Below are 57,671 nucleotides of genomic sequence, written 5' to 3'. Positions count from 1 at the left end.
ACCGTGGCCCGTGAATTCGCGCTGAACGCGGAGAAGACCAACGGCAAGTCGATGGTCATCCTCGGGGCCGGGATCAACCACTGGTACCACATGGACATGACCTACCGCGCCATCATCAACATGCTGGTGATGTGCGGTTGCGTCGGCCAGTCCGGCGGCGGCTGGAGCCATTATGTGGGCCAGGAGAAGCTCCGCCCCCAGACCGGCTGGATCCCGCTCACCTTCGCGCTGGACTGGAGCCGGCCGCCGCGGCAGATGAACGGAACCTCCGCCTTCTACGCGCATAGCGACCAGTGGCGCTACGAGACCGTGAAGGTCAGCGACATCCTCAGCCCCACCGCCCCCGCGGGCGATTGGGACGCGAGCATGATCGACCTCAACATCCGGGCCGAACGCATGGGCTGGCTGCCCTCGGCGCCGCAGTTGAAGACCAACCCGCTTGAGGTCGGCCGGGCGGCGAAGGCGGCGGGCGTCGATGCGCGCGCCTATGTCGCCGAAAAGCTGAAATCGGGCGAATTGCAGATGTCCTGCGAGGATCCGGACGCGCCCGAGAACTGGCCGCGCAACCTCTTCGTCTGGCGCTCGAACATCCTCGGCTCCAGCGGCAAGGGGCACGAGTATTTCCTGAAGCATCTCCTCGGCACGCAGCACGGGATCGTCGGCAAGGATCTCGGCGAAGAGGGCAAGGTGCGCGCGAAGGAGGCGGTCTGGCGCGACGAGGCCCCGGTGGGGAAACTCGACCTGCTGGTGACGCTGGATTTCCGGATGTCGACCACGGCGGTCTATTCCGACATCGTGCTGCCGGCGGCGAGCTGGTACGAGAAGGACGACCTCAACACCTCCGACATGCACCCGTTCATCCACCCGCTTCAGGCGGCGGTGGACCCGGCTTACGAGTCGCGCTCGGACTGGGAGATCTTCAAGACCCTCGCGAAGAAGTTCAGCGAGGTCGCGCCGGAGCTGCTCGGCGTCGAGCAGGACGTGGTGCAGCTGCCGCTTCAGCACGACACCCCGAGCGAGCTGGCGCAGGGCCATGTCCGGGACTGGAAAAAGGGCGAGTGCGATCTGATCCCCGGCGTGACGGCGCCGGATTATATCGCGGTGGAGCGGGACTACCCCAATCTCTACAAGAAATTCACCTCGCTCGGCCCGTTGCTGGACAAGCTGGGCAATGGCGGCAAGGGCATCGGCTGGGACACCAGAGACGAGGTGCGCCATCTCGTCGATCTGAACGAGCCGGTGCTGGAGGAGGGGATCTCGAAAGGGCTGGCGAAGCTCGACACCGCGATCGACGCCTGCGAGACGGTGCTGATGCTCGCCCCCGAGACCAATGGCGAGGTCGCGATGAAGGCGTGGGCCGCGCTCGGCAAGATCACCGGGCGCGAGCATGCGCATCTCGCTGCTGGCAAGGAGCATGAGAAGATCCGCTTCCGCGACATCGTCGCGCAGCCGCGCAAGATCATCTCCTCGCCGACCTGGTCCGGGATCGAAAGCGAGGAGGTCTCCTACAACGCCGGCTACACCAATGTTCATGAGCTGATCCCGTGGCGCACGCTCAGCGGGCGACAGCAGCTTTATCAGGATCACCTCTGGATGCGGGCCTTCGGCGAGGGGTTCTGCTCCTATCGCCCGCCGGTCGATCTGAAATCCGTCACCGCGGCGGTGAACAGCGATGAGCGGGACGGCGCGCCGCATGTGGTGCTGAACTTCATCACGCCCCATCAGAAATGGGGCATCCATTCCACCTACACCGACAACTTGATCATGCTGACGCTGAATCGCGGCGGCCCGGTGGTCTGGATCTCCGAGGTCGACGCGAAGACCGCGGGCATCGTCGATAACGACTGGATCGAGCTTTACAACGTCAACGGCGCGCTGACCGCGCGCGCGGTGGTCTCGCAGCGGATCAAGCCCGGCACCACCTACATGTATCACGCTCAGGAGAAGATCGTGAACACGCCCGGCTCCCAGCGCACCGGCCACCGCGGCGGCATCCACAACTCGGTGACGCGCACGGTGCTGAAGCCGACCCACATGATCGGCGGCTACGCGCAGCTTTCCTACGGCTTCAACTATTACGGCACGGTGGGCTCGAACCGTGACGAGTTCGTGGTCGTGCGGAAGATGACCAAGGTGGACTGGCTGGACCAGCCTGCGGCGCCCGATCCGGCGCCGACGGACCCGCAGATGGAGACGGCGAAATGAAGATACGCGCGCAAATCGGCAAGGTCCTGAACCTCGACAAATGCATCGGCTGCCACACCTGCTCCGTCACCTGCAAGAACGTCTGGACCAGCCGCGACGGGGTCGAATACGCGTGGTTCAACAATGTCGAGACCAAGCCCGGAATCGGCTATCCGAAGGACTGGGAGAACCAGAAACGCTGGAACGGCGGCTGGGTCCGCAATTCGCGCGGCCATCTGCAGCCGAAGCAGGGCGCGAAATGGCGCATCCTCGCCAACATCTTCGGCAACCCGGACCTGCCGCAGATCGACGATTTCTACGAGCCCTTCACCTTCGATTACGATCACCTGCAATCCGCGCCGGAGATGGACCATTTCCCCACCGCGCGGCCGCGCTCGAAGATCACCGGCGAGCGGATGGAGAAGATCGAATGGGGGCCGAACTGGGAGGAGATCCTCGGCGGCGAATTCGAGAAGCGCTCCAAGGATTACAATTTCGAGGGCGTCCAGAAGGAGATCTACGGCCAGTTCGAAAACAGCTTCATGATGTATCTGCCGCGGCTCTGCGAGCATTGCCTGAACCCGACCTGCGCGGCCTCATGCCCCTCCGGCGCGATCTACAAGCGCGAGGAGGACGGGATCGTCCTGATCGATCAGGAGAAATGCCGCGGCTGGCGGATGTGCGTCTCCGGCTGCCCCTACAAGAAGATCTATTACAACTGGGAGACCGGCAAATCCGAGAAATGCACCTTCTGCTACCCGCGCATCGAGAGCGGGCAGCCGACGGTCTGCTCGGAGACCTGCGTCGGGCGGATCCGCTATCTCGGCGTCGTGCTCTATGACGCCGACCGGATCCAGGAGGCCGCCAGCACCGAGAACGAAGAGGATCTCTATCAGGCGCAGCTCGACATCTTCCTCGACCCGCACGATCCGGTGGTGCAGGAGATGGCGCTGGCGGATGGCGTGCCGCGGGACTGGATCGAGGCGGCCAAGCGCTCCCCGGTCTACAAGATGGCGATGGACTGGAAGATCGCCTTCCCGCTGCACCCCGAATACCGCACCCTGCCGATGGTCTGGTACGTGCCGCCGCTCAGCCCGATCCAGAACGCCGCCGAGGCCGGCCAGATCGGCCATGACGGCGCCATGCCGGACGTGAAAAGCCTGCGCATCCCGGTGCGCTACCTCGCCAACCTGCTGACCGCGGGCAAGGAGGCGCCGATCGTCACCGCGCTGGAGCGGATGCTGGCGATGCGCGGCTACATGCGCTCGAAAACCGTGGACGGCGTGATCGACGAGGCGATCGCCGAGCGCGTCGGCCTGACCCCGGCGATCATCGAGGACATGTACAAGATCATGGCCATCGCCGATTACGAGGAGCGGTTCGTGATCCCGACCGCGCACCGCGAGCTGGCGGAGGAGGACATCATGGGCCTGCGCGGCGGCTGCGGCTTCACCGACGGCAACGGCTGCTCCACCGGCTCGTCCGGGCGCACGCTGTTCGGCAACAAGACGCGCGGGCTCACGATCCCGGAGGCGATGAAGTCATGATCGTCACCCTCAAGGCGCTCTCCGCGCTGCTGACCTATCCGGGCGAGGAGCTTCAGGCGGCGGCGCCCGAGATCGCGCCGGCGCTCCGCAAGGAGGGCCTGCTCGACGACGCGCGGATCGCGGCGCTGGAGCCGCTTCTGCGCGAGCTGGCGACGCGCGACATCTTCGATCTGCAGGAGCGCTTCGTGCTGCTCTTCGATCGCTCGCGGACCCTGTCGCTCAACCTCTTCGAGCATGTGCATGGCGAAAGCCGGGACCGGGGCGGGGCGATGGTCGACCTGCTCGAAACCTACCGCGCCGGCGGCTTCGAGCCGACCGGCCCCGAACTGCCGGACCATCTGCCGATGCTTCTGGAGTTTCTGGCCAGCCGCCCGCTGGCCGAGGCGCGGGAGATGCTGGCGGACGCGGTCCATATCCTGATCGCGCTGGCCGAACGGCTGGAGCGCCGCGGCGCCAGCCCCTACGCGCCCGTCTTTCGCGCGCTTGAATCGCTCTCGGCGGCGTCGGCGGCGGCGGATCTTCTCGCCGAGATCACCGGCCTGCCGGATGACGACCCCGAAGACCTCGCGGCGCTGGACGCGGTCTGGGAGGAGGCGATGGTCACCTTCGGCCCCGACCCGAACGCGGGCTGCCCGGCCGGGCGCGACCTGCTCTCACGGATGGGGCCGGGGCCGGCGCCGGACTGGACCGATCTCAAGGCCGCAGATGGAGGACGGAGATGAACTTCCTGCTGTTCCAGGTTTATCCCTATATCGCGCTCACCGTGCTGGCGGTCGGCTCCATCGCCCGCTACGAGCGGGATCCCTTCACATGGAAGTCGAGTTCGAGCCAGCTTCTGCGCCGCCAGTTGCTGATCCGCGGCTCGGTGCTGTTCCATGTCGGGATTCTGATCATCTTCTTCGGGCATCTGGGCGGGCTTCTGACCCCGCTCTGGTTCTTCGATCTGGTCGGAATCAGCCACGGCTTCAAGCAATGGCTCGCCATCATCGTCGGCGGCTTCGGCGCCGTCCTCGCGCTGATCGGCGGCTATCTGCTGCTGGTCCGGCGGCTTGGCGATCCGCGCATCCGCGCGACGTCGAGCGTCGCCGATATCGGCATCCTCGCGCTTTTGATGACGCAGCTCGTCATCGGCGTGATGACGATCTTCGTGTCGCTGCAGCATCTCGACGGCGGCGAGATGGTCAGGTTCATGGCCTGGGCGCAGGGGATCTTCACCTTCGAGACCGACGCCTGGCGCTATGTGGAGAACACCAACATCCTGTTCAAGCTGCATATATTCGTCGGGTTGACGATCTTCCTGCTGTTCCCGTTCACGCGGCTCGTGCACATGCTGTCGGCGCCGGTCCGCTATCTCTGGCGGCCCTATCAGGTCGTCCGCACCCGGCGCCGGCGGCCCGCCGCCGCGGGCCGGACCACGGAGTGAGCCGATGGCGACCCCGAACCCGCTACAGCCGGATCTGGTGATCAATGGAGAGACGATCCCGGCGGCGCTGATCGCCGCCGAGGCGCAAAATCATCCGGCGCCGCCGGGCAAACCCGGCCACGCCTGGCGCGCCGCGGCGCGGGCGCTGGCGATCCGCGCGCTTCTCCTGCAGGAGGCGCGGCGGCTGGGCCTGAGCCCCGCTCCCGAGGAGATCGCGCCGGGGCGGCGCGAGCTGGACGACGAGGCGCTGATCCGCGCCGTCATCGAGCGCAATGTGACCCCGGCGCCGCCGGACGAGGCGGCGTGCCGGGCGATCTACGCGGCGCATCCGGAGCGGTTCCGCTCGCCCGCGCTCTATGAGGCCTCGCATATTCTCCTGCCGGCCGAGCCGGGGGACGCCGACGCCCGCGCCGCGGCGCAGGCGCTGGGCCGGGCGCTGATCGCGGAGATCGCCCGCGACCCCGGCGCGTTCGAGCGTCTGGCGCGGGAGAATTCGGCCTGCGATTCGCGCGCCAATGGCGGCCGTCTCGGGCAGATCGGCCCCGGAGACACGGTCGCCGAGTTCGAGGCGGCGCTGGACGCGCTTGCGCCCGGCGCCGTCGCGCCCGCGCCGGTCGAGACGCGCTACGGGGTGCATGTGATCCGGCTGGACGCACGCGCGGAGGGGGCTCTTCTGCCGTTCGAGAGCGTGCGCGCGGGCATTCAGGAACAGGTCGAACGCGCGGCCTGGGCGCGCGAGGCGCGGGCGCTGGTCGCGCGCCTCGCCGCCGCGGCGGAGACGCGCGGCGTCGATCTTTCGCCGGCGGCGTGAGCCCGGCCGGAGCTATGACTGGGTCGGCTGGCCGGGCGTGGATTTCGCGCGCGTCAGAAGCGGCCAGTAGAGCGCGGCGAAACCGCCGAAGGCGATGATCCAGCCCGCCCCGGCCAGATGCAGCAGCCAGTCGGCGCCGGGGGCCAGCCCATACGCGAAGCGCGCCGCGACCGAGACGATCAGCGCCAGATAAAGCGCCGTGATCGGGCGCGACGCGGTGAGCGGCTTGCCGCAATGGCCGAGGCTGGCGCGGGTCATCACCGCGAGGGTCATCAGCCCGACCGCGCCGGCCATCCAGAGATGCTGGGCCGCCGCCGCCGCGCCCGGCAGGAAGGCGCTCGCGGCCACCCCGAGGAACCCGATCGGGATGAACGCGTAGCCCGCGTGCAGAACCCAGACCAGCGGCTCGGCCCCGGCGTGGCGCCCGGACCAGCGCGACAGCCGCCAGAGATGCGCGATTCCGGCCAGCGCCGCCAGCGCCGCCGTCGCCCATTCGTGCGGCCAGACCACCCAGACCGCCAGCGCCGCCACGGTGAAGAGCAGGATCGCGCCATCGGCGCGGTTGAAGAGCGTCGGCTCCGGCCCGGCCTTCCGCGCCCTCATCCAGTTGCGCGTGAAGATCGGCGTGATCCGCCCGCCGATCAACGAGATCAGAAGCACCGCCGCCATCAGGCCGAGGCGCAGCCCATGGCCCGCCGCGGGGAAGCCCCCCTCGGCGGCCTCCCAATGGAAGAGCGCGTTGGCGACGCCCCAGCCGGTCAGAAGCGCCACCACCGGCAGATTGCGCCAGTTGCCCCCCGCGATGATCGCATTGCCGAAATAGGCGACCAGCGCCGCCGGCAAGGCGAGATCGATGAGCGCGACCGGCAGCGGCGCCGTCTCCGCCGAGGTCAGGACCGCGACGCGGCCCGCCAGCCAGAGCGCGACCAGCCCGGCCAGCGGCCAGCCCATGAGCGCGGGGCGCCCGGTCCAGTTCGGCGCCGCCGTCAGAACGAACCCCGAGACGACCGCGCCGAGATACCCGAAGAGCAGCTCATGCGCATGCCAGGAGATCGGGTCGAAGGCGGTCGGCGGCGCCATCCGCCCGGCCAGCATGGGAATCCAGAGCGCCATCGCCGCCGCCGCCCAGACGGCGCCGAAAAGGAAGAACGGCCGCAGGCCGAGCGTGAAGAGGGCGGGGCGGCGCGGGGCGAGGGCCGGGTCGGCGGAAGCGGACATGCGCGTTTTCTCCATTCGGTGGCGGCCGCGCCATGCGCAGGGCGTCCCGGTCAGGGGCGGGGCCGCCCGCGCCCTCGGGGGTTCACGGGCGCGGGCGGAGCGTCGGGGCGGCGGCTCAGGCCTTCTCTTCCTCCGCCAGCAGATCGAGCGTCAGGGCGGAATGGGCGTAGGACGCGCCCGCGCGCATCTCCGCCGCGACCCAGATCGCCTCCATGACCTGCTCGGGGGTCGCGCCGGCGCGCCGCGCGCTTTTCACATGGCCCTCGATGCACCAGGGGCACTGCGTGACATGGGCGACCGCGACGGCGATCAGCTGCTTGGTGCGCACGTCGAGCGCGCCTTCGGCGAACACCGCCTTGGTGAACGCCTTGAAGGCGGCGCTCGCGTCGGGCGTGAGGGCGTTGCGGCGCTCGGCATGGGCGGCGGTGGCTTTCGGGAGATGGAATTCGGACATGAGGGACGCCTTTCAGGCTGCGGATTCGAATTGTGGAAACAGCACGTCGTTCTCGAGTCGCGTGTGCTCCACGAGATCGGCGACGAACTGGGCCAGCCCTTCATAGAGGGCGGTCCATTTCCGGCACGCCCCGGCGGGAAGAGTCAAGTCGTCCGTCAGGGCGCGGATGCGGATGATCTCCGCGCCCTGATCGTCGTGATCGGCGCGCATCGCCGCGATCTGGGTGGGAAGACCCGGCGTTCCGCCGCGCCGAATCGCCGGAAAGAGCAGCAGCTCCTCCTTCCGCATGTGGACCTCCAGCTCGCCGATCAGCCGCTGCAGGCGCTCCGCGAGGCCGGCGGGGACATGCGGCGCCCCGGCGTGGACCTGTTCGACCTTCGCCGACAGCGCCGTCAACTCGGGCAGCGCCTTGCGGTGGCGCGCATGATACCGCGTCTCGATATAGGTCGTCAGCGCGGAGGGGTCGTCGATCGGGGCCGTCTCTTCGGGCATCTCCCTCTCCTTCTCGGGGCGTCGGCGGCGCCGCGCGCCACCTTATAACAAGCATTGTAAATACTCATTATAAGGAAAAGACAAGGCGACGTTGCGCCTCACCTCTTCCGTCGCCGGAGAGCGGGGGGAGCGGCCGCGCCGGCTCAGGCCCTCATCGTCTTGAGCAGGGTGTCGGCGCCCCGCGCCAGCAGCCCGGCGTCCGAGCCGCAGGCGACGAAGGAGAAGCCTTCGCCGACCAGCTTGCGCGCGAAAGCCGGATCGGTGACCAGAGTGCCGACCGGGACGCCGGCGTCGATCAGGCCGCGCGCGGCCGGCATGATCAGATCCCAGACCTCGTCATCCAGCGGCCGGCCGAGAAGCCCCATGTCCGCGGAGATGTCCCCGGGGCCGAAGAAGACGCCGCTGACGCCGTCCACGGCGCCGATCTTCGCCGCTTCGCCGATCGCCGCCCTTGTCTCGACCTGCACCAGCACGGCGGTCTCGTCCTCGATCCGGGTGAAATAATCGCTGGTGCGCCCGAAGCCGTTCGCGCGGGTCGTGCCGCTGAAGCCCCGGACCCCGCGCGGGGGATACCGGGTCGCGGCCACGGCCTTCCCGGCCTCCTCCTCCGATTGCACCATCGGCAGCAGCAACCCGGGCGCGCCCGCGTCGAGCAGCCGCTTGATCAGCACGGTGTCGTTCCACTCTGGCCGGACGATGGGCGTGGTCTCATAAGCGGCGAAGACCTGAAGCTGCCCCATGACCGAGACGAGATCGTTGGGCGAATGCTCCATGTCGATCAGCGCCCAGTCGAACCCGGCGCCGGCCACCGCCTCGGCCGCGAAGGCGGTGGAGAGAGAGAGCCAGACGCCGATCTGCGGGCGCCCCGAGCGGATCGCGGCGAGGAATGCGTTGCTGTGCAGCTTCATGGGTCGGCTTTCTCACAAGAGGGGGGCGAAGACGGCGTCGCCGCGGCGGTCATCCGACGATTTCACCCTTGCGGGCGGCGGCGAGCACCTCGGCGATCTCGGCGTCGGACAGGCCATAGGCGGACCGGGCCACGGCCTCGGAGATATAGCCGAGCGCGAGATCGCGCCTGACCAGCGCCGGATCCCGCGCCGCCGGCGCGCCGTAACCGGCGCCTCCGGGGAAGGCCATCATCACCTTGCGGCCATGCGGCACGAACTGCTTGCCTTTCGACTTCATCGCCGTCCCGTCGTCCTGGCTGATCGTGGTCGGCCCGCCGGATTCGCCGCCGCGCCGGCCGCGGGCCGGGTGTTTCTCGCGGTCGAACATGGCCTGAAAGTCGAACTCGTGCCCTTCGCGCGCGCCGACCTCCATATACTGTCCGAGCCCGCCGCGATACTGGCCGGCGCCGCCGCTGTCGGGCCGCAGCTCCTTGCGCCAGATGATCACCGGGCCGACCTGCTCGGTCGCCTCCACCGGCATCGCCATCACGCCGGAGGGAAACGCCGTGGCGCTCATCCCGTCGAGGGTCGGGCGCGCGCCGGAGCCGCCCGAATTGAAGGTGAGGACCTCCGAGCGCACCGCGTCCGCCGGCGCCGGGGCGTCGGTGCGCGGGCGGAGGCTGACCTGGAAATTGCAGAGGCAGCCGGCGCCTTCGGCCGGAACCGTGTCGGGCAGGATCTTGTCCAGCGCGTCATAGACCGTGTCCGGCACCAGATGGCCGATCACATGGCGCATGGCCACCGGCGCCGGGTGCGGCGCGTTGACGATGGTGTTCTCCGGCGCCGTGACCCGGAACGGCTCCAGCGAGGCGGTGTTGTTCGGGATCTCGGGCGCGATCGCGCATTTCAGCGCGTAGCAGGTGTAGGCCTTGGTGTAGACGAGGGGCACGTTGATGCCCTTCTTGTCCACGGGCGACGAGCCGGCCCAGTCGCACATGACGTGGTCGCCCTCGAACGACAGCTTGACCCGAAGGTCGATCGGCCGCTCGTAGCCGTCGATCCGCATGTGGCCCTCGGCCGAGAGGCGCGGAAGCGCGGCGATGCGCTCCAGCGTGGCGCGGCGCGAATTGGTCATGATGAAATCGGAGACGCCGTTCAGATCGGCGAGCCCGAACTCGGTCATCATGTCGGCCAGCCGCCGGTGGCCGATCTCGTTGCAGGTCGCCAGCGCGTAGATGTCGCCGACCAGCTGATCGGGCTCGCGCACATTGGCGCGGATGACGTTGATCAGCGCCTTGTCCACGGTCCCGCGGTCGATGAGCTTCATGATCGGGATATGGAGCCCTTCCTCGTAGACCGAATTGGCGTCCACCCCGAAGCCGCGCCCGCCGATATCGACGACATGGGCGGTGCAGGCGAAAAACCCCGCCAGCCTCCCCTGATGGAACGAGGGGCTGACCACGGTGATGTCGTGCAGGTGGCCGGTGCCCTCCCAGGGGTTGTTGGTGATGTAGACATCGCCTTCGAGGATGTTCTCGCGCCCGATGCGGCGGATGAAATGCGGCACGGAATCGGCCATCGAATTGACGTGGCCCGGCGTGCCGGTCACGGCCTGCGCCAGCATCTCGCCGGCGTCGTTATAGACCCCGGCGGAGAGATCGCCGGCCTCGCGGACCGAGGTGGAGAAGGCGGTGCGGACCAGCGCCTGCGCCTGCTCCTCCACGACGGAGATCAGGCGGTTCCACATGACCTGATGGGCGACTTTGGACGTATCGGACATATCAGGCCCCTTTCACGGTGATGTCGATGCAACCGTCGGAGAGAATGGCGGCCGCGCGGCTGGGCGGGAGAACGACCGTCGTCTCGTCCTCGGTGATGACGGCGGGGCCGTCGACATGGCCGCCCGGCCCGAAGCGCGCGCGGGCGTAGACCCCGGCTTCGGCCGGCCGGCCGAGCGCGGCGTCGAAGAGCTGGCGCGTCCCGTCGCGGGGCGGCGTCGCCCCGGTCTCGATCGGCTCGGCCCGCGCGACCGGCGCGGGCGGCGTGTGGGCGTTGACCGACCACACCGTGATCTCGACCTCCATCCCCTCGACCGTGCGGCCGAAAAGATTGGCGTAATCCTCCTCGAACCGGCGGAGGAACGTGGCCGGATCGGCGGCGGCGGCCTCCTCCGGCGTCAGCGGCACCGGAATCTCCCAGCCCTGACCGGCGTAGCGCACGTAGATCTTGTAGTCGGCGGTGATCTCCGCATCGGCGTCGCAGGAGCGCACGAAGCGCGTCGCCTCGTCCTCCATCTCGGCGAAGAGCCGTTTCACGACCTCCGGATCGAAGTTCGACATCGACATGAAGACGGAGCGGTTGGCCTCGAAACTGAACGGCGCGCGCAGGAAGCCGATCGCGGAGCCGACGCCGGCGCCCTGCGGGATCAGGCATCTGTCGATGCCGAGCTTCTCGCAGAGCCGCGCGGCGTGGAGCGGCGCGGCGCCGCCGAACGCGATCATCGTGTAATCGGCGAGATCCTCGCCGTTCTCGACCGCATGAACGCGCGCGGCGTTGGCCATGTTCTCGTCCACGACCTCGGCGAGGCCCCAGGCCGCCTCGACCGCGCCCATGTCGAGCGGCTCGCCGAGAACGGTCTCCAGCGCCCGGCGCGAATTGTCGGGATGGAGGGGGATGCTCCCGCCCGCGAAATTGTCCGGGTCGAGCTTGCCGAGAATCAGGTCGGCGTCGGTGACGGCGGGCCGCTCGCCGCCCCGGCCGTAGCAGGCCGGCCCCGGCTCGGAGCCGGCGCTTTCCGGCCCGACGCGGATCTGCTTCATCACGTCCACATGCGCGAGCGAGCCGCCGCCGGCGCCGATCTCCACCATGTCGATCACCGGGATCGAGATCGGCATGCCCGAGCCTTTCTTGAACCGGTAGGTCCGCGCGACCTCGAAGACGCGGGCGGTCTTCGGGGTCTGGTTCCTGATCAGGCAGATCTTGGCCGTGGTGCCGCCCATGTCGAAGGAGAGGACCTTGTCCAACCCGTGCCGCGCCGCGATGTCGGCCGCGAAGACCGCGCCGCCCGCGGGGCCGGATTCCACCAGCCGGACCGGGAACTCCGCCGCGCTCTCGATGGAGATGATGCCGCCGCCGGAATGCATCAGGAAGATCGGGCAGTCCGCGCCCTCGGTCTTCAGCCGCCGGACGAGGCGGCCGAGATAGCTCTTCATCAGCGGCTTGATGTAGGCGTTGGCGATCGTGGTGTTGAAGCGCTCGTATTCGCGCATCTGCGGCGAGACTTCCGAGGAGAGCGAGATCATCGCGCCCGGCATCCGCTCCGCCAGAACGTCATGGATCATGCGCTCGTGCGCGTCGTTGACATAGGAGTGCAGCAGCCCGACCGCGACGCTCTCGTAGCCGGCCTCGGCCAGCTCGTCGACCAGCGCCTCGACCTCGGCCCGGTCCAGCGGGATCAGAACCTCGCCGCGCGCGTCCATCCGCTCGTTCACCACATAGCGCCGGTTGCGGGGCAGGAGCGGCTCCGGCAGCGCGAGGTTCAGATCGTATTGCTCGAAGCGGCTCTCGGTCCGCATCTCGATCACGTCGCGAAAGCCCTTGGTCGTGATCAGCGCGGTCTTCGCGCCCTGCCTCTGGATCAGCGCGTTGGTGGCGAGCGTGGTGCCGTGGATGATCTGCCCGAGATCCGGAATCGGCACGCCGGCCTTCTCGCAGACCTGCCGCATCCCTTCGACGATGGCGTCCTCGGGGGCCGAGTACGTGGTCAACACCTTGGTGGAGTGGAGCGTGTCGCCAACCTCGAGAACGACATCCGTGAATGTGCCGCCGATATCGACGCCCAGTCTGTTTGGCTTGGTAACCATGATCGCCTTTCTGCTGAATCGGCGGCAAGATAGGCCGCGCCGATCATTCCGTCTAATTATTAGATATCATAGATTGAATATCTAATTTTTATCACTCGCCACGCCACGTCGCGCCGCCGCCGCCGGCGCGAATCCGCCTCACGTCCGCCGCCGCGCCACCTCGCAGGCGATCTCCGCCGCGCGCCGCACCATCCGGCTCGCCGGCGTATGCCCGTAGGAGGCCGTGAACGCCAGCGGGGCCGGCGTCCATGGATACCCGGTCTCGACCAGATCGCCCGCGCTCACATGCTCCCGCACCAGGGGCTCGGGCAGGGTGGCGACGCCGAGCCCCGCGATCGTCATCTGCACGCAGGCCGCGAGGCTGCTGGACGATACGATCTTCGCCCGGCCGATCCAATGGTCGCGAAAATGGGTCGCGACCTCGACATAGGGGCGCGTGTGGCGCGCATGGGTCAGGATCGTGTGCCGCGCCAGATGTTCGATTCGCCGGAGCGGGGGCGGGATGGTCGGCGCCGCGACCCAGACCAGCGGCACCTGTCCCAGGTCGAGATTGTCGATGTTGAAATCGGAGATCGGCCCGTTGAGGAACGCCAGATCGAGCGAGCGGTCGACCAGGCTCCCGCGGAGATTGACCGAGAGATCCACCGTCAGCTCGACATCGACATTCTGATATTCCGCCTTCAGCGCCCGCAGATAATCGAGGAGCCATGTCTGCGCGACCAGTTCGGTCGCGCCGAGCCGCAGCAGGCCCGGCTCCTCGCCCGCGCGGCTGGACTGGGCCGAAAGCTCCTCGCTGGCGCTCAGCACCCGCTCGGCGTAGCGGAGCAGGACGTCGCCGGTCTGCGTCAGCGCGACCGACCCGGCGTCGCGGTCGAAAAGCTTGGCGCCGAACTCCTTCTCGAGGTCAGCGATCCGAACGGAGATGTTCGGCTGCGTGGTGCCGAGACGTTCTGCGGTCCTGCGGAAGCTGCCGAGCTTTGCGACCCACACGAAGGTTTCGATCTGCTTCAGGGTCCAGGACATGGGCCATACATCCTCACGGTCTCGATGAGTCGTCCAGCTTTCATCGATGAATATATCTAGACGAGTGCGGGTGAAATGGGTAAGGGATTTCTATCCTCGCCGGACATGGCGAAAAATTGACTTTTGAGAGGGGCGCGCACAGAAAGCGCCACCCCGGACGGCGCAGACAACGATAAAACGACTCACAGAGAGGTGTGATATGTCTTCCAGAAACACGGTTCGCTTCGCACTGGCGGCGGTCCTCGGCTTCGCCGTGGCGAGCCCTGCGGCCGCGGCCACGAAATGGGTGATGGCCTCCGGCTACCCCGAGGCCAGCTTCTTCACGAAGAACCTTCGCATGTTCATCGAGGAGATCGAGACGGCGACCAATGGCGAGCTGACCATCGATCTTCGCCCCAATGGCGAGCTGATCAAGCTCGACGCGATCAAGCGGTCCGTGCAGTCGGGGCAGATCCCGATCGGCGAGATCCGGTTCGGCGTCTACGGCAACGAAGACCCGATGTTCACGCTCGACAGCGTCCCCGAGATCGCCGGCAATTACGACGCCGCCTGGCGGCTGATGGAGGCGCAGGCCCCGTATTTCGACAAGGTGCTCGGCGAGGCCGGCATCGCGGTGCTGGCCTATGAAGCCTGGCCCGGCCAGGGCTTCTACACCAAGTTCGAGGTCGAATCGGCCGACCAGTTCGACGGTGTGAAGCTCCGCATCTATTCCGAAGCGACGCAGCGGATGGGCGAGCTTCTGGGCTTCCAGGCCACGATCCTGCCCTTCGCCGAGGTTCCGCAGGCCTTCTCGACCGGGCTGATCGACGCCATGTTCACCTCGGCCCAGACCGGCAACGACGTGCAGGCGTGGGATTTCATCGATCACTTCACCTACACCGGCACGATGCACAACAAGAACGGCATCATCGTGAACAAGCGCGCGCTGGCCAAGCTCGACCCCGCCGTGCGGGACGCGGTCGTCGCCGCCGGCGAGAACGCCACCAGGCGGGCGTGGGAGCTGAGCAAGGAGGCGAGCGAGATCACGCTCGAAAACCTGCGCAAGGCCGGAATGAAGGTGGCCGAGGCCTCTCCGGCGCTTCAGGCCAGGCTGGACGAGGTCGGCGCGGAGATGGTCAAGGAATGGAGCGCCAAGGCGACGCCGGAACAGCAGGCGGTCATCGACGCCTATCTGAAATCCGCCGACTGACACTCCAACTGACGCCGACCGGCCCCGACGATGAACGTCGCCGGGGCCGGCGGCCTCCAGACCGGAGATCATGATGCTGAGACGGGCCCTCCGCCGCATCTACACGGTTTGCGGCTACGCCGCCGCCGCGTTCCTCGTCGCCATCGCCGCCGTCACCCTGCTTCAGGTCGTGGCGCGGCAGGCCGGCGTCGCGATCGAAACCATCGAGGTGGCGGGGTTCTGTCTCGCGGCCTCCACCTTTCTCGGGCTCGCCCACACCTTCGTGAACGGCGCCCATGTCCGGGTCAGCCTCGTCTCCCAATCCGTGCCGCCGGCCGTGCGCCGCTGGATCGAATTGTGGTGCTGCGCCGTGGGGTTCGCGGTGGTGGCTTACGCGGCGTGGAACATGGCGCTCTACACGCTCGAATCCTGGCAGTTCGGCGACATCAGCCCCGGCCTCGCGGCGGTGCCGTTCTGGATTCCCCAGTTGGGCGTGGCCGTCGGGATGATCGTCATGGCGATCGGCATTCTCGAACAGGCGACCCTGGTCTGGATCGGCGAAGAGCCGGACTACGCGCAATCTTCCGACGCGGCGATGGAGTAAGGGCGGATGGATGGTCCCCTGATCGCGTCGCTGGTCATCGCCGGGTCGCTCCTGCTCCTGCTGAGCACCGGCGTCTGGATCGCCCTGTCGCTCATGGGCGCCAGCATCATCACCTTCCTGCTCTTCACGCCGATGGATCCGGGCCAGATCGTGGCCTCGGCGATCTGGGGCGCGAGCTGGGACTGGGCGCTCACGGCGCTGCCGCTGTTCATCTGGATGGGCGAGATCCTGTCGCGCTCCGGTCTCTCCTCCAATCTCTTCTCCGGCCTCGCGCCCTGGCTCGCGCGCTGGCCGGGCGGGCTGATGCACATCAACGTGGTCGGCTGCGGGGTGATGGCGGCCGTCTCCGGCTCCTCCGCCGTCACCTGCGCCACGGTCGGCCGGATCAGCATCCCCGAGCTGCAGCGGCGCAATTACGATGAGCGAATGATGATCGGCTCGCTGGCCGGATCGGGGACCTTCGGGCTCCTGATTCCGCCGTCGATCATCATGATCGTCTATGGCGTCATCGCGCAGCAATCCGTCGCGCGGCTGTTCATCGCCGGGGTGGTTCCCGGCCTGATGCTGGTGGCGCTGTTCTCCAGCTATATCGCCGTCTGGTCCTGGCTCAACCCGAGCAAGGCGGGCGAGACCCCGGAGCGCATGAGCTTCCGGGAGAAGATCCGCGCCTCGCGGCAGCTGATCCCGGTTCTGGCGCTGATCGTGGCGATCATCGGCTCGATCTATGGCGGGATCGCGACCCCGACCGAGGCCGCGACGATCGGCATCGTCGGCGCCTTGATGATCGCGGCCTGGAACCGCACGCTGTCGTGGAGCGCGTTCATGGAGAGCCTGCTGTCCGCCACGCGCATCTCCTGCATGATCGCGTTCATCATCGCCTCCGCCGCCTGCCTCACGATCGCCGTGGGCTTCGCCGACATTCCGCGCGCTCTGGCCGGGTGGGTCAACGCGATGGAGCTGTCGCCCACCGGCCTGATCGTCGTTCTGACCGGGTTCTTCGTGATCCTCGGCTGTTTCCTCGAAGGCATCTCGATCCTGGTTCTCTCCAGCTCGGTGGTCCTGCCGATGATCGCGGCCGCCGGCATCGACCCGATCTGGTTCGGGATCTACGCGGTGATCGTCATCGAGGTGGCCCAGATCACGCCGCCGGTCGGCTTCAATCTGATCGTCCTGAAGTCGATGACGGGGAGGGGGCTCGGCGAGGTCACGCGCGCCACGCTGCCCTTCCTCATGCTTCTGCTGGTCGCGGTCGTGCTGATCACCGCCTTCCCCGGCATCGTCACCTTCCTGCCGAATTACATGATCCAGTAACGCCGTTCGGGCGCCGCCGGCGCGGCGCCCGGAGGCGGGGGCGATCCGGGGCGGGGCGCGCGGCGGCGCGCGCCCGATTTGCCTTGCGCCGTCCGATCGGTCACTTGAAACGGGTTGACCCGGGCGGCGAAGCGGCGCGGGGTGGCGCGATCAGTCGATTTCGGAGTGGGACAACGTGTTTTCGCCGGCCTTTCCATCCTTCCCGGCTCCGCGGCGCGCCGCCGCCGGGCGGGCGCGCTCCCGATGAGCGCGGCCGGGGCGTCCGCGCCCGTCGCCGTCCGCGGCGCGCGCCTCGCGCAGCTCTCTCCCTCCTATTTCGGCATGGTCATGGCGACCGGGATCGTCTCGCTCGCGGCGGCGCGGATGGGGTTTTTCGGCCTCGCATGGGCGATCTTCCTGCTGAATGTCGCGGTCTACGCCCTGCTCTGGGGGCTGAACGCGCTCCGGGCGTTCAGGTATCCGCGCCGCTATCTCGCCGATCTCATCAGCCACAAGACCGCGCCCGGCTTCTTCACCTTCGTCGCGGCGACCGGCGTTCTCGGCGCGCAGGTCATCGTGCTGACCGGGTGGCGCGCGGTGGCGCTCGGGCTCTGGTTCGTCGCGCTCGCGCTCTGGTTCGCCCTCACCTACACGATCTTCACCGCCTTCACCGTGAAGAAGGCGAAGCCGCCGCTGGTGCGCGGGCTGAGCGGCGCCTGGCTCCTGTCGGTGGTGGCGACGCAGTCGATCGCGGTTCTGGCGGCGATGCTGGCGGCGGGCGTCGTCGGGCCCTATCGGATCGAGCTCAACTTCTTCGCCCTCTCGATGTGGCTCTGGGGGGGGATGCTCTACATCTGGGTGATGACGCTGATCTTTTACCGCTACATGTTTTTCCGATTGTCGCCGGCCGATCTCTCGCCGCCATACTGGATCAACATGGGCGCGATGGCGATCTCGACCCTGGCGGGGAGCCTCCTGATCGCGAATGCGGGGGACGCGCCGTTCCTCGCGTCGATCCTTCCGTTTCTCAAGGGATTCACCGTGTTCTACTGGGCGTCCGGGACCTGGTGGATTCCGATGCTGGTGATCCTGGCGATCTGGCGGCACGGCTACCGGCGCTTCCCGTTGACCTATGATCCGCTCTACTGGGGCGCGGTGTTCCCGCTCGGCATGTATTCCGTCGCGACCTCGGAGATGGTCGAGGGCTTCGGCTTCGCATTCCTCGAATGGCTGCCGCAAACCTTCTTCTGGGTCGCGCTCGCGGCCTGGGCCGCCGCGTTCATCGCGCTGCTCCGCAACCTGAACGCCGTCAGACGCGCCGGCCGCGCGGCCTGACTCAGGCCCGGCCCGCGCGCGGGACGATAGTATTCGCGGCGTCCTTCGGGCGATATATCGCTTTCAGGCGCGCTTCCTCGCCATATTGTGCAATAGACAAATGTTTACGACTCGTTTCGTCGTGGGTACGCTTCCATGAATACTGGGGGGATTCTCATGATTGAGCGGCCGGACTTTCTCGTCAGCGGCGATGTCGCCAGGCTTTTTCCAATTCTCGCGGAGACAAGCAAGGAGAAGCGCGTCGCGTCGATCGTCCTCGCGGTGATGACGCAGATCCCCGCTCTCGCCGAAGATGTTCTCGCGACGGTCGGCCTGCGCATCGGAAAGCGAACCCGGATCGGCGCCTTCACCGAGGTCGTCCTCAAGGAGGAGACGGACGTCGGATGCCGGCCGGACGGGTTGATCGTCGTCGACACCGGACGATCCAGGTGGTCCGCGCTGGTCGAGGCGAAGATCGGCCGGAACGAGCTGACGAATGAACAGGTCCAGAAATACGTGGAGCTGGCCCGGGCGAACAGGATAGACGCCGTGATCACGATCTCGAACCAGTTCGTCGCCCGCGCGGACCATTCCCCCGTCTCCATCCCGAAGATGCTCCTGCGCAAGGTCGGCCTCTTTCACTGGTCCTGGCCAAGGCTTGCGACAACCTGCGAAATCCTCGGCTATCACGGGGCGGTCGAGGGCCCGGAGCAATCCTATCTTCTCGACCAGCTCAATCATTTCCTCGCGCATCCGGCCACGGGCGTCGAGCGCTTCACGCAGATGGCCCCGTCCTGGAAAGACATCGCGCAGGCCGTGTCCAACGACGCGGCGCTGAAAAGATCCTCCCCCGAGGTCGAGGCGGCGGTCGCCAGCTGGTTCGCCGAGGAGCGGGATCTCTGCCTCCACATATCCAGCCATGTGGGCCGCGAGGTGACGGCCCGGATCGAACGGAGATTCGCCGACGATCCGGGCGCGCGCTTGAAGGATCAGAGCGCGAAGCTGGTGGATCGCCATGCGCTCTCATCGACCATCCGCGTGCCGGATTGCGCCTCCGACATCGAGATCTGCGCCGATGCGGCCCGGCGCACGATTTCGGTCTCGATGATGGTGAAGGCCCCGGCCGACCGGAAATCGACCAAGGCGCGGGTGAACTGGCTGCTGCGGATGCTTCCCGACGATGACGACCGCTTGCTGGTGCGCGCGCATTGGCCGGGGCGGGGCGCGCCGACCAGCAAGGCCGTCGCGCGGCTCAGGGCGGACCCCGCCGCGATCCAGAACGACAATCCCGGCGCCGTGCCGCACAGCTTCGAGATCCTGCTGGTGGAGGGTCTCGGCAAGCGCTTCGCGGGGCGCAGGACCTTCATCGAAGACCTCGAACGGATCGTCCCGGGTTTCTACGACCTGGTGGGCGTGAACCTGAAATCTTGGCGGGCGCCGCCGCCGAAGCCGGTCAAGCCGCGGGACGCGCCCGAGCTCGGCGCGCCGGAGGAGGCCGATCCGGCGGAGGCCGGGGCTCTTCCGGCCGGGGAATAGAAAACGGCCGGCCCATCGGGGCCGGCCGCCAGGCGCGTGCGGGCCGCTTCCGCCCGGATCAGATCCGGAAATACTTCTCGCGCGCGACGATATACGGGCTGTCGATGCTCTCGGACCGCGTGCGGACGATGTTGAGCGCCTCGATGAAGCTCTCGGTCGTCTTCTTGGTCAGCGCATCGTCCGAATCGCGCAGCTCCTGAAGGATGTCCCTCGCCGCCGCGGCCCCCGCCTCGACGATGTCCTCGGGGAACTGGCGCACCATGACGCCGTGATCGTTGACCAGCGTCTGCAGGGCGCGCGGATCGTTCGCGAAGAAATCCGACGAGACCTGATCGTATTCCGCCTGCGCGACATCGCGGACGATGGCCTGGAGATCGTCGGGCAGCGCCTGATATTTCGCCTTGTCGACGACGAGCTCGGTGGCGAGGCCGGGCTCCACGAAGCTCGGGAAGTAGTAGTTCTTCGCCACCTGATAGAAGCCGAGCGCGAGATCGTTGTAGGGGCCGACGAACTCGGCCGCGTCGAGCGTGCCGGACTGCAGCGCCTGGAAGATGTCGCCCGCCGCGAGATTGGTGACGGTGACGCCGAGCTTCTCCCACACGCGCCCGCCGAGGCCGGGGGTGCGGAAGCGCAGGCCCTTCACCGAATCAAGCCCGGTGAGCTCGTCGCGGAACCAGCCGCCGGCCTGGGTCCCGGTGTCTCCCGAGAGGAATCCCTGAACGCCGAACTGGTCGTAGACCTCGTCCCAGATCTCCTGGCCGCCCATGTAGCGCACCCAGGCCGTCAGCTCGCGCGAGGTCATGCCGAAGGGAACGCCGGTGAAGAAGGTGAGGGCGGGGGACTTGTTCTGCCAGTAATAGGCCGCGCTGTGCGACATCTCGGCGGTGCCGTCGATCACGGCGTCGAGCGACTGGAGCGCCGGGACCAGTTCGCCCGCCGAATAGACCTGGACCGTGAGGCGCCCGCCGGAGGCGGCCGTGATTCGGTCGGCGAGCCGCTGCGCGCCGACGCCGAGCCCGGGAAAGTTCTTCGGCCATGTCGTGACCATGCGCCAGGTGATGTTGCCCTGCGCGATCGCAGGCGCGGCGAGCGCGCTGGCGCCCGCGCCGATCCCGGCGGCGCCGGCGGTTCTGATGAACGAACGACGGTCCATTATATCACTCCCTTGTAAACGAATCTTGAGAACCGGCGTCCCATTTACGTAGCGGCGCCGCCCGGTTCCAGTCATTGATGGTCCCACAGGTCCGGGATCTCTCTTGTATATTGATGGGCATTCTGGTCAATATGGATGAAGGCTGAATTCGCGGGCTATATTGCTTGACGCGAGCGGCCGACATTTGGCATCACCCGCCCCGGCGGCCGGGGTCGCCGGTTCGGCATCATGTTCAGGAGACGGCGTAGTGAAGAATGGTCGGCTGTTTTCACGGGGACGCAGGCGCTCCGCGAGCGAGGCGGAATGGGCGTGATGCTTCAGGCCACGGGCCTGACCAAAGAGTTCAAGGGTTTCGTCGCCGTCAACAATGTCGATCTCTCCGTCGAGAAGGGCACGATCCACGCGCTGATCGGGCCGAACGGCGCCGGCAAGACCACCTGCTTCAACCTTCTGACCAAGTTTCTCCAGCCGACCTCGGGCAAGATCGTCTACGCGGGCCGCGACATCACCGGCCTCTCTCCGGCGGCGATCGCGCGGCTCGGCATCGTGCGCTCGTTCCAGATTTCGGCGGTGTTCAACGATCTGACCGTGCTGGAGAACGTCCGGATCGCGCTTCAGCGCAAGCGCGGCGAGAGCTATGATTTCTGGCGCTCGGAGCGGGCTCTGGCGCGGCTGGACGACCAGGCCCGGGCGCATATCGACTCGGTCGGGCTGCTGGAGTTCGTGAATCACCGCGCGGCGGAGCTCTCCTACGGCCGCAAGCGCGCGCTCGAGATCGCCACGACGCTGGCGCTCGATCCCGAGATGCTGCTGCTGGACGAGCCGATGGCCGGCATGGCGCAGGAGGATGTCGAGCGGATCTCCGCGCTGATCCGGCGGATCGGGGAGGGCAGGACCATCCTGATGGTGGAGCACAACCTCTCCGTGGTCGCCAATCTCTCGGATCGGATCACGGTCCTCGCGCGGGGCGAGATCCTCGCGGAGGGCGCCTATGACGAGATCTCGAACGCCCCCGAAGTGATCGAGGCCTATATTGGAGCCGCCGATGGCTGACGCGCGCACATCTCCGCCCCCGAGCGCCGCCGCAAAGAGCGCGGCCGGCGCGCTGCTGTCGGTCAGCGGGCTCGAAGGCTGGTATGGCGAAAGCCAGGCGCTGCACGGCGTGGAGTTTCATGTCCATCAGGGCGAGGTGGTGACGCTGCTCGGGCGCAACGGCGCCGGCAAGACCTCGACGCTGGGCGCGATCATGGGCATCCTCGCCAAGCGCCGCGGCTCGGTCGCGTTCAACGGCGTCGAGACCATCGGCATGCAGGCCCGCCAGATCGCGCGGCTCGGCATCGCGATCTGCCCGGAGGAGCGCGGGATCTTCTCTTCGCTGAGCGTCGAGGAGAACCTGATGCTGCCGCCGCGGATCGCCGAGGGCGGGCTGTCGGTCGCGCGGATCTACGACCTGTTTCCGAACCTGCTCGACCGGCGCCGCAGCCAGGGCACGAAGCTTTCCGGCGGCGAGCAGCAGATGCTCGCCATCGCCCGGATCCTGCGGACCGGCGCGCGGCTCCTGTTGCTGGACGAGCCGACCGAAGGGCTCGCCCCGGTCATCGTCCAGCAGATCGGCCGCACCATCGCGGAGCTGAAGAAGGCCGGCTTCACCATCGTGCTGGTCGAGCAGAATTTTCGCTTCGCCGCGTTGAACGCGGACCGGCATTACGTGATCGAGCAGGGCAGGGTGATCGACATGATCCCCAACGCCGACCTTGAGGCGAACACGGAAAAGATTCAGGGCTACCTGAGCGTTTGACATTGAAAACCGGCGCGTCATGCGCCGCGACATGGGAGAGACGAAATGTTAGCAAGATTCGCCATGACCGCCGCCGTTCTCGGCGCGATCGGAGCCGCCCCGGCTCTGGCGCAGGACATCAACGTCAAGATGGGCGTGATGAACGACCGTTCCGGGATCTACTCGGACCTGACCGGCGAAGGCTCGGTCGTCGCCGCGCGCATGGCGGCCGAGGATTTCATGGCCGAGGAGGGCGGGCTCAACATCGAGATCGTCTCCGCCGACCACCAGAACAAGCCGGATATCGGCTCCAACATCGCCCGCAAGTGGTATGACGAGGAGGGCGTGACCGCGATCCTCGACGTGCCGACCTCGTCGGTCGCGCTCGCCGTCGCCCAGATCACCCACGAGAAGAACGGCGTTCTCGTCAATTCCGGCGCCGGCTCCACCGCGCTCACGCATGAGCAGTGCCTGCCGACCACGATCCACTGGACCTATGACACCGCGGCCCTCGCCAACGGCACCGGCAAGGCGATGACCCTGGCCGGCGGGAAGAAATGGTTCTTCCTCACCGCGGATTACGCCTTCGGCCATTCGCTTGAAGAGAACACCGCCGCGGTCGTCGAGGCCAATGGCGGCGAAGTCGTCGGCACCGTCAACGTGCCGTTCCCGGCCACCGATTTCTCGTCCTTCCTGCTGCAGGCGCAGGCCAGCGGCGCGGACGTGATCGGGCTCGCCAACGCCGGCGGCGACACCGTCAACGCGATCAAGCAGGCCGAGGAGTTCGGCATCACCCAGGCCGGGCAGAAGCTCGCCGCGCTGCTCTTCTTCATCACCGACGTGCACGCGCTCAGCCCCGAGACCCGGGCCGGCCTCTCGATGACCGAGGCCTATTACTGGGATGAGAACGACGGCACGCGGGAATGGTCGAAGCGCTTCCTGGAGCGTCACGGCTCGATGCCCAGCATGGTTCAGGCCGGCGTCTACTCCAGCGCGCTGCACTATCTCCGCGCGGTCAAGGCGGCCGGCACCACCGACGGCCGGGTGGTCGCGGACAAGATGAAGGAGATGCATTTCGACGACGTCCTGTTCGGCAAGGGCTATATCCGGGCCGACGGCCGCGGCATCCACGACATGTATCTCTTCCAGGTGAAGACGCCGGAGGAATCGTCGGGCGAGTGGGATCTCTACAACAAGGTCGCCACGATCTCCGGAGAGGACGCGTTCCTGCCGATGCTCGACAAGTGCGATTTCTCGAAGAAGTAAACGCGAGACGCGCAAGGCGGCGCGTCGGATGATCCGGCGCGCCGCTCAGCATTGATGGAACGATAAAACGGGGCCCGCGCCATGTTCGAACTTCTGGGCATACCGCCGCAAGTGCTGATGGGACAGCTGCTTCTGGGGCTGATCAACGGCTCTTTCTACGCGGTGCTCTCCCTCGGCCTCGCGGTGATCTTCGGCTTGCTGAACATCATCAACTTCTCCCATGGCGCGCAGTACATGATGGGCGCCTTCGTCGCCTGGATGCTGCTCACCTATCTCGGGATCGGCTACTGGCCGGCGCTGATTCTGGCGCCGCTGATCATGGGCGTCTTCGGCGTCCTGCTGGAGCGGTTCACGATCTCGCAGCTCTACCATCTGGATCATCTCTACGGTCTGCTGCTGACCTTCGGGGTCGCGCTGATCCTGCAGGGGCTGTTCACGAACTATTACGGCGTGTCCGGCCTCCCGTACCAGATTCCCTCCGTGCTCAGCGGCGGGTGGAATCTCGGCTTCATGTTCCTGCCCGTCTATCGCGCCTGGGTCGTGGTGGCGTCTCTGCTGATCTGCTTCGGCACCTGGTTCATGATCGAGAAGACCCGGCTCGGCGGCTATCTTCGCGCCGCGACCGAGAACCCGGTTCTGGTCGGCGCCTTCGGCATCAACGTGCCGCGCATGATCATGCTGACCTACGGCTTCGGCGTCGCCCTGGCGGGGTTCGCCGGGGTTCTGGCCGCGCCGATCTATTCGGTCAATCCGAACATGGGCGCGGATCTGATCATCGTCGTCTTCGCGGTCGTGGTCATCGGCGGGATGGGCTCGATCCTCGGCTCGATCCTGACCGGGTTCGGGCTCGGCATCGTCGAGGGGCTGACCCGCGTCTTCTATCCGGAGGGATCCGCAGTGGTGATTTTCGTGATCATGGCGATCGTGCTCCTGATCAAACCCGAGGGTCTGTTCGGGAGGGCCGCGTGATGGCGATGAAGGCGCATGCGGCCGCCGCCGCCGCCGCCGGATCGGCGCCCGCCCCGCGCGGGGTCGGCATGCCGGGGCTGCACAAGGCGATCTTCGTCGGGCTGCTGGCGCTGCTGATGGTCGCGCCGTTCCTGCTCTATCCGGTCTTCGTGATGAAGCTGATGTGCTTCGCGCTGTTCGCGGCCGCGTTCAACCTGCTGCTCGGCTTCGGCGGGCTGCTCTCCTTCGGCCACGCGGCCTATTTCGGCGGCGCGAGCTATATCGCCGCCCACGCCGCCAAGGTCTGGGGGCTCACGCCGGAGCTCTCCGTCCTCTGCGGCGCGGCGGCGGCGGCGTTTCTCGGCCTCGTGATCGGCTCGCTGTCGATCCGCCGTCAGGGCATCTATTTCGCGATGGTGACCCTCGCCTTCGCGCAGATGCTCTATTTCGTCGCCCTTCAGGCCGGCTTCACCGGCGGCGAGGACGGCATCCAGTCGGTGCCGCGCAACGACCTTTTCGGCCTGATCTCGATGCGCGAAGACATCAACCTCTATTACTTCGTCCTCGCCGTGACCTTCGGCGGCGTCCTCTTTCTCTACCGGGTCACCCATTCGCCGTTCGGGCAGGTCCTGAAGGCGATCCGCGAGAACGAGCCGCGCGCGGTCTCGCTCGGCTACCAGGTCAACCGCTACAAGCTGCTGGTCTTCGTCCTCTCGGCGACGATGGCGGGGCTGGCGGGGGCGATGAAGAGCCAGGTCTTCCAGCTCGCCTCGCTGACCGACGTGCACTGGATGATGTCCGGCGAGGTGGTGCTGATGACCCTTCTCGGCGGCATGGGCACGATCTTCGGGCCGCTGGTCGGCGCCGCGGTGATCGTGACGATGCAGAACTATCTCACCACGTTCGGCGCCTGGGTGATGGTGATCCAGGGGGCGATCTTCGTCCTCGGCGTGCTCCTGTTCCGCGAGGGGATCATCGGCGTCCTCTCCCGCTGGCTCAAGCGCCCGCTATAGCGTCAGGCGGCGCCTCGTTCGGGTGAGGCGCCGCCCCGCCGCGCCTCACGCGAAGAGGAGACTGTCGTAGGCCGCCGCGCCCTCGTGGCCGAGGATGATGTCGATGGTCGAGATCCCCGCCGCCGTCTCGTAGGTGAGGAGGACGCCGTCCGCGGCCCCGGTCGCGACCGAGAAGCCGTCGCGCTCCGCCAGGCTGGCGAGCGCGTCCAGCGAGCGGACGATGAGGGCGGAGCCGTTGGCGAATCCATCCTCGAACCGGCCATTCTCGAAGCCGCTGAAGATGAGCGAGTCGCGCTCGTCGAAATTGAGCTCGAGCGCGCCGTCCACGGCGCGGCCGCCGGAGAGCGTGAACCGGTCGGCGCCCGCGCGCCCCTGCGGCGCCGGCCCGTCGCCGCCGTCGACGATCTGATCGACGGCGCCGAGCGTGAGCCCGTCCACCGTCAGCGCCGCTTCGTTTCCGTCGTCGAGCGAGAAGCGGATCACCGCCGCGCCGGCGCCGTCGCCGCGCGCGACGCTGGCGAGAGGATGGCGCGCCAGCGTCGCGAGATCGCCGAGCGAGGCGATCTCCAGCGCCGAGCCGTCCGCCGCGCGCGCGCCGAAGATCCCGCTGAAATAGCCGGGCGGAAAGCCGTCGAGGTGGATGGTCTCGCCGCCCGCGAAATCCGGCGCCTCGATCAGGAGATCCTCCGGCCCGGCGCGCTCCTCCGGCGGGGCCGGGGGGGCGGTCGGCGGCGTTTGCGGCGCGGCGTCGCCGAAGCGCGCCGCGAGCGCCTGGGCGGAGTCGCCCTGGATGGTCAGCCGATAGCCGCTGTCGATCGGGTCGAAGCCGTCCCGTTCGAGGTCGAAGGAGATGGTGACGCCGTCCTGGTCGAACGTGAACCGCGCGAGGCCGAGCCTGGCCAGTTCGGCCAGCGCGGCGTCGCTCTGGATCAGGACGTCATGGCCGCCATCGTCGAACCGGATGTGGCGCGCGCCGCTCTGCTCGAACACGGTGAACGGGGTCTCCGTGGTCAGCGTCAGGCTGTCGCCGCCGGCGAGGGCGAGATTCTCGATCAGGTCATGGCCGCCGTTCGGGCCGTCCGGGATCTTGAAGACGAACGCGCCGTCGTCGCTCCGGGCGCCGCCATCGCCGCCGTCGGCCACGTCCGATCCGTCGCCGCCCCGGGCCGCGTCGTCGCCGCCGCCGCCCTCGCCGCCGCCCTCGCCATCGGCCACGTCCGGTCCGCCGCCGTCCCCGGCCGCGCCGTCGCCGCCGCCGCCGTCGGCGTGGTCCGAGCCGCCGCTCTGGTCCTGGCCGTCGCCCTCGGTCTTGTCGCCATCGGGGGCTGGCGGCGGCGTGTCGTCGTCGGCGCCGCCGCTCGGCCCTCCGTCCTCCGCGTCGCCCCGGTATGTCGCGGCGTAGCCTTCCAGCCGCACCACGTAATCGGGGACGCCGCGCCCGTCGAGATCGAAGACGATCTCCAGGTCGCCCGCCGCCGTCTCGTTCAGGCTGATATTGCGGTTCTCCGCCAGCTCCGCGAGCGCCGCGTCGCTGGAGATCACCGCTGAGCGGCCGACGAGCACGAGCGCGCTGTCCGGGCCGGGCCGGTCGCCGAAGAACCCGTGGGAAAATCCGTCCGTCAGGCTGATATGGTCGCCTTCCGCGAAATTCAGGTCGGTGATCACGTCGGTCTCGAAGCCGCCGCGCGCCGGCGCGCTCAGGCTGAACATGTCGCCCCGCGCGCCGCCGGTCATCACGTCGTCGCCGGCGCCGCCATAGAGCGTGTCGAGCCCGTCGCCGCCGATGAGGCGGTCGTCGCCGTCGCCGCCGTTCAGCTTCACGTCCGGCGCGTCGCTGAGCTCGGCCGCGACGAGAACGTCGTCGCCCGGGCCGCCGGAGACCAGATCGGGCGGCGTCGTATTGATCGCCGCCGCCGCTTCGATCAGCCACGGGGCGAGGTCGCGGACGCCGCCGATGTCGAGCCCGATCAGGGCTGAAACATCGGTCGCCGGGTCGTCCAGAAGCTGCGGGAACAGCCGGCCCCAGAAATTCGCGGAGATCGGGTTCGTCGTCAGCATCGCATTGTCCGCGATCGCGACGTCATGCGCCGCCTGCTCCTGCGGGGTGAGGTGGAGGACGCGAACGCCGTCGCCGTCCTTCGCGCCGACGACGAGGTTCTGCTCGACCGTCACATCCTCCGGCATGTGGCCGCGGCTGAGATCGAACGCGCCGTCGGTCCCGCGCCGGGCGTCTGTGGTGATCGTGATCCAGGGGTGCCCGTCCGTCGAGCTGGGCATGGTCGGGTCCAGCGGCGCCGGCAGGATCGTGTTGTGGTGGACCTCGGCGCCCTCCACGTCGCTGACCACGATCCCGTGCGGGTGCGAGGTGTTGATCAGGTTGTCGTGGATCGAGAAATTCTTGAACACGATGTTCTCGATGTCGCCGGAGGATTCCGCGATCCTCCCGAAGATGGCCTGGGTCTGGCCGGCGTTGCCGCCGCCCTGCAGCATCACGTTGCCGCTGATCTCCAGCCCGTCTATCCCGCGCGAGCCGTGTGTGCCCCAGTACTGGATGAAATCCGAATGGTCGCGCATGAAATCGTCGGTGGCGGACAGCATCGGAAAGAAATTGTCGAAAAGATTGTCGGCGATCAGGATGTCGTTCGACTCCGTGATCGTGATCCCGTCGTTGCGGATGTCATGCAGGTGCGAATCCCGCACCGTGACGCCGTCCATGTCGCGGATGACGACCGCCGTTCGGTGCGTCGCGACGTCCACGCGCTCCAGCGTCACGTCCTTGCTGTCGCGCAGGGTGACGCCCACGCCGTGTGGCTGGCCTTCAATCGGCTTCACGGCGCCGTAATTGGCGCGCGTCAGGTCTTCCTGCGCGATCCCTTCGCCCGGGCCCGGAACCCTGCCGACCACGGAGATGTCGCTCAGGACGATGTCTTCGGATCCGTGAATGTTGACCTGGATGAGCTGATCGAGCGGCTCGTCGTCGGCGAGATGGAAGTTGATCGATTCGAGCCGGATCCCCGCGCTCTCCATGATGGCGAACCGGCCGCCGAACACCGTCGGCGCGTCCGTGTCCGCGCTGGTGATGGTCACCGGGTTGGTGAAGGTGAAGTTCCTGAGGGCGAGGCTCGAATAGTCTCCGCTCTGGAGTTCGATGCGTTCGCCGCCCTTCGCCTGCTCGACGGCGGACAGAAGTTCAGCGCTGCTGGAAACGGAGATTTTCAATTCGGAACCCTCGCCCGGTGTGGTTTATTGGAATCCGGCGGGCCGGATTCATCGGATCGACAGTCGCGGCTGACGCGATAGACCAACGCGAAATCCGTAGCATAACGCAGATTCCGTAGCATGAGGCGCCGCGCGGATAAACATCGCATTCGCAAAACTCAACCTAAAGTAGAATCAAGTTGTATTTTTCCCGTGTTATATAAGGCGATTGGCCAGGATGCGGCCAGGGCGCCGGCATGGCCGGGGCGCCCCGTCAGCCGGTGATCGGCGGCTCGCGCCGCCAGGGGCACGCGTCATGCGCGCAGATCCGGCAATCGGGGCCGACCGGCTCCGGCGGCGCGGCGCCGGCGGCCGTGAGGGCGGCGTAGGCCGCGCCCTCGATCGCGTCCGGGTCCAGCACCAGCATGTCGGTCGCCATGCCGCTCGGCCGCTTCACCGCGATGGCGAGCGCGCGCGCGCCGTCCGCATGCGTCAGGAGGCGCGCCAGCGGCGGGCCGGATTCGGCCCGGTGCGCCGGCCAGACCGGGCAGTCGAGCCGCCGGCTCAGCGGCAGAAGATCGAGCGCGCCGCGCCGCTCCAGCACCCGCCCCGACGCGTCCGCCACGATATGCGCGGCCCTCGGCGCGCCGAGGGCGCCGAGGCAGGCGATCCGCCGCATCGCGAGCGCGGCGTCGCCGTCGAGCGCGCGCGCCAGCGCGCCGACATCCCAGCCGAGCCGCCGGCCGAGCGCGATGAACCCGCTTGCGGGCGCCAGCATCGCGTCGGCCAGCCGCCGCGCCAGTTCGGTCTCGATCAGCACGAGAATCTCGTCGGCGTCCTCCTCGCCCGCCGGCGCGTACGGCTCCGCGAGGTCGAAGAGCGCGCGCCGGCGGGTCTGCGCGGCGTAGGCGGGCGCGAGAAGGGCGAGCCGCTCCGCCCGTCCGGCGTCGGGCGGCGCGTCCGGCGGGCGCGGCGTCGCCTTCCGCAGCGCGGTCTCGAAATCGTCCCCCGCGAGGGTCGCGCGCGCGGTCGTCGCCATCTGCTCCAGCGCCTCCGCGAGCTCATGGCCGCCGCTCAGCGCCTCCTCCGCCGCGCCGACCGGGGCGGGGCGCCTGCGCGCCGAGGCGGAATCGTCGAAATACGCGGCGAGCCCGGCGCCGGTGACGGCGAGGCGGGAGGATTGCTCGAACATGATCTGCTCGAAGCGCCGCCGCTGCGCCGGGGCGACCGCGCGCCCCTCGGTCAGGATCTCGGCGGTGGAGCGGAGCGCGCTGATCTCCGTCAGCATCTCATGGACCGCCGCGCCGAGGGCGGGGTCGTGCGCCAGCCGGTCGGCCATCGCCTCCGCCTCCGCCGTCGCCGCGCGCCAGCGCTGATGGAGCGTGGCGGCGGCGCGCGCCCAGGCCGGGAACCGGGCGATGAACTCCTCGGGCGCGCTCGGGCGCGCGTCCGCGCCGGTGAGCCCCGGCTCCGCCGCCAGCTCGATCAGGTCCTCGCGGAGGCGCCGCTCCGCCAGCCCGTCCAGCTGATCGGGCGAAAGCGAAAGCTCCCGCCCGATCCGAATCAGCAGCGCCCCGCCGATCTTGCGCTTGTTGCTCTCGATCAGATTCAGATAGGCGGCCGAGACGCCGACCCGCGCCGCCAGCTCGTTCTGCTTCAACCCCAGGCGCCGCCGCCGCTCCCGGATCCGAAGCCCGGTGAGCCTTCGCTGCGCTGCGGGAAGTCTTTGCCCAGCCGTCATTTCATCTCCAAATGTGTAAACAATTGACAAATAAACATATCCGCCGGTGAATAAATTTACAGAATTTCCGTGCTAGGTCAAGGAGTTATTGACTAATTTTCCAACCGGCGCGATGCTCACTCCACAAACAACCAATTCCGACACCCCGAAACCCACCTTTCGCCAAGTCGGTCGCAATGGGAGGAGACGCATGTCTCAATTTAGCTTTAATCGCCGGGGCCTTCTCAAGGGCGGCGCCGCGCTTGGCGCCGGCCTTGCGATGCCGACGATCTTCACCAGCAAGGCGCACGCCGCGTATCTGAACGAGCCGACCAACGGCACGGTCACGCTCGGCTTCAACGTGCCGCAGACCGGCCCCTACGCCGACGAGGGGATGGACGAGCTCCGCGCGTTCCAGCTCGCCGTCGAACATCTGAATGGCGAGGGCGACGGCGGCATGCTCGCGACCTTCTCCTCGAAGGAGTTGAAGGGCGACGGCGTCCTCGGCAACAAGGTCGCCTATGTCTCCGGCGACACCCAGACCAAGTCTGACGCCGCGCGCGCCTCCGCCAAGTCGATGATCGAGAAGGACGGCGTGCTGATGATCTCCGGCGGTTCGTCCTCCGGCGTCGCGGTCGCGGTGCAGAGCCTCTGTCAGGAGGCCGGGATCATCTTCATGGCCGGGCTCACCCACTCCAACGACACCACCGGCAAGGACAAGAAGGCCAACGGCTTCAGGCACTTCTTCAACGCCTACATGTCCGCCGCCGCGCTGGCGCCGGTGCTGCTGAAGAATTACGGCGCCGATCGCAAGGTCTATCACCTGACCGCGGATTACACCTGGGGCTGGACGCAGCAGCAATCGATGCAGGCCGCCACCGAGGCGATCGGCTGGGAGACGGTGAACAACGTGCTGACGCCGCTCGCCACCACCGACTTCTCCTCTTACATCGCGCCGGTTCTGAACTCGGGCGCCGATGTGCTGATGCTGAACCACTACGGCGGCAACATGGTGAACTCGCTGACGCAGTCGGTTCAGTTCGGCCTTCGCGACAAGCAGGTCAACGGCAAGAATTTCGAGATCGTCGTGCCGCTGTACTCGGAGCTGATGGCGAAGGGCGCGGGCGAGGCCGTGAAGGGCGTCTTCGGCTCCAGCAACTGGTCCTGGACGCTGCAGGACGAGGGCACCAAGGCCTTCGTGAAGTCCTTCGGCACCAAATACGGCTTCCCGCCGTCGCAGGCCGCGCAGACCTGTTACGCGCAGACCCTGCTCTACGCCGATGCGGCGGCCCGGGCCGGCACGTTCAACCCCTGCGGGATCGCGGAGGCGCTGGAAGGGTTCGAGTTCGACGGGCTTGGCAACGGGCCGACGCTCTATCGCGCCGCCGATCACCAGTGCTTCATGGACGTGCTGGTGGTGAAGGGCAAGGACGAGCCCGAGAACGAGTTCGACGCGCTCGAAATCGTCGAGACCACGCCGCGGGCGCAGGTCGAATATGCGCCCGACCATCCGATGTTCGCCGGCGGCGAACTCGGCAAGTGCAACCCGGGCGCCTGAGCGCGGGATTGATCTGAGAACCGTCTGCGCCAGCGAAGAGGCTGGCGCAGACGCTCGGTTCCGACACCCGCGCCGTCGATGAACGGCCCGCGCTTGCAATGAACGGTAGGACCCGATGGACGCCATCCTGCTCCAGATTCTGAACGGCCTCGACAAGGGCAGCGCCTACGCGTTGATCGCGCTGGGGCTGACGCTGATTTTCGGAACGCTCGGTGTGGTGAACTTCGCGCATGGCGCGCTCTTCATGATCGGCGCCTTCTGCGCGGTGTCGCTGCAAAGATTGTTCAACATCTCCAGCGTCACCATCGACCCGACGAAGAAGGATTTTCTCGGCAATCCGCTTAAGGTCGAGACGCCCTATGTCGACACTTGGTTCGGCGATGCGATCGGCCACGCGATCATCGACTGGTCGGTGCCGCTGTCGATCCTCGTTGCGATTCCGATCATGCTGCTGATCGGCTACGTGATGGAGCGCGGCCTGATCCGGCACTTCTACAAGCGCCCGCACGCGGACCAGATCCTCGTCACCTTCGGTCTCGCCATCGTGCTGCAGGAGATCGTCAAGGCGATGTTCGGCGCCAACCCGATCCCGACGCCTGCGCCCGACGCCTTCGTCGGCTCGCTCGATTTCGGCGTGCTCGTCGGGTTCGAACCGAACGCGGTGATCTATCCCTATTGGCGACTGATCTACTTCCTGTTTTCGGCGGTGGTGATCGGCGCCGTATTCAGTTTCCTGCGCTTCACCACGTTCGGCATGGTCGTGCGCGCGGGCATGGCGGATCGGGAGACGGTGGGCCTGCTTGGCATCGATATCGACAAGCGCTTCACGCTGATGTTCGGCGTCGCCGCCGCGGTCGCGGGCCTCGCCGGGGTGATGTACGCGCCGATCAATTCGCCGAACTATCACATGGGCATGGATTTCCTGGTGCTCAGTTTCGTCGTCGTGGTCGTCGGCGGCATGGGGTCGCTGCCGGGCGCGGTGATCGCGGGGTTCGTGCTCGGCATACTCGAGAGCTTCGCGTCGATGAACGAGTTGAAGTCGATTGTGCCGGGGATCGACCAGATCATCATCTATCTCGTCGCCATAATCATCCTGCTCACGAGGCCGCGTGGCTTGATGGGGCGCAAGGGCGTGATGGAGGAGTAAGGCATGTTCAGCCTCGACAGAAAAGATTTACAGCTTCTGGGGTTGATCGCGCTCGTCGCGCTGTTCGCGCCCTTCATCCTGAACCCGTTTCCGGGGGACAGCCCGCTGGCGCTGTTCAACGCCGGCTACCCCGATCTGATGCAGCGGTTCGCGATCTACGGGATCTTCGCGATCGGCTTCAACATCCTCTTCGGGCTCACCGGCTACCTCTCCTTCGGCCATGCCGCTTTTCTCGGCGTCGGGTCCTATTCGGCGGTCTGGATGTTCAAGCTGCTGAGCATGAACATCCTGCCGGCGTTGATCCTCGCGATCGTCGTCTCCGGGCTTTTCGCGCTCGCCATCGGGTTCATCTCGCTGCGCCGGTCGGGGATCTATTTCTCAATCCTGACGCTGGCCTTCGCGCAGATGAGCTACAATCTCGCCTATTCGGTGCTGACGCCGATCACGAATGGCGAGACGGGGCTCCAGCTTACGTTGAGCGACCCGCGAATCCTGGACGCTGCGAACACGACAGGCTCGCTGCCGGTGACGACGCTGTTCGGCCTGGACATGAACGCGACGGGCGTCCTGAATCTGGGAGGATGGAGCTTCCAGTTCAACGCCGGCTATTATTTCTGCGCCATCGCATTGATTTGCGCGTTCTACATCGCGTTGCGGATCTTCCGGTCGCCGTTCGGGATGATGCTGAGGGCGGTGAAGACGAACCAGAACCGGCTGAACTACACTGGCGTCAACTCACGGCCCTACATGCTGACGGCGTTCGTGATCTCAGGCATGTACGCCGGGCTCGCCGGAGGGTTGCTGGCGGCGACCGATCCGTTGGTGGGCCCCGACCGGATGCAATGGACCGCCTCCGGCGAGGTCATTCTGATGACCATCCTCGGCGGCGCCGGCACGATGCTCGGCCCGGTGCTCGGCGCGGGTGTGATCAAGTATTTCGAAAACATCTTTTCGAAGATCAACGACAATGTGCTCGACGCCTGGTTCAATTTCCTGCCGGACGGAGTGGCCGACGTCGTGATCTGGATCCTGCATCTTTTCGTCGGTAAGGGCTGGCAGTTGACGCTTGGCGCGATCTTCATGCTGGTCGTGATCTTCCTGCCGGGCGGCCTGATGGAAGGCTTCAACCGTCTCCTCGGGACGCGGCGCGGCGGAGATGAAGGCGGCGGGGTCCGCCGTCGGATCTCGACGCCGGCGGAATAGGGGGAGCGGCGATGGGAATTCTTTCCGTACAGAATGTGAACAAGCGCTTCGGCGGCCTTCAGGCGCTCGACAACGTCAATCTCGACGTGCGTGAAGGCACGGTTCATGCGATCATCGGCCCGAACGGCGCCGGCAAATCCACGCTTCTGAACTGTTTCGTGGGCAGGTTGATCCCTGACACCGGGTCGGTGATCTTCGACGGGGTCTCGCTGATCGGATTGAAGCCGCACCAGATCAATCAGGCGGGAGTGACGCGGGTGTTTCAGACGCCGGAGATCTTCGGCGAACTGACATTGCTCGAGAATGTGATGATCCCGGCTTTCGCGAAGCGGGACGGGGCGTATCGCCCTTCGCTCTGGTCGCCGCTCCAGGGCGAGGCCGCTATTCGCGAAGCGGCGGAGGACGCGCTGGTCGAGGTCGGTATGGGCGCGAAGCGAGGCGAAATCGCCAACACCCTCAGCCGGGGCGACAAGCGGCGGCTCGAGCTGGCGATGGGGCTCGTTCAGAAGCCGAAATTGCTGCTGCTCGATGAGCCGACGGCGGGCATGGCGCGGGCGGACACCAACGCCACTATCGATCTTCTGAAGCAGATCAGCGAAACGGGCGTCACCATGGTGGTGATCGAACACGACATGCATGTCGTCTTCAGTCTCGCGCAGCGGATCACCGTGCTGGCGCAGGGCGCGCCAATTGTCGAGGGGCTGCCGGAGGACATCAAAGGCGACCTCAGAGTCCAGGAAGCTTACCTTGGCGTCGCGCATAATTGACGCCACGGAAAGAAGAGAACGGAGGCGTGCAGATGGGTCCGCTCGACGACGTTTGCGAGGCTATGCTGGAGGATCACGTGGAGAAACCGGCCAACGCCGGCGCGGCGGCGCCTTACTTCTCCGTCAGAGACGTTCACGCATATTACGGCGAGAGTTACATCGTTCAGGGCGTCAGCTTCGATATCCGCGAAGGCGAGATCGTGGCGCTGCTGGGCCGGAACGGCGCGGGGAAGACCTCAACCCTCCGCGCCATCGCGCGGGTCGCCGCGCCGCAACTCGCCAAAGGGGAGATCTGGCTCGACGGAAAACCCCTGCACCAGATGAAGGCGTATCAGGCGGCGGGGGTCGGCGTCGGTCTGGTGCCGGAGGATCGACGGATCATCCCCGGGCTTTCGGTGGAGGAGAATCTGCAACTGGCCCAGATCGCACCGCCGAAGGGCTGGTCGATCGACGAGATCTACGGCCTTTTCCCGCGCCTGGGCGAACGGCGGAAACAGGACGGCGCCACGCTCTCTGGCGGAGAGCAGCAGATGCTGGCCATCGGCCGCGCGCTGGCGCGCGATGTGAAGCTTCTTCTTCTGGATGAACCCTATGAAGGGTTGGCCCCGGTGATCGTGCAGGAGATCGAGAAGACGCTGGAGCATATCAAATCGCTGGGCATGACGACGCTGATCGTCGAGCAGAACGCCATCGCCGCGTTGCGGCTCGCGGATCGGGCGATCATTCTCGATATGGGGCAGGTTGCATTTGACGGCGCGGCGCGGGAAGTTCTGGAAGACGCCGGATTGCGGCAGGAGTACCTGGCGCTTTGAGTTTGCAGATGAAGACTGACAAAAGGATCCGTCATGACCGAGAAGGTGATCGCCCCCGGGGCTGATGTCGTGAAACGCGCACATGTCGACGAGGCGAAATACAAGGAGATGTATGCGCGCTCGATCGCCGATCCGGATGGTTTCTGGGGCGACGAGGCGCGCGCGCGGCTTGACTGGATCAAGCCGTTCACGAAAGTGAAGAACGCCAGTTTCGCACATGACAACGTCTCGATCCGTTGGTTCGAGGATGGCGCGTTGAACGTATGTGCGAACTGCGTCGATCGGCATCTCGCGACGCGCGCCGACCAGACGGCGATCATCTGGGAGAGCGACGACCCGGCGACGGATGCGGCGATCACCTATCGTGAGCTTCACGCGCAGGTCTGTCGGCTGGCGAATGTCCTGAAGGCGCATGGCGTCACCAAGGGCGATCGCGTCGTTCTCTACATGCCGATGATTCCCGAGGCCGCGTACGCCATGCTGGCGTGCGCCCGGATCGGCGCCGTGCATTCGGTCGTCTTCGCGGGGTTCAGTTCGGATGCTCTGGCGAGCCGTATCAACGACAGCGATGCGAAGATCCTGATCACCGCCGACGAAGCGCCGCGGGGCGGCAGAAAAACCGCGCTGAAGTCCAATGCGGACGTCGCCCTGCAGCATTGCTCGGACAAGGTGCGATGCCTTGTCGTCAAGCGCACCGGCGGTCAGACGACCTGGACCGATGGGCGCGACTTCGATCTGACCGCGGAGATGAAGGCCGCGAGCGACGAGTGCCCCTATGAGGAGATGTCGGCGGAGGACCCGCTTTTCATCCTTTACACGTCCGGCTCGACCGGGCGGCCGAAGGGGGTCGTGCACACCACGGGCGGGTATCTTCTTTACGCCGCGATGACGCATCAACTCGTGTTCGACTATCACGATGGGGACATCTATTGGTGCACCGCCGATGTCGGCTGGGTCACCGGACATAGCTATATCGTCTACGGGCCGCTCGCGAACGGGGCGACGACGCTGATGTTCGAGGGGGTTCCGACCTACCCGGACGCCAGCCGCTTCTGGCGGGTCTGCGAAAAGCACAAGGTGAACCAGTTCTACACAGCGCCGACGGCGATCCGCGCGTTGATGGGGCAGGGCGAGAAATTCGTCGAGGCGGCGGATCTTTCCTCTCTCCGGCTTCTTGGTTCGGTCGGCGAGCCGATCAACCCCGAAGCGTGGCTTTGGTACCAAAGAGTGGTCGGCAAGGGGCGCCTCCCGATCGTCGACACCTGGTGGCAGACCGAGAATGGCGGGATTCTGATCAGCCCTCTGCCCGGCGCCACCAAGACCAAGCCCGGCTCGGCCACGCTGCCTTTCTTCGGCATCGAGCCGGCGGTGTTCGACCCGAAGACCGGCGAGGAGATCAAGACGGTCGAGGCGGAGGGGGTCCTCTGCATGAAGTCCGCGTGGCCCGGCATGTTCCGGACCGTCTATGGCGATCATGAGCGGTTCGTCTCCACCTATTTTTCGGACTTCAAGGGGCATTATTTCTCCGGCGATGGCTGCCGGCGGGACAAGGACGGGTATTACTGGATCACCGGCCGCGTCGACGACGTGATCAATATCTCCGGTCACCGGATGGGGACGGCCGAACTCGAAAGCGCCCTTGTCGCCCATCCCAAGGTGGCCGAAGCCGCCGTGGTCGGCTACCCGCACGAGATCAAGGGGCAGGGCATCTATGTCTATGTCACGCTGATGGACAAGGAGACGCCGACGGACGAGTTGAAGAAGGAGCTCTCCGACTGGGTGCGCAAGGAGATCGGCGCTTTCGCCAAGCCGGATCTGATCCAATGGGCGCCCGAGTTGCCGAAAACCCGCTCGGGCAAGATCATGCGGCGCATCCTCCGGAAGATCGCCGAGAATACGCATGACTCGCTCGGCGACATCTCCACGCTGGCGGACCCGACAGTGGTCGATGACCTGATCGAGCATCGGCTAAACCGCTAACGCGAAAAGCGAAGGGCCCGTCCTGAAGGCGGGCTCTTCGCCTGATCCGACCGGAGATCGCTGGTCGGTTGATTTCGGCGCCGCGGCGACGATCCGCTCGCGCGCGGCCAGATAGCCGGTGTTGACGACGCGCTTGTCGAGACGGCGAACAGGGTCTCCGCCGCGCCGGCCCGTTGGGATGCGCGTGGAATGGCCCGCCCTGATCCTCCGAACGGCCATGCAGCGCCTGGGGCGGCCATGGTCCTGAACATGAGCGTCGGATCGCGGGTCGGTCCTCCGCCGTTCGGGCCGTCCGAACGTTTCGGCGTCTTGGCCGGCGGCTTGCGAAAAGCGCCCCAAGGCGCCGCCGCGCTCAGCCGACTGTATGGCGGGTTGGAACGTGGACATCGTCAAAGGCGATCCCTAAAATCCTGAAGGCGAGGCGCGCGCGGGTAAGGTGGCGGGCGATGACGCCGCGCGGATCGCATGAAAGAACCCGAATTGTTGGATAGGATGGGCTCGTGGATGTTTCGAGGCGGGTCGGCGCAGCCGGCGATCCGACGATCATGAAGGCGGGCTTCGCCTCGGGCCGGAGCCCCGACGCTTTGGGGCGCGGGGCGTGACGCCCGCCGCGCGGGTCGCCGCCGCGATCAGTCTTCTGGACGCATGGGAGGCTGGCGCGGGCCGCATGGAGCCGCTCCTGCGCGGTTGGGGGCGCGCCAATCGCTACGCCGGCTCCGGCGATCGGCGGGCGGTCGGGGACATTGTCTACACATGCCTGCGCCGGCGACGATCTCTCGGCGCGCTGTCCGGCGCCACAGGCGGGCGGGGACTGGCGCATGGGCTTGCGCTCTCGGAAGGCTGGCCGATTGAAGAGATCTTCTCCGGCGTGGGCCATGCGCCCGCGCCGCTGACGGAAGCGGAGGCGACGGGGCGGCGGCGCGCTGCGCCCGACCCGGTGCGTTTCGATCACCCTGACTGGCTGGAGCCGATCCTCAAGGAGGACCTCGGCGCGCGCTACGCGGCGGTCATGGAGGCGCTCTCGCACCGCGCGCCGGTGGATCTGCGGGTCAATCGGCTGAAGGCGGACCGGGACGGAGTTCTCTCGGCGCTCGCGGCGGATGGCGTAGACGCCGCCGCGCTCCCCACGCCCGGCGCGATCCGTTGCAAGCCCGGAGCGCGTGTCGCCGGGAGCCGAGTCCTCGTCGACGGCTGGGCCGAGCCGCAGGATGAAGCGAGCCAGATGGCGGCCGCGCTCGCCGCGCCTGCGCCGGGAGAGACCGTGCTGGATTTTTGTGCGGGTGGAGGGGGTAAGGCGCTCGCTTTTACGTCATTGATGAGCGGGAGGGGCAGGGTGATCGCGCATGACGTGTCGCCGATTCGGATGCGCGATATTCCGGCGCGCGCGGCCAGGGCCGGCGCAAAGGTGGAGATTGCGGATGGCGCGGTTCTCGGTGCGCTCCGCGGCGCCTGCGATCTTGTTTTCGTCGACGCGCCCTGTTCAGGTTCGGGCGCCTGGCGGCGGGATCCGGAAACGAAATGGCGGCTGACGCCGGATCTTCTGGCGACCCGGATCGCCGATCAACGCGCGGCTTTCGCCGCCGCGCTGGCGTATCTGAAGCCAGGCGGCCGCATCGCCTATGCGACATGCTCAATCCTGTCGGCGGAGAATGCGGCGCAGGCCGACCTTTTTCAGCGAGAGCATCGTCTGACGGAAATTGCGCGCATGCGCCATTTGCCGGATGAAGGCGCCGATGGATTTTTCTGCGCTGTTATGACTGCGGCGTGAATGGCCGCCTACCAACGGCGGCGCTGAATTTTAAACGCTATTGCGAAAATTACTGCGGATTGTTCGTTAACTCACCGTTAACGTCTAAGGTCGCATAGATCGGCATGTTTTGAGGCTTCAGGTGAGTTCTATGGCTGAACCCGAAGGCGGCGAGAACGCTCAGGCTTGGCCGTGGCTCGCTCTTGCGCTGGCGTCCCTCGTTCTGGCGGGGGGCGGCGCGTTTCTTCTTTCAGAAGGCGCGCCGTCGGTCGCCTCGGACACGCTCCGGGTCATCGTTGGCGCAGTGGCCATCGCGGGGGCGGGAGCCTCGGTCGCGGTTCTCATCCGCCGGGGCCGGGCGAACGCGGCGGCGGGGTTCGCGGCGCTTCATGGGCGCGCCGGCGCGCCGGCCGCGCTCAGCGATGATCAGGGGCGGCTGCTTCTCTGCAATCCGGCCTTCGGCTCAATGGCGACCCGAGGGCGCTCCCTCGGGCCTCGCCTGGGAGCGCTGACGGGGGACGAGGCGGCGGGCGACGCCCTGGTTTACCGACTGGCGAACAAGGCGCTTCGCGAAGGCGTGGCGCTGGAGCGCAGGCCGGGGCCGGATGGCCGGATTTTGTCAATCCGGGTCGGGCGCGCCGAGCGGAAGCGCCAGTTGATCTGGACGCTGACCCCGGAGCCGGAAGAGCCGGCGGCGAGCCATGAGGGCGCCGTCTACGCGTTCGCCGTTCGTCGGACGGATGGCGAGATCCGGGAGGCGAACGCCGCGTTCGAGGCGTTGGGCGCTGTCGATCAGGCCGCCGCCTTCGCCGCGCTGGACGAGGCGCGAACGGAGGGGCGCGGGCACGCCGAGACCATGTTGCCAGAGGCGGGGCGCGCGATCGTCGCCGCCGCGCCTCTTTCGGGTGGGGCGACAGGCGCGCTGATCTTCCCGATGACCGCGCTGGCGCGCGGCGCGCCGGGCACGACGTTTTTCGAGGAGGCGCCGGTGGCGCTGGTCCGACTGTCGGCGGCGGGGGTGATCGAGGCGATGAATGCGGCCGCGACGGCTCTGCTCGGCCCGGACGCGGTCGAGAATGCGGCGTTCAGCGAGGTGGTGCAGGGACTCGGACGGCCGATCGGGGCGCGCATCGCGGAAGCGGCGGCGGGGAGGGGCGCCGGGCGCCCGGATCTCGCACGCGCCACGCGGCGCGACCGCGAGCTTTATCTCCAGATCGCGATGAAGCCGATTACGGGCGACTCGCACGAGATTCTCGCCGTGCTCTGGGACGCCACCGATCTGGAGGCGAAAGAGCGTCAATTCGTCCAGTCTCAGAAGATGCAGGCGGTAGGTCAGCTCGCGGGCGGCGTCGCGCATGATTTCAACAATCTCCTGACCGCGATTCTCGGCCATTGCGACCTGATGGCGATGCGCCGCGACGAGACTGACCCCGATTTCGGAGACCTGACCCAGATCCGGCAGAACGCCAACCGCGCCGCCGCGCTGGTGCGCCAGTTGCTGGCCTTCTCCCGCCAACAGAAACTGGACCCGCGGGCCTGCCGTCTCCCCGACGTCATGGACGAGCTCGGCCATCTTTTCGACCGGCTGCTCGGCGAGCGGGTGACGCTGCGGCTGAATTGCGAGCCGGCGCTATGGCCCGTCTGGGTCGATCAGAGGCAATTCGAACAGGTTATCCTGAATCTCGTGGTCAACGCCCGGGACGCGATGCCGGAAGGTGGCGAGGTCCGGATCGATTGCCGAAACGAAACCCTGCGCGAAGAGCTGCGGCGGGATCGGGCGGTGGCGCCGGTCGGAGATTATGTGCGGATCGAGATCACCGATCGCGGCATGGGAATGAGCGACGAGACGCGAGCGAAGGTCTTCGAGCCCTTTTTCACGACAAAACGGCAGGGGGAGGGCACCGGGCTGGGCCTCTCCACCGCATATGGCATCGTCAAGCAGACCGGCGGCTTCATCTTCGTTGATAGCGAACCGGGCGTGGGTTCGGTGTTCACGCTTCTGATCCCGCGGCTGGAGGCGGCGGCGACGCCTGAGAGCGCGCGTGAGCGGTCCGCTCAGGCGACAGATCTGACCGGCGCGGGGCGGGTTCTCCTGGTCGAAGACGAAGCCTCGGTTCGCGCATTTGCGGCGCGCGCGCTTCGTCTTCGCGGATACGACGTGATTGAAGCCGAACACGCGGAAGCCGCGCTCGCCATCCTTGACGATCCGGCGGTGGAGGTGGATCTGGTGGTGTCGGACGTGGTGATGCCGGGGCTCGACGGGCCCGCATGGGTGCGCGAGGCGCGCCGCGCGCGACCATGGCTTTCCGTCATATTCACGTCAGGTTACGCTGAAGATGTGTTCAGCAAGGGCCTGAACAAGATAGAAAACTGCAGCTTCCTCGCGAAGCCGTTCTCGCTGGAGGAGCTCGGCGTCGCGGTGAAGGAGAGATGCCCGCCGGTTCGGCGAAAGGAAAGTGCGCGCGAAATGACCGGCGCAGGATGAGGCGCGGCCGGGGGCGCCGGCCCTGACGGAAAAAAAGAATATTCCCTATTTGTTCTCCTGACGCTAAGGTGCTACACAAACATGTGGCGCCCACGATCCTGTCGGTTGCACTCGGAAGGGGAATCCGCAATGTCGAGCACGATACTGAAGTTGGCGGAGAAAAAAGAGATGGACAAGGCGAAGGCGCTTGAATCGGCTTTGGCCCAGATCGAGCGGAGCTTTGGCAAGGGCTCGATCATGAAGCTCGGCCAAAGGGAGGCGGTGATGGATGTCGCCGCGATCTCCACCGGCTCGCTCGGTCTGGATATCGGTCTCGGCATCGGCGGCCTGCCAAAGGGGCGGATCATCGAGATTTACGGCCCCGAAAGTTCTGGGAAAACCACGCTGGCGCTGCATGTCATCGCTGAAGAGCAGAAGAATGGCGGCGTCTGCGCCTTTGTCGACGCGGAGCATGCGCTCGATCCGGGTTATGCGCGGAAGCTGGGCGTCGACATCGACGAATTGCTGATCTCGCAACCCGACGCCGGAGAGCAGGCGCTGGAGATCACCGATACGCTGGTGCGGTCGGGCGCGGTGTCCGTCGTCGTGGTCGATTCCGTGGCGGCGCTGACTCCCCGCTCGGAGCTTGAAGGCGATATGGGCGACAGCTCGGTCGGGGTCCACGCCCGGCTGATGAGTCAGGCGATGCGCAAGCTCACCGGCTCCATCTCCCGCTCCAAGTGCATGGTGATCTTTATCAACCAGATCCGCATGAAGATCGGCGTGATGTTCGGCAGCCCGGAGACGACGACTGGCGGCAACGCGCTGAAATTCTACGCCTCCGTTCGGCTGGATATCCGGCGGATCGGCGCGATCAAGGACCGTGACGAGGTCGTTGGCAACGCGACGCGGGTGAAGGTGGTGAAAAACAAGGTCGCGCCGCCGTTCAGACAGGCCGAGTTCGATATCATGTATGGCGAAGGCATCTCCAAGGTTGGCGAACTGATCGATCTTGGCGTCAAGGCCGGGGTGGTCGAGAAATCCGGCTCCTGGTTCTCCTATGGAGACGAACGGATCGGCCAGGGCCGCGAGAACGCCAAGCAGTTCATGAGAGACAACCCGGACATCGCTCAGGCGATCGAGGGGCGGATTCGGGCCGCGCATGGATTGAATCTGGCGATGGCGACGGGAGAGCCGGACGCTCCGCTCGGAGATGATGTGCTGGAGGCCTGAGTCGCCGGGGTGAGATCGGCGTTCTCCGCAGCGAAGCCCTCATTGAGGAGAGGCTCCCCACCCCGCGTCCTCCGGAGAGTGAGACGGGGTGGGGAGCCGCACAGCGTAACGCTTTCCCTGTCCGTTGCGCTGAAGCCGATGTTCGCAGCGGGGTCAGCCTGATCTGCGAAGGTGGCGCGCCCGGAATTCACGCCGAATGCGGGCGAGGCTTCCGGAGAGCCGACGGCGGCGCAATGAGTTGGGGAAGCCCGGGGCCGGGGCCGATATGCGGCGCGTGGCCGGTCGCAGCCCGTCCGAATGCGCGCGAGGGGGCGCGTCGTGTCGCCTGCGGCTAAAATCGCTGGCGCAGTCAACGCGGTCGGCCGCGCGAGACTGTCGGACTGTCCGGGGCCGAGATGAGATGGTCCGGGCCGAATTTTACATTTTTGCGCACCCTCATGGATAGTGGACTCTATGATCTCAAGGTGGGGAACTGTCCGATGGTTTCCGTGCGGGGTCGGTTCTCGTCCCCGGCTGACGAGCTTCGCGCCGAACATGACGGCGAATCGGATTTTGGCCTCGGTCCACTCGCGTGATGCGTGGCTCCACGCCTCCGCCGCCCGATCGGGACCCAGACATGGCAATTTCGTGGAGGCGGCGTCATTCGGGATATGGCCGCGGGCGCGCGCCGCCCGGCGCGACTTCGAGCCTGGCGCCTCCTATCGCTGCGCGGCGCAGGTGATCCGGCGCACGCCCTCGGGGGATGCGACGGTCAGAATGATCAGGCCCCAGTTTGACCGCGAGGCCGGGCCGCTTTCGCGTTTGCAGGCAAACATTGCGGGGCGGCGTGTCGCGGACGATCCGAGGCGTTGCGCCGCCGACCTGCGCCGCCAGCCGCGTTTTCCGGGCCGGTGGGCGCAATGCCGGACGTCAAGACTCTTCCGCACCATGATCGCGGCCGCCATCGCACACCTCCTGTCACGGCTCACGACGCTGATGTGGAGAACAGTGGAAAATGGAACTCCCGACATGACCCGGCGGCGTCGCCGGATAGTCTTAGCTGGCGGGCGTGATGCTGGGCATCTTGTACGCCTTGAAGGCTCCAACGTCAGGGCGGTAGGCGCGAAGCAGGAAGCTCCAGCCATCATCGGGGGTCGCGGCGTAATTGGGCGCCAGGCCGCGGCATTCCTCTGCGCCGAAGGCGACCTTGAAAGAGCCGTCCTCGTTGGAGGTTACACCGCGGCTTGAACTCACGATGTTATCTTTATCGGTCATCAGATATTTTTCGGGTCCATACATCGTGAGTGAAAAGAACGCTTTGACCGAAACAGCAGGGAATGTCGCCGTGTAGCACTTGCCGCCCTTTGCGTCTTCAGGGCCGCCGGCGGCGTACATGGCGTTCTCGTCGGCCGAGAGGCCCCAGGCCCCGGCTGTGACATAAGTGAAATACTCCCAATCCTTGACATCTTTAACATGCTTCACCATCGCGCCAAACGAGTTGGGGAGTTTGGAATACTCGACCAGGAGAGCCGCGCGCACCGTCTTGAGCTTTTCCTTGTCGAATTCAGGAAGTTCGCCGACTGTCGCTGCGCCGGTTATCTTGTATTTCGGCTGAAATTCTTTCGTTATCTTCGCTACATCATCCGATTTGCCGTTAGTTCCCATACGAACGCCAACTCCGACAAAATCGGTCGCAAAGTCACTGGCCTTAAAAACATGCGTGCCGCCGCCATAGAGATAGAATGGCGTCATGTGGTCCTCGGTGATGATCTGGATGGAAACGAATCGGTCTCCCACCTCCGGCACCTCCAGCGTGAATCCGTCCTTCGCGTTCACCACGGCGATCGAATAGATCGTGTCGAGATTGGGCGACACCACCCAATGGTCGGCCGCCTTGGTCAACCCCCGAAAATGGAAGAACTCGTTCACGCTCGCTCGGCCAAGGAAATCCGCGAAAAACGAGCGGCTTTCCGCGTTGATGTATTCGGCGGGGCTCATACCGTGCGCCCTCGGATCGGCGGCCCATTTCGAGCTGTCGATGTCCGGAATTTCGGCGGCGGCCACGCTGGCGACTCCGGCGAATACCGCGGCTAAGAGGAGGGATTTCATTTCTTTTCAACTTTCGGCTGAATGGCGGCGCCGGGCACAGGAACGTAGGCGCGGGTGATCATGTAAAAATCCTTGCCTGTCGGAATTCCGTTCTGTCCACCTCCGTCCGGCGAGAGCGTCACAGTGTAAGTTCCGTCCGCATTCGCCTTGGCGTCATAGGTTGTTCTGTCGTATTGCTTCAGCTTGTTCGGGATCAGGAACTTGTCGTCAGCGCCATAGACCGTGACGGAGAAGTATCCGCTATCCTTGACGATACCCGCCGGGACGGTGACTTCATAGGTCGCGTCGCCTTTCAGGGGCGCCCCGGAATCGTCGGCCAGCGTCAGCGCGTAGCGCACCGTCTGGGGCGGAGTGCCGAGCTGACCCTGCATCACTCCTGCGGCGAGGTTGAGGTCTCCCACGTCGCCGCTTCTCTCGCCAAAAACAGTGTCCGGGTTGACGACCTCGACCATCGCCTTGATGACATGCTCGCCCGCCTTTCGGATTGGCTCTGAAAAGCGCTGGACAGGGCGGTCCATGTCGCCATCGCCGCCCGTCATCACGATCTTTTTCGATAGGGCCGTAACCTCATCGAGGTTTTTCACCACGACCATGCGGGTGAGGATCACACCCTGATCGGTTTCCAACTCGACAACGTGATAATCGCCGTCGGGCCGCGCAAAGCCTGGTCTGGTCAATAATATCGGCTTGTCCGGATTGACGAGCACCGCCGGCACATTGTGCTTCATGTCGAAGACCGAGACCGAGAAGAACTTTTCATATTTCGGGGTGCTCAGCACCGCGGGCCCGTCAGACAGGCTGAACCAGTTGTAGCCGTAGTCCACCGTCGCCTGAGGCGTGATCACCGTGTGATCGGTGGGATCGACGAGGCCCGTAAAGGTGAAAGTTCCCGGTTTGTTATCCTTGAGCCAGGCCTTCATCATATGAACCTGCTGTTGGTTCGGATACTCGCGAATGTAGCTCTCGACCGTATCAAGCGCGCTCACCGGGACTGCGCTCGAAATTGACAGTCCAGCCACGCACGCTCCCAAAATCCAGCGCGTGAGGTTGTTTTTCGTTTTCATTTTATCGTCCTACAAATTGGCGTAGTTATGCAGCGAAATTAACACTTTCAATGAGTTGAATGAAACAGATAACAGCATGACCTGAATCGCGTCAGGGTGAAGACCGCCGCCCGTCCTGAGCGCTTTTCCGGGCCGCTGAAAAGGGCGCTCTTGAGCTATTCCTCATCTTTGAGACAGGATCTGGCGAGGCTTGAGCTTCTCCGACAACCGCCGCATGAGCCCAAGGATCCGCTCGCCTCTCCCGTCGGCGTCCGGGAGAAGGACGAGATCGACAGCCGCTTGCGCCGCCTGCGATTCGACTGCTCTGATCTCCTGCTCGGCGCGGGCCAACGGCCTGAACATCGCGGCTCGCGCCTGCGCCCTGATTTCGAGGGAGCTCAGGGGTAAGCCGGCGGGCCATCGGCCGGTATCGGATGGCCCATCTCCGCGACGAACTATTGCGCCTTCGCCGGTCCGATCAGCGGCGTGCCCACGGGTTTGGCCAGCCCGAAGAAAACCACCGTGCTGTTGGCGGCGAAGCGGGTGGACAGCGCCTCGTCCGGCGCTTCGCTGAAGCCGACATCCGTCTGGTTCCAGCTGTTGGCCACCCAGACGTCGCCGGCGGGGTTGAGAGCGATGCCGGTGACGGTTTGCAGGCCGCCGATATAACCGCCCGAGGGCGAAATCGGATCGCCTGTCGCGAGGCCCGGCGGGCAGGTCTCGGTGCGCACGCCGCATAGCTGGGTGACGGTGTGGCTCATGGAGTTCGAGATCCAGACATTGTCGTCGCCGTCAATGGAGACGCCCCAGGCCCCGTTCATGCTCTTGCCGGCGTCGAAGGGGCCGAGGACCGCGCCGTCAGCCCGGATCATCGACACATCGCCCCCAGGGTATCTGTCCGCGATGCTGAAGAGATCGATCCACCCCTTGGCGGCGCGTTCTTCGTCCGACATCGAGCCTTCCAGACTCCCGACTTTCGCTTTGAGCTTTTCCTTGATGAACGCCAGTTTCTCCATCGCGCCGGGGTGGCCGATGGAGTTGGCGACCCAGGCGTTGCCCTTGCTGTCGATGGCGATGGCGTGCGGGCTGTAGCCGACCTCGAACTCCACGGCGGCGCCCGGGTCGCTGGCGGGAAAGCGGGTCACGGTGTTGGAGCCGCTATTGGTGACCCAGATCCGGTCCTGCTGATCAATGGCCAAGCCGAAGGGCGCCTTGACCTTGAGGGCGCCATCGACGGGCTCGCCGTCCACGGTTCGCCCGAGGATGCGGCCTTTCGCGGCGTCCCCCTGGGGCAGGTGAACGATCTGATCGTGGCCATTGTCGAGCGCCCACACGTCGCCGTTCGGGGTGACGATGACGCCCTGCATCTGGCCCAGCTTGCCGCCGAAATTGTAACCGGCCTCCGGCGAAAGCGGTTTTCCGGTCTTTCGGTCGAATACGGAAATGGTGCTGCCGATCAGGCTGGTGACCCAGACCTTGTCGTCGGCGGAGATGGCGACGCCCCAACCGGCGCTGTCGACGCCGCCGCCAAGATAGCCCGTGATCGGCGGCGAGAGCGGCCGGCCGTTCGGCGCGAACTTCGAGACGCCGCCGCCAAACTGCTCGAAAATCGTGGTTTGCGACCCGACCATGAAGTTGTTGTTGGACCACATGGCGCCCTCGCCGTCGATGGCGATGCCGCCGACCCCGGAATAGCCGCCCCCCGCGTAGACCAGCGACAGGGTCCAGGCGCTGGGGGCGAAGGTGAGGTAAGGGATGAGCGCCACGTCGCGGTAGCGCTTCCCGGCGGGGACGGGATACAATTCGTCCAGCAATCCGAAGATCTTGTCCGCCTGGCTCCATGGGTGGCGGGCGATGTTTTGCGCCGCGGACAGCGTGTCGGCCGGCGCGGCTCCGCCCGGCGGCGTCGCCGCGTCGAAAAGCTTGTCGCACGCGTCCGGGAGCGCCGTGACGCAGGCGGAGAGCAGAAGGCCGAGCGTGTTCAGCTTGGCCAGCGTGGTGGTCTGCGGCCCGTTCAGCGGGTCCAGAATGACCGACCCGAGGCCGCCGGTTTCGAGATTGACGAGATTCGGCGCGTTTCCGGCGGCGATCCGCAATCCAAGCGCATCGCCGCTCAGCGCGGCGCCGTTCAGAAACTGCGCTCCGGTCCATGCGGAGGCCACGGTGGTGAACTCGTTGACGGTCACGCGCGCCGGCGGTTCGGTCCCCAACGTGGCCATCAGGGTGATGGCCGAGTTTGGCCCCTTGCTCGCCGCGAGCTTCGCCTCACCGCCTTTGGCGATGAGGTAAAGCACGCCGCCGCCGCCATCGCCGGCGAGCGCCAGATCGTAGCCGCCATCGGCGTCCGTCTTCGCCTCGGCGAGCTTCTGCGGGGCGCCTGGCCCCGCCAGCCACAGGGTCACGTCCGCCCCGGAGATCGGCGCGCCGCCGGCCTCGACCCGCCCTTGGATACGATCGGCGGCGGAGGCGGATAACGACATGAGCGCGGCCGAAACGGCGAGGGCTGCGCATTTCACGGTTTGCATCACGGGGAGCTTCACGATCTCGATCCTTCCGCCCATCCCTGCTTGGGTGGAAGGCGTCAGCGCCTCGCGCCGCGGCTCCCGAGCGGCTGAGAAACGCCTCAACCGACATTTTCAAGTGGAAAGCGTTAACGTGCACGCTGCCTGAGATGTGCGCCTCGATCAAGCGTCCTGATATGGTTTGGCGCTTTCTAGCGGCCCGGCTTGGCGAAGGAGGTGGTGTGTGTCGGCGCCTCGGGTTTGGCGCCGTGATGATTTCGGCGGTCCGGGATGGCGCGGGCCCCTGCGCCACCGGCGCTGGCTGGGCGTTCCGGATCTCCAGGACTTGCTTTCGCACGGCGATGCGCCATGCCGAATGACCCTGGGCGATCCAGGCGCGAGCTCGAATCCGAGCAATTGGCGCGCCTGTGGCCGCGTGCGCTATGGCGGTTTGATGTTGCGCCGCGGCGGAAACTTGGCGACCATGGGGGCGCGTCGCAATTCCGCGGCGCGGTCAATCACCCAAGATGAGGACGATTTGTAATGACGGGACGAGTGCTGACAGACCGAGTGTTAACATTAGGAAAAGTAAATCCCTGGCTGAAACGCGCCGGCATGGTGGCGCTTGGCGTCGCTCTGATGTGGATTTCGGCGAAGATCAGGGTGACGACGATCCCGGTGCCGGTGACCATGCAGACACTCGTCGTCATCGCCATCGGCATGGCCTATGGCGCGCGGATGGGCGCGGCGACGATGATCGCCTATCTCGCGCTCGGCGCGGCGGGGCAGCCGGTTTTCGCGGGGACGCCGGAACTGGGAATCGGGCTCGCCTACATGTTCGGGCCGACCGGCGGATATCTCGTCGGCTTCGTGGCCGCGGCGGCCGTGACCGGATGGCTGGCCGAGCGGGGCTGGGACCGCAATGTGCTGACCGCGACCGCCGCGATGGCGATCGGGATCGCGGCGCTGTTCCTGCCGGGTGTTTTCTGGCTCGCCTACGGCTTCCCGCTCACCGCCTTCGGCGCCGACCTCAGCGGAGTTGGCCTTGAGAAGGCGATCGCGTTCGGCGTCTTTCCCTTCATCTGGATCGACGCGATGAAGCTCGCGCTGGCGGCGGTCGGCTTTCCGCTGATCTGGCGGCTGATTGGCGGGCGCGTCTGAGGCGTTGCCGCATCTCGCGGCGAAAGCGCGCCCGGAGAGCCTCTCCGGGCGCGTCTCTCGTTCAGGGCGGCCCTGGCGATAGAGTGGGCTGTCGCAGGCCAGCAGCGAATGACGGCGCCTGTTCATAGGTGAAGTCCTCCCGCCTGGGCGCGCCGATGGCTCCTTGAGCGCGGCGGCGGGGGACTCGATTCCGGTCGCGCGCGGCGCGCTCGACCTGGCGGAGGACGACGCGGCGGAGGTCCCGCGCATGAGCCCCGAGAGTTTGGCCCCCGTGCTATACTGAAGAGGAAACGGGAGTCGCGGACATGACCAAGACCATTCTGATCACCGGCTCGACCGACGGGATTGGCCTCGCGACCGCGAAGATCCTCGCCGCCAAGGGGCATCGGGTGCTCTTGCACGGTCGGAGCTCCGACAGGCTCGAGACGGCTGCGCGTTCGGTCGGCGCCGAGGCCGGCCGCTATCTCGCCGATCTGTCGAGGATCGCCGAGGTGGAAGCGCTTGCCGAAGCGGTCGCCTCGGATCACCCGGCGCTTGACGTCCTCATCAACAATGCCGGCGTCTACAAGACGCCGGAGCCGGTCACGCCTGACGGTCTCGACACGCGTTTTGTCGTCAACACGCTCGCGCCCTATGTGCTGACCCGCCGTTTGCTGCCGACGATGCGCGCCGACGGGCGCGTCGTCAATCTGTCCTCCGCCGCCCAGGCGCCGGTGAGCATCGACGCGCTCGAAGGCCGGACGCGGCTCTCCGACATGGAGGCCTACGCACAGAGCAAGCTGGCCATCACCATGTGGTCCCGCGTCTTGGCGGCCGACCTCGCGGGCGGCCAAGTCATCGTGGCCGTCAATCCGGGCTCGCTCCTCGCCAGCAAGATGGTGAAGGAGGGCTTTGGCGTCGCGGGGAACGACATTGGAATAGGCGCTGATATTCTGGTCCGCGCCGCGTTCTCGGACGAGTTCGCAGCCGCGTCCGGAAAGTATTTCGACAATGACGCCGGCCGGTTTGGCCAGCCCCATCCGGATGCGCTCGATAACGCGAAGGCGCGCGAGGTCGTAGATGCGATGGAGGCGCTGCTGGCCCGGCCGTAGGAAGGCGGTCGGCCCCCCTCCGCATCCCCCGCTCCGCGCAGAACAGCGCAAATCTGACGAGCCGCGCGCCATTCCGCTGGCGGCCCCAACGTCCGCGAGTACGCAAGCCCATTTCTAAAAGGAAAATTCCATGAAAGCCGTCGCACTCACCCACTATCTGCCCGTCGACGATCCAGATGCGTTTCTCGACGTGGACCTCCCGAAACCTGAGCCAAAGGGGCGAGACATTCTCGTCGCCGTGAAGGCGGTTTCGGTGAATCCGGTGGACACCAAGGTCCGCGCGCCCAAGGATGGGGTCGAGGACGAGCCGCGCGTGCTCGGCTGGGACGCCGCCGGCGTGGTCGAGGCCGTGGGCCCGGACGTCACGCTCTTCGCGCCTGGCGATGAGGTCTATTACGCGGGCGACATCACCCGTTCAGGCTCGAACGCCGAGTTCCAGCTGGTCGACGAACGTATTGTCGGCGGAAAGCCCAAAAGCCTGAGCTTCGCCGAGGCCGCGGCGCTGCCGCTGACGACCATCACCGCCTATGAGGCGTTCTTCGACAGGCTCGGAATTGACCGCGACGGCGGGAGCAAGGGCCAGAGCGTCCTGATCATCGGCGCCGGAGGCGGGGTCGGCTCAATCGCGATCCAGCTCGCCAAAGCGGCGGGGCTCACCGTCATCGCCACCGCCTCGCGCCCCGAGACGACCGAATGGGTGACGTCGCTGGGGGCGGACCACGTGGTCAATCACCGCGAGGACATGGTCGCGCAGGTCCGCGCCCTCGGGATGCGCCATGTCGACCATGTCGCGATCTTCAACGACATGCGGCACTGGGAGACCGCGGTCGAGCTGGTTCGGCCGCAAGGCGGGATCGTGTCCATCGACGACACCAACCTGCCGATGCCGATGGAGGGAATGAAGTCCAAGGCGGCCTCGCTGCATTGGGAGTTCATGTTCGCCCGCGCCATGCACCAGACGCCCGACATGATCGAACAGCACAGGCTCCTGTCCTATGTCGCGGATGAGATCGACGCCGGCCGCATCCGAACGACGCTCGACACCGTGTTGAGGCCGATCAACGCCGAGACCATGCGGGAGGCCCATCGACTGGTGGAGACGGGATCGGCCAGGGGAAAGGTCGTCGTCGAAGGGTTCTGACCTTTCTCCCGCGCGGGGGCGATCTGAATATGATCGCCCCCGCCGATCAGCCAGGGCGGGCGCCGACGACGCAGAGATCCGCCTCAATCTCCTCTTCCGACGCGGACGAATCCGGTGTCGGCGAACCAGAGCGAGAACGCGGTCATTCAGAGACTTTCCGTGGCTCCATTCCCGGCGCGGGCGTAAGCGCGAGATCGTCACGGATACAGGCCGCGACAACTCCCTCGCCCCTTTTGCGGAGCGCCGGGCGCGCGTTCGCGCATTCTGGCAATGCGTAGCGGCACCGGGTTCGGAACACACATCCGGAAGGGGGGTTGACCGGGCTCGGAATGTCGCCTTCGAGCACGATCCGGTTGGCCGCCCGGCCCGGTATCGGTTCGGGAGCCGCGGAGAGCAGCGCTTCCGTATAGGGGTGACGGGGGGTCGCAAAGAGCGTGCGCGTCGGCGCGATTTCCATGATCTGACCGAGATACATCACCGCCACCCGGTCGGACACGTGGCCGACGACGGCGAGATCGTGAGAAACGAAGAGCATCGTGAGGTTCATCTCCCGCCGGATCTCGGTCAAGAGGTTCAGGACCTGCGCCTGCACCGAGACGTCGAGGGCGGAGACCGCCTCATCGGCCATCAGAAAGTCAGGCTCCACCATCAAGGCCCGCGCAATACCGATGCGCTGACGCTGCCCGCCGGAGAATTCATGCGGATAGCGCGAAAGATAGGCGCGCGGCAAACCCACGCGCTCCAACCCTTCGGCGGCCCGATCGACCCGCTGTCCGACGGAAAGCTCCCGCATGTTGAAGCGCAGCGGCATGGTCAGCGTCTGCGAGATGGTCATCCGCGGATTGAGGCTGCTGAACGGATCCTGAAAGATCATCTGCATGCGCCGCCGATACGGGTGCAGCTCGGACTGCTTCAGCGCCGCAAGATCGGTTCCGTCGAAATACATCTCCCCGGCGGTCGGCGGCTGAAGCGCCATGATCGCGCGGCCGAGCGTGGACTTTCCGGACCCGCTCTCGCCGACGAGGCCGAGCACCTCGCCGCGGGCGATCTCGATTGAGATGTCGTCGACCGCGCGCACCACATCACCCGAGCCCGCGAAGAAGCCCCGGCCGAGCCCGAAATGCTGCTTCAGCCCGATGGTCCTGATCAACGGGGCGGTCATGGCGCGGCGCCCAGTTCACGCCAGCGCTTGCACCGCAGGCGATGCCCTCCGCTGGCCGTTTCAAGCTCTGGCGCGCCGACATCGCACAGCCCGGGCTTGTGGTGTCGGCAGCGCGGGTGAAAGGCGCAGCCCGACGGCATGCGCGCCGGGTCCGGCACGAAACCTTCGATCGTCGCGAGCGCGACGTCAGGCCGGCCTGCGGACGCCAGCCGCGGGACGGAGCGCATCAGCCCGCTCGTATACGGCATCAGCGGACGCTCAAGCACTTCCGCGACCGCGCCTTCCTCCACGATCCGGCCGGCGTACATGACCATGGTCCGGTCGGCGATCTCGGCGACGACGCCGAAGTTATGCGTGATGAAAAGCATGGCCATGCCCGTGCGGTCCTGGATTTCACGCAGAAGCTCGAGGATCTGCGCCTGCACGGTGACGTCGAGCGCCGTCGTCGGCTCATCCGCGATCAACACTTCGGGCTCGAGCGCGAGGGCGATGGCGATCATCACCCGCTGGCGCATGCCGCCTGAAAGTTCATGCGGATAACTTTGCAACCGCTTTTCAGGTTCCGGAATGCCGACCTGCTCCAGAAGCTCCAGAGCGCGCTTGAAGGCCTGCGCCCTCGATACGTTGCGATGGCTTCGGATCGATTCGATGATCTGGGCGCCGACCCGGTAGACGGGGTTGAGCGATGTCAGCGGCTCCTGAAAGATCATCGCGATCCGGTTCCCGCGTAGCCGGCGCACCCGCCGCTCGGGAAGCGTGATCAGGTCGAGACCTTCGCCATCCCGGAGAATCGCTTCGCCGGAGAGGATCGTGCGCGGCGCCGACGGCAGAAGGCGCATCAGCGCGAGACTGGTGACCGACTTGCCCGAGCCGCTCTCGCCCACGACGGCGAGGGTCTCGCCGTCGCTGATGTTGAAGGAAACCTCGTGGACGACCTGAATGGGCCCTTCCGCGCCGCGAAACGCGACGCCGAGATCCCGGACCGAAAGTCGGATGCTCATCGCGGGTCGCTCCTTGCGTCCAGCGCGTCGCGGAGGCCGTCGCCGATGAAATTGAACCCGGTCACCGCAGCGGTGATCGCGATGCCCGGCACAATGGCGAGCCAGGGCGCGGTATCCAGATATTGCTGCGCGTTGTTCAGCATGTTTCCCCAGCTCGGCAGAGGCGGCTGAATGCCGTAGCCGAGGAAGCTCACATAGGCCTCGATCAGGATCGCGCGGGCGACAGTCAGCGTGGCGGCGACGATGATCGATCCCGCCGCGTTCGGCAGAAGCTCCCGGAACATGATCCACATGGCGGAGGCGCCGCTCATCCGCGCGGCGGCGATGAAGTCGCGCTCGCGGAGCGAGCGAACCTCGGCCGCAACGATACGGGCGATCTCCATCCAACTCGTGATCGCGATGATGATCGTGATCATCACCGCGCTCGGCTCGATGAAGGCGGCGAGAGCGAGCAGGAGGAAAATCTGCGGGAAGCAGAGAAAGGAATCCGTGAAGCGCATCAGCGCCGTCCCGAGCCATCCTCCGAAATAGCCTGCGACGACGCCGATGATCGTGCCGATCAGCGTGGAAAGCACCATCGACGCGAAGCCGACCAGAAGCGAGATCCGCCCCGCCATCAGCAGCCGCGCGGCGAGATCACGCCCAAGCGGATCCGTCCCGAGGTAATGCTCGCCCGTCAGCGGCGGCGAGAACCGCGCTCTCAGGTCGATATAGAGCATGTCGAAAGGCAGAAGGTGCGGTCCGGCGACACAGGCGAAAACGAGGACGATGATCATCACGAGGCCGGTGACCGCGAGCTTGTGACGGAAGAACCTTCGCGCCGCCCGCGCGCGCCACCAACGCGGCTCCGGCGTGTCGACCTCGAAGATTGCGGTCATGACGTCACTCCAGCCTGACGCGCGGATCGGCGATGGCGACGAGAATATCCGCCACCAGATTTCCGATCAGGACGAGGATCGCCGAAAACATCAGAATGCCCATCACGACGGGGTAATCCTGATAGCCGAGACTATCGAGAAAGAGCCGGCCCATGCCCGGCCAGGTAAACACCGTCTCCGTCACCAGCGCGCCGGAAAGCAGCGTCGGCAGCTGGATTCCGGCCAGCGTGATCATCGGGATCAGCGCATTGCGGATCACATGGCCGTAAAGCACCCGTCTCCGCGTCAGCCCTTTGGCGCGGGCCGTCCGGATATAATCCTGATCGATCACATCGAGCATGGAGGAGCGCATATAGCGCGACCAGATCGCGACATTCACAAGAGCAAGGACGATCGACGGCATGATCAGATGGATGGCGTAATCCGCCACCGAGCCGTCGCCGATCGCGTACATGTTGCCGGCGGGAAGCCAGCCGAGCTCCAGCGCGAAAACGTAGATCGCGACGAGGCCGAACCAGAATGTCGGGATCGAGAGAGCGATCATCGCCAGCACGGTCGCGGTGTAATCGAAAAGCGAATAGCGCCGCGTCGCCCCGATGACGCCGACGAGCGTGCCGAACCCGATCGAGATGACGGTGGAGCTCAGCATCAGCAACATCGTCGCGAACAAGTGCCGGCCGATGACCTTCAGCACCGGCGCGCCGTCGCGGAAGCTCTCGCCCCAGTCTCCGATGAAAAGGCGCCAGAACCAATCGAGATATTGAACGGCGAGCGGGCGATCGAGGCCCATCTGCGCGGCGATGCGGTCAAGGTCCGCCTGGCTCATGCCCGGGGCCAGGGAGAACTGCGAAAGCGGCCCACCCGGCGCGAGGTTCAGAACCGCAAACCCGACCATCGAGACGAGAACGAGCAGAACAAGACTGTGGCCCACGCGATGAGCAAGGAATCGGGGCATGGCTTACACCTCGAATTGCTGGCGCCGCCCCGCTGACGCGGGGCGGCTCTGGCGATCGGTCAGGCCCATTTCCAGGCGTTCACGTTCCACGTCGTGATTCGCAGATTCACGTTTGGCGCATATCCCTCCAGATTCGCCTTGTGGCCGCGAAGATTCGCATATTGGAAAATCGGCAGGAGCGGCAGGTGTTCGCGCATGACCTCCTGGATTCGGAAATAGACCTTCTTGCGCTCCGCTGGCACGAAAAGCTTGCCACCCTCCTCCAGGAGCTGGTCGACCTCGGGAATGTCGATCTGCCAGTTGTTCTGTCCCGAGCCGCCCTTGGCGTTGGTCTTGGTGGACATGAAGTAATTCGTCGTGTCCGGGTCCGGGCCGGTCACGAAAGTGTTGCCGACAACGATGCTGTCGAATTGAGACTGCATGTAATATTCACCCCACATCACGGCCGGGGGCAGGTTCTTGATGGTCATTTCGACGCCGATTTCGCCGAATGCCTGCTGCACGAACTGCTGCATCTGTTCGCGGTTCTGGTTGCCTGCGGTGGTCGAGTTCGTGAACGCGAGACGCACGCCGTCCTTCTCCCGGACGCCATCGGAGCCGCGAGCCCAGCCGGCGCCGTCGAGAAGCGCGTTGGCCTTCTCAAGCGAGTATTCGTGCTTCGACAAATCCGGATTGTAATAGGGCGACTGCTGCGGGAGGTAGCTCTCCGTCGGACTGGGGACGCCATAGTAGATGGCGTCGATGATCGTAGCCTTGTCGATCGCATGATAGAGGGCCAGACGAACGGCCGGATCCTGAAACTGCGGTTTGCCCATGTTGAGAGAGAACGATTCAATCGTGCCCGAAGGCG

Annotated in this window: 45 protein-coding genes (2 of these 45 only partly in view); 27 read left to right on the top strand and 18 right to left on the bottom strand. The window is 66.2% G+C overall.

Annotated elements, in window-relative coordinates; all coding sequences use genetic code 11:
• The 5 genes in view from WG921_RS08140 to WG921_RS08120 are tightly spaced (at most 4 nt apart) and all read left to right on the top strand, a layout consistent with a single transcriptional unit that may run on beyond the window.
• Positions 1-2,205 carry the 3' portion of a nitrate reductase subunit alpha gene (locus tag WG921_RS08140; protein WP_340108714.1) on the top strand. The gene continues 1,560 nt to the left of window position 1, outside the view, so the window shows 2,205 of its 3,765 coding nt (coding positions 1,561-3,765); its start codon lies beyond the left edge, outside the window; its stop codon occupies positions 2,203-2,205.
• The gene (gene narH, locus WG921_RS08135) at positions 2,202-3,731 is read left to right on the top strand and encodes a nitrate reductase subunit beta (protein ID WP_340108713.1); all 1,530 of its coding nucleotides are present in this window, start codon (positions 2,202-2,204) and stop codon (positions 3,729-3,731) included. The genes WG921_RS08140 and narH overlap by 4 nt, the downstream gene beginning before the upstream one ends.
• Positions 3,728-4,453: a nitrate reductase molybdenum cofactor assembly chaperone gene (gene narJ / locus WG921_RS08130; protein WP_340108712.1), complete on the top strand. Its 726-nt coding sequence runs from the start codon at positions 3,728-3,730 to the stop codon at positions 4,451-4,453. Before narH ends, narJ begins: the two co-directional genes overlap by 4 nt.
• On the top strand, positions 4,450-5,154 hold the full coding sequence (gene narI / locus WG921_RS08125; protein WP_340108711.1) for a respiratory nitrate reductase subunit gamma: 705 nt from the start codon (positions 4,450-4,452) through the stop codon (positions 5,152-5,154). Before narJ ends, narI begins: the two co-directional genes overlap by 4 nt.
• Before the next feature lie 4 nt (positions 5,155-5,158).
• Positions 5,159-5,965: a peptidylprolyl isomerase gene (locus WG921_RS08120; RefSeq protein WP_340108710.1), complete on the top strand. Its 807-nt coding sequence runs from the start codon at positions 5,159-5,161 to the stop codon at positions 5,963-5,965.
• A gap of 12 nt (positions 5,966-5,977) precedes the next feature.
• Here the strand turns inward: WG921_RS08120 and WG921_RS08115 are convergent, their stop codons facing one another.
• From WG921_RS08115 to WG921_RS08085, 7 genes are all read right to left on the bottom strand, one after another.
• On the bottom strand, positions 5,978-7,183 hold the full coding sequence (locus WG921_RS08115; RefSeq protein ID WP_340108709.1) for an NnrS family protein: 1,206 nt from the start codon (positions 7,181-7,183) through the stop codon (positions 5,978-5,980).
• A 115-nt stretch (positions 7,184-7,298) separates the two neighbouring features.
• On the bottom strand, positions 7,299-7,637 hold the full coding sequence (locus WG921_RS08110) for a carboxymuconolactone decarboxylase family protein (protein WP_340108708.1): 339 nt from the start codon (positions 7,635-7,637) through the stop codon (positions 7,299-7,301).
• A gap of 12 nt (positions 7,638-7,649) precedes the next feature.
• Positions 7,650-8,129 (bottom strand): hemerythrin domain-containing protein, encoded by a 480-nt coding sequence (locus tag WG921_RS08105; protein ID WP_340108707.1) that lies wholly within the window; start codon positions 8,127-8,129, stop codon positions 7,650-7,652.
• A 143-nt stretch (positions 8,130-8,272) separates the two neighbouring features.
• The gene (locus tag WG921_RS08100) at positions 8,273-9,037 is read right to left on the bottom strand and encodes an HpcH/HpaI aldolase family protein (RefSeq protein WP_340108706.1); all 765 of its coding nucleotides are present in this window, start codon (positions 9,035-9,037) and stop codon (positions 8,273-8,275) included.
• A gap of 49 nt (positions 9,038-9,086) precedes the next feature.
• A complete protein-coding gene (locus WG921_RS08095; RefSeq protein ID WP_340108705.1) occupies positions 9,087-10,796 on the bottom strand; it encodes a hydantoinase B/oxoprolinase family protein in 1,710 nt (569 codons plus the stop codon).
• A gap of 1 nt (position 10,797) precedes the next feature.
• Entirely contained in the window at positions 10,798-12,879 is a 2,082-nt protein-coding gene (locus tag WG921_RS08090; protein WP_340108704.1) for a hydantoinase/oxoprolinase family protein, read from the bottom strand.
• 138 nt (positions 12,880-13,017) lie between these two features.
• On the bottom strand, positions 13,018-13,902 hold the full coding sequence (locus tag WG921_RS08085; protein WP_340108703.1) for a LysR family transcriptional regulator: 885 nt from the start codon (positions 13,900-13,902) through the stop codon (positions 13,018-13,020).
• Between the two features lie 199 nt (positions 13,903-14,101).
• Here WG921_RS08085 and WG921_RS08080 point away from each other — a divergent pair, with 199 nt between their 5' ends.
• From WG921_RS08080 to WG921_RS08060, 5 genes are all read left to right on the top strand, one after another.
• Positions 14,102-15,091 carry a TRAP transporter substrate-binding protein gene (locus WG921_RS08080; RefSeq protein ID WP_340108702.1) on the top strand — a complete coding sequence of 330 codons (990 nt, stop codon included), beginning with the start codon at positions 14,102-14,104 and terminating at the stop codon, positions 15,089-15,091.
• 73 nt (positions 15,092-15,164) lie between these two features.
• On the top strand, positions 15,165-15,674 hold the full coding sequence (locus tag WG921_RS08075) for a TRAP transporter small permease (protein ID WP_340108701.1): 510 nt from the start codon (positions 15,165-15,167) through the stop codon (positions 15,672-15,674).
• A 6-nt stretch (positions 15,675-15,680) separates the two neighbouring features.
• Positions 15,681-16,985, top strand: coding sequence for a TRAP transporter large permease (locus tag WG921_RS08070; RefSeq protein ID WP_340108700.1), 1,305 nt, complete (start codon positions 15,681-15,683; stop codon positions 16,983-16,985).
• A 243-nt stretch (positions 16,986-17,228) separates the two neighbouring features.
• Positions 17,229-18,299 (top strand): tellurite resistance/C4-dicarboxylate transporter family protein, encoded by a 1,071-nt coding sequence (locus WG921_RS08065; RefSeq protein WP_340108699.1) that lies wholly within the window; start codon positions 17,229-17,231, stop codon positions 18,297-18,299.
• Between the two features lie 156 nt (positions 18,300-18,455).
• Entirely contained in the window at positions 18,456-19,814 is a 1,359-nt protein-coding gene (locus WG921_RS08060) for a hypothetical protein (RefSeq protein ID WP_340108698.1), read from the top strand.
• 58 nt (positions 19,815-19,872) lie between these two features.
• Here the strand turns inward: WG921_RS08060 and WG921_RS08055 are convergent, their stop codons facing one another.
• Entirely contained in the window at positions 19,873-20,967 is a 1,095-nt protein-coding gene (locus WG921_RS08055) for a TRAP transporter substrate-binding protein (protein WP_340108697.1), read from the bottom strand.
• A gap of 303 nt (positions 20,968-21,270) precedes the next feature.
• Between WG921_RS08055 and WG921_RS08050 the strand changes: the two genes are divergently transcribed.
• From WG921_RS08050 to WG921_RS08030, 5 genes are all read left to right on the top strand, one after another.
• Complete coding sequence (locus WG921_RS08050) at positions 21,271-22,020, top strand: ABC transporter ATP-binding protein (RefSeq protein WP_340108696.1); 750 nt, start codon at positions 21,271-21,273, stop codon at positions 22,018-22,020.
• A complete protein-coding gene (locus WG921_RS08045; protein ID WP_340108695.1) occupies positions 22,013-22,765 on the top strand; it encodes an ABC transporter ATP-binding protein in 753 nt (250 codons plus the stop codon). Before WG921_RS08050 ends, WG921_RS08045 begins: the two co-directional genes overlap by 8 nt.
• 63 nt (positions 22,766-22,828) lie before the next feature.
• Complete coding sequence (locus WG921_RS08040) at positions 22,829-24,010, top strand: ABC transporter substrate-binding protein (protein ID WP_340108694.1); 1,182 nt, start codon at positions 22,829-22,831, stop codon at positions 24,008-24,010.
• A gap of 81 nt (positions 24,011-24,091) precedes the next feature.
• Positions 24,092-24,979, top strand: a complete 888-nt coding sequence (locus WG921_RS08035; protein WP_340108693.1) for a branched-chain amino acid ABC transporter permease — start codon at positions 24,092-24,094, stop codon at positions 24,977-24,979.
• Between the two features lie 5 nt (positions 24,980-24,984).
• On the top strand, positions 24,985-25,971 hold the full coding sequence (locus tag WG921_RS08030) for a branched-chain amino acid ABC transporter permease (protein WP_413788574.1): 987 nt from the start codon (positions 24,985-24,987) through the stop codon (positions 25,969-25,971).
• A gap of 45 nt (positions 25,972-26,016) precedes the next feature.
• On the opposite strand, the gene WG921_RS08025 is transcribed toward WG921_RS08030, so the two are convergent.
• Positions 26,017-29,190 carry a hypothetical protein gene (locus WG921_RS08025; protein ID WP_340108692.1) on the bottom strand — a complete coding sequence of 1,058 codons (3,174 nt, stop codon included), beginning with the start codon at positions 29,188-29,190 and terminating at the stop codon, positions 26,017-26,019.
• Positions 29,191-29,443: 253 nt separating this feature from the next.
• Positions 29,444-30,910, bottom strand: coding sequence for a helix-turn-helix domain-containing protein (locus tag WG921_RS08020; RefSeq protein ID WP_340108691.1), 1,467 nt, complete (start codon positions 30,908-30,910; stop codon positions 29,444-29,446).
• Between the two features lie 190 nt (positions 30,911-31,100).
• Here WG921_RS08020 and WG921_RS08015 point away from each other — a divergent pair, with 190 nt between their 5' ends.
• From WG921_RS08015 to recA, 9 genes are all read left to right on the top strand, one after another.
• The gene (locus WG921_RS08015; RefSeq protein WP_340108690.1) at positions 31,101-32,447 is read left to right on the top strand and encodes a substrate-binding protein; all 1,347 of its coding nucleotides are present in this window, start codon (positions 31,101-31,103) and stop codon (positions 32,445-32,447) included.
• 115 nt (positions 32,448-32,562) lie between these two features.
• The gene (locus tag WG921_RS08010) at positions 32,563-33,594 is read left to right on the top strand and encodes a branched-chain amino acid ABC transporter permease (RefSeq protein WP_340108689.1); all 1,032 of its coding nucleotides are present in this window, start codon (positions 32,563-32,565) and stop codon (positions 33,592-33,594) included.
• A 3-nt stretch (positions 33,595-33,597) separates the two neighbouring features.
• Positions 33,598-34,797 carry a branched-chain amino acid ABC transporter permease gene (locus WG921_RS08005; RefSeq protein ID WP_340108688.1) on the top strand — a complete coding sequence of 400 codons (1,200 nt, stop codon included), beginning with the start codon at positions 33,598-33,600 and terminating at the stop codon, positions 34,795-34,797.
• 11 nt (positions 34,798-34,808) lie between these two features.
• The gene (locus WG921_RS08000) at positions 34,809-35,564 is read left to right on the top strand and encodes an ABC transporter ATP-binding protein (RefSeq protein WP_340108687.1); all 756 of its coding nucleotides are present in this window, start codon (positions 34,809-34,811) and stop codon (positions 35,562-35,564) included.
• A 62-nt stretch (positions 35,565-35,626) separates the two neighbouring features.
• Positions 35,627-36,376, top strand: coding sequence for an ABC transporter ATP-binding protein (locus tag WG921_RS07995; RefSeq protein WP_340108929.1), 750 nt, complete (start codon positions 35,627-35,629; stop codon positions 36,374-36,376).
• 33 nt (positions 36,377-36,409) lie between these two features.
• Positions 36,410-38,356 carry an acetate--CoA ligase gene (acs, locus tag WG921_RS07990; RefSeq protein ID WP_340108686.1) on the top strand — a complete coding sequence of 649 codons (1,947 nt, stop codon included), beginning with the start codon at positions 36,410-36,412 and terminating at the stop codon, positions 38,354-38,356.
• 598 nt (positions 38,357-38,954) lie between these two features.
• Positions 38,955-40,124 carry an RsmB/NOP family class I SAM-dependent RNA methyltransferase gene (locus WG921_RS07985; RefSeq protein ID WP_340108685.1) on the top strand — a complete coding sequence of 390 codons (1,170 nt, stop codon included), beginning with the start codon at positions 38,955-38,957 and terminating at the stop codon, positions 40,122-40,124.
• A 130-nt stretch (positions 40,125-40,254) separates the two neighbouring features.
• A complete protein-coding gene (locus WG921_RS07980) occupies positions 40,255-42,588 on the top strand; it encodes a hybrid sensor histidine kinase/response regulator (protein ID WP_340108684.1) in 2,334 nt (777 codons plus the stop codon).
• A gap of 129 nt (positions 42,589-42,717) precedes the next feature.
• The gene (gene recA / locus WG921_RS07975; RefSeq protein WP_340108683.1) at positions 42,718-43,800 is read left to right on the top strand and encodes a recombinase RecA; all 1,083 of its coding nucleotides are present in this window, start codon (positions 42,718-42,720) and stop codon (positions 43,798-43,800) included.
• A gap of 1,035 nt (positions 43,801-44,835) precedes the next feature.
• Here recA and WG921_RS07970 read toward each other — a convergent pair.
• The 3 genes from WG921_RS07970 to WG921_RS07960 form a co-directional block, all read right to left on the bottom strand.
• Positions 44,836-45,888 (bottom strand): DUF1254 domain-containing protein, encoded by a 1,053-nt coding sequence (locus WG921_RS07970; protein ID WP_340108682.1) that lies wholly within the window; start codon positions 45,886-45,888, stop codon positions 44,836-44,838.
• On the bottom strand, positions 45,885-46,952 hold the full coding sequence (locus tag WG921_RS07965; protein ID WP_340108681.1) for a DUF1214 domain-containing protein: 1,068 nt from the start codon (positions 46,950-46,952) through the stop codon (positions 45,885-45,887). The genes WG921_RS07970 and WG921_RS07965 overlap by 4 nt, the downstream gene beginning before the upstream one ends.
• A gap of 434 nt (positions 46,953-47,386) precedes the next feature.
• Positions 47,387-49,471, bottom strand: coding sequence for a hypothetical protein (locus WG921_RS07960; protein WP_340108680.1), 2,085 nt, complete (start codon positions 49,469-49,471; stop codon positions 47,387-47,389).
• A 516-nt stretch (positions 49,472-49,987) separates the two neighbouring features.
• Here WG921_RS07960 and WG921_RS07955 point away from each other — a divergent pair.
• From WG921_RS07955 to WG921_RS07945, 3 genes are all read left to right on the top strand, one after another.
• Positions 49,988-50,593 (top strand): biotin transporter BioY, encoded by a 606-nt coding sequence (locus WG921_RS07955; protein ID WP_340108679.1) that lies wholly within the window; start codon positions 49,988-49,990, stop codon positions 50,591-50,593.
• A gap of 305 nt (positions 50,594-50,898) precedes the next feature.
• Positions 50,899-51,684, top strand: a complete 786-nt coding sequence (locus WG921_RS07950) for an SDR family NAD(P)-dependent oxidoreductase (protein WP_340108678.1) — start codon at positions 50,899-50,901, stop codon at positions 51,682-51,684.
• Between the two features lie 130 nt (positions 51,685-51,814).
• Entirely contained in the window at positions 51,815-52,825 is a 1,011-nt protein-coding gene (locus WG921_RS07945) for a zinc-binding alcohol dehydrogenase family protein (RefSeq protein WP_340108677.1), read from the top strand.
• Positions 52,826-52,967: 142 nt separating this feature from the next.
• Here WG921_RS07945 and WG921_RS07940 read toward each other — a convergent pair whose 3' ends face one another.
• The 5 genes in view from WG921_RS07940 to WG921_RS07920 are tightly spaced (at most 59 nt apart) and all read right to left on the bottom strand, a layout consistent with a single transcriptional unit that may run on beyond the window.
• The gene (locus WG921_RS07940) at positions 52,968-53,987 is read right to left on the bottom strand and encodes an ABC transporter ATP-binding protein (RefSeq protein WP_340108676.1); all 1,020 of its coding nucleotides are present in this window, start codon (positions 53,985-53,987) and stop codon (positions 52,968-52,970) included.
• Positions 53,984-54,988, bottom strand: a complete 1,005-nt coding sequence (locus WG921_RS07935; RefSeq protein WP_340108675.1) for an ABC transporter ATP-binding protein — start codon at positions 54,986-54,988, stop codon at positions 53,984-53,986. The genes WG921_RS07940 and WG921_RS07935 overlap by 4 nt, the downstream gene beginning before the upstream one ends.
• Positions 54,985-55,866, bottom strand: coding sequence for an ABC transporter permease (locus WG921_RS07930; RefSeq protein ID WP_340108674.1), 882 nt, complete (start codon positions 55,864-55,866; stop codon positions 54,985-54,987). Before WG921_RS07930 ends, WG921_RS07935 begins: the two co-directional genes overlap by 4 nt.
• A gap of 4 nt (positions 55,867-55,870) precedes the next feature.
• Entirely contained in the window at positions 55,871-56,821 is a 951-nt protein-coding gene (locus WG921_RS07925; protein WP_340108673.1) for an ABC transporter permease, read from the bottom strand.
• A 59-nt stretch (positions 56,822-56,880) separates the two neighbouring features.
• Positions 56,881-57,671, bottom strand: partial view of a peptide ABC transporter substrate-binding protein gene (locus WG921_RS07920; protein WP_340108672.1) — the end only. It continues 856 nt past the right edge of the window; the window shows 791 of its 1,647 coding nt (coding positions 857-1,647); its start codon lies beyond the right edge, outside the window; the stop codon is at positions 56,881-56,883.

The sequence above is a fragment of the Paludibacillus litoralis genome, assembly GCF_037646705.1.
Lineage (GTDB): Bacteria > Pseudomonadota > Alphaproteobacteria > Rhodobacterales > Rhodobacteraceae > Pikeienuella > Pikeienuella litoralis.
This window is presented reverse-complemented; position numbering and strand designations above follow the sequence as displayed.

Bases quoted from the DNA above. Each gene is read 5' to 3' on its own strand.
- WG921_RS08035 (WP_340108693.1), top strand. From the start codon at position 24,092: ATGTTCGAACTTCTGGGCATACCGCCGCAAGTGCTGATGGGACAGCTG.
- narI (WP_340108711.1), top strand. From the start codon at position 4,450: ATGAACTTCCTGCTGTTCCAGGTTTATCCCTATATCGCGCTCACCGTG.
- WG921_RS08020 (WP_340108691.1), bottom strand. From the start codon at position 30,910: ATGACGGCTGGGCAAAGACTTCCCGCAGCGCAGCGAAGGCTCACCGGG.
- WG921_RS07925 (WP_340108673.1), bottom strand. From the start codon at position 56,821: ATGCCCCGATTCCTTGCTCATCGCGTGGGCCACAGTCTTGTTCTGCTC.
- WG921_RS07935 (WP_340108675.1), bottom strand. From the start codon at position 54,988: ATGAGCATCCGACTTTCGGTCCGGGATCTCGGCGTCGCGTTTCGCGGC.
- WG921_RS08060 (WP_340108698.1), top strand. From the start codon at position 18,456: ATGATTGAGCGGCCGGACTTTCTCGTCAGCGGCGATGTCGCCAGGCTT.
- WG921_RS08055 (WP_340108697.1), bottom strand. From the start codon at position 20,967: ATGGACCGTCGTTCGTTCATCAGAACCGCCGGCGCCGCCGGGATCGGC.
- WG921_RS08100 (WP_340108706.1), bottom strand. From the start codon at position 9,037: ATGAAGCTGCACAGCAACGCATTCCTCGCCGCGATCCGCTCGGGGCGC.
- WG921_RS08080 (WP_340108702.1), top strand. From the start codon at position 14,102: ATGTCTTCCAGAAACACGGTTCGCTTCGCACTGGCGGCGGTCCTCGGC.
- WG921_RS08115 (WP_340108709.1), bottom strand. From the start codon at position 7,183: ATGTCCGCTTCCGCCGACCCGGCCCTCGCCCCGCGCCGCCCCGCCCTC.
- WG921_RS07965 (WP_340108681.1), bottom strand. From the start codon at position 46,952: ATGAAAACGAAAAACAACCTCACGCGCTGGATTTTGGGAGCGTGCGTG.
- WG921_RS08050 (WP_340108696.1), top strand. From the start codon at position 21,271: ATGGGCGTGATGCTTCAGGCCACGGGCCTGACCAAAGAGTTCAAGGGT.
- WG921_RS08045 (WP_340108695.1), top strand. From the start codon at position 22,013: ATGGCTGACGCGCGCACATCTCCGCCCCCGAGCGCCGCCGCAAAGAGC.
- WG921_RS07930 (WP_340108674.1), bottom strand. From the start codon at position 55,866: ATGACCGCAATCTTCGAGGTCGACACGCCGGAGCCGCGTTGGTGGCGC.
- narH (WP_340108713.1), top strand. From the start codon at position 2,202: ATGAAGATACGCGCGCAAATCGGCAAGGTCCTGAACCTCGACAAATGC.
- WG921_RS08120 (WP_340108710.1), top strand. From the start codon at position 5,159: ATGGCGACCCCGAACCCGCTACAGCCGGATCTGGTGATCAATGGAGAG.
- WG921_RS08065 (WP_340108699.1), top strand. From the start codon at position 17,229: ATGAGCGCGGCCGGGGCGTCCGCGCCCGTCGCCGTCCGCGGCGCGCGC.
- WG921_RS08000 (WP_340108687.1), top strand. From the start codon at position 34,809: ATGGGAATTCTTTCCGTACAGAATGTGAACAAGCGCTTCGGCGGCCTT.
- WG921_RS07970 (WP_340108682.1), bottom strand. From the start codon at position 45,888: ATGAAATCCCTCCTCTTAGCCGCGGTATTCGCCGGAGTCGCCAGCGTG.
- WG921_RS07980 (WP_340108684.1), top strand. From the start codon at position 40,255: ATGGCTGAACCCGAAGGCGGCGAGAACGCTCAGGCTTGGCCGTGGCTC.
- recA (WP_340108683.1), top strand. From the start codon at position 42,718: ATGTCGAGCACGATACTGAAGTTGGCGGAGAAAAAAGAGATGGACAAG.
- WG921_RS08090 (WP_340108704.1), bottom strand. From the start codon at position 12,879: ATGGTTACCAAGCCAAACAGACTGGGCGTCGATATCGGCGGCACATTC.
- WG921_RS08030 (WP_413788574.1), top strand. From the start codon at position 24,985: ATGAAGGCGCATGCGGCCGCCGCCGCCGCCGCCGGATCGGCGCCCGCC.
- WG921_RS07950 (WP_340108678.1), top strand. From the start codon at position 50,899: ATGACCAAGACCATTCTGATCACCGGCTCGACCGACGGGATTGGCCTC.
- WG921_RS08005 (WP_340108688.1), top strand. From the start codon at position 33,598: ATGTTCAGCCTCGACAGAAAAGATTTACAGCTTCTGGGGTTGATCGCG.
- WG921_RS07995 (WP_340108929.1), top strand. From the start codon at position 35,627: ATGCTGGAGGATCACGTGGAGAAACCGGCCAACGCCGGCGCGGCGGCG.
- WG921_RS08085 (WP_340108703.1), bottom strand. From the start codon at position 13,902: ATGTCCTGGACCCTGAAGCAGATCGAAACCTTCGTGTGGGTCGCAAAG.
- narJ (WP_340108712.1), top strand. From the start codon at position 3,728: ATGATCGTCACCCTCAAGGCGCTCTCCGCGCTGCTGACCTATCCGGGC.
- WG921_RS08040 (WP_340108694.1), top strand. From the start codon at position 22,829: ATGACCGCCGCCGTTCTCGGCGCGATCGGAGCCGCCCCGGCTCTGGCG.
- acs (WP_340108686.1), top strand. From the start codon at position 36,410: ATGACCGAGAAGGTGATCGCCCCCGGGGCTGATGTCGTGAAACGCGCA.
- WG921_RS08110 (WP_340108708.1), bottom strand. From the start codon at position 7,637: ATGTCCGAATTCCATCTCCCGAAAGCCACCGCCGCCCATGCCGAGCGC.
- WG921_RS08105 (WP_340108707.1), bottom strand. From the start codon at position 8,129: ATGCCCGAAGAGACGGCCCCGATCGACGACCCCTCCGCGCTGACGACC.
- WG921_RS08010 (WP_340108689.1), top strand. From the start codon at position 32,563: ATGGACGCCATCCTGCTCCAGATTCTGAACGGCCTCGACAAGGGCAGC.
- WG921_RS08095 (WP_340108705.1), bottom strand. From the start codon at position 10,796: ATGTCCGATACGTCCAAAGTCGCCCATCAGGTCATGTGGAACCGCCTG.
- WG921_RS07940 (WP_340108676.1), bottom strand. From the start codon at position 53,987: ATGACCGCCCCGTTGATCAGGACCATCGGGCTGAAGCAGCATTTCGGG.
- WG921_RS08075 (WP_340108701.1), top strand. From the start codon at position 15,165: ATGCTGAGACGGGCCCTCCGCCGCATCTACACGGTTTGCGGCTACGCC.
- WG921_RS07945 (WP_340108677.1), top strand. From the start codon at position 51,815: ATGAAAGCCGTCGCACTCACCCACTATCTGCCCGTCGACGATCCAGAT.
- WG921_RS08070 (WP_340108700.1), top strand. From the start codon at position 15,681: ATGGATGGTCCCCTGATCGCGTCGCTGGTCATCGCCGGGTCGCTCCTG.
- WG921_RS08015 (WP_340108690.1), top strand. From the start codon at position 31,101: ATGTCTCAATTTAGCTTTAATCGCCGGGGCCTTCTCAAGGGCGGCGCC.